This is a genomic window from Mycobacterium sp. 1245111.1, assembly GCF_001673405.1.
In the GTDB taxonomy this organism is placed as follows: domain Bacteria; phylum Actinomycetota; class Actinomycetes; order Mycobacteriales; family Mycobacteriaceae; genus Mycobacterium.
Map to the genome: position 1 here is coordinate 57,672 of NZ_LZLV01000026.1, position 57,671 is coordinate 115,342.

Annotated in this window: 53 protein-coding genes and 2 pseudogenes (2 of these 55 cut by a window edge); 23 read left to right on the top strand and 32 right to left on the bottom strand. The window is 66.9% G+C overall.

The window, feature by feature from the left end; genetic code table 11:
• The 6 genes and pseudogenes from A5658_RS05400 to A5658_RS05425 all read right to left on the bottom strand — a co-directional run.
• A pseudogene (locus A5658_RS05400) lies at positions 1-131 on the bottom strand (prolipoprotein diacylglyceryl transferase); its annotated part reaches 1,045 nt to the left of the window's first position; the annotation flags it as partial.
• Positions 128-943, bottom strand: a complete 816-nt coding sequence (gene trpA / locus A5658_RS05405) for a tryptophan synthase subunit alpha (protein ID WP_156751274.1) — start codon at positions 941-943, stop codon at positions 128-130. The gene trpA and the pseudogene A5658_RS05400, both read right to left, overlap by 4 nt.
• Complete coding sequence (gene trpB, locus A5658_RS05410) at positions 937-2,199, bottom strand: tryptophan synthase subunit beta (RefSeq protein WP_067332009.1); 1,263 nt, start codon at positions 2,197-2,199, stop codon at positions 937-939. The genes trpA and trpB overlap by 7 nt, the downstream gene beginning before the upstream one ends.
• A 43-nt stretch (positions 2,200-2,242) precedes the next feature.
• Positions 2,243-3,061 (bottom strand): indole-3-glycerol phosphate synthase TrpC, encoded by an 819-nt coding sequence (trpC, locus tag A5658_RS05415; protein ID WP_067332011.1) that lies wholly within the window; start codon positions 3,059-3,061, stop codon positions 2,243-2,245.
• 79 nt (positions 3,062-3,140) lie between these two features.
• Positions 3,141-3,788 carry a TIGR02234 family membrane protein gene (locus A5658_RS05420; protein ID WP_067332013.1) on the bottom strand — a complete coding sequence of 216 codons (648 nt, stop codon included), beginning with the start codon at positions 3,786-3,788 and terminating at the stop codon, positions 3,141-3,143.
• Positions 3,789-3,800: 12 nt separating this feature from the next.
• Positions 3,801-5,375 (bottom strand): anthranilate synthase component I, encoded by a 1,575-nt coding sequence (locus tag A5658_RS05425; RefSeq protein ID WP_067332015.1) that lies wholly within the window; start codon positions 5,373-5,375, stop codon positions 3,801-3,803.
• A gap of 60 nt (positions 5,376-5,435) precedes the next feature.
• On the opposite strand from A5658_RS05425, the gene A5658_RS05430 reads away from it, so the two are divergent.
• Complete coding sequence (locus tag A5658_RS05430) at positions 5,436-5,894, top strand: peroxiredoxin (RefSeq protein ID WP_067332017.1); 459 nt, start codon at positions 5,436-5,438, stop codon at positions 5,892-5,894.
• On the opposite strand, the gene hisI is transcribed toward A5658_RS05430, so the two are convergent.
• From hisI to hisD, 8 genes are read right to left on the bottom strand one after another with little or no spacing between them, the layout of a single operon-like run.
• Positions 5,891-6,235 carry a phosphoribosyl-AMP cyclohydrolase gene (gene hisI, locus A5658_RS05435; RefSeq protein WP_067332020.1) on the bottom strand — a complete coding sequence of 115 codons (345 nt, stop codon included), beginning with the start codon at positions 6,233-6,235 and terminating at the stop codon, positions 5,891-5,893. The genes A5658_RS05430 and hisI overlap by 4 nt on opposite strands.
• Complete coding sequence (gene hisF, locus A5658_RS05440) at positions 6,232-7,029, bottom strand: imidazole glycerol phosphate synthase subunit HisF (RefSeq protein WP_067332023.1); 798 nt, start codon at positions 7,027-7,029, stop codon at positions 6,232-6,234. Before hisF ends, hisI begins: the two co-directional genes overlap by 4 nt.
• Positions 7,019-7,831: an inositol monophosphatase family protein gene (locus A5658_RS05445; RefSeq protein WP_067332025.1), complete on the bottom strand. Its 813-nt coding sequence runs from the start codon at positions 7,829-7,831 to the stop codon at positions 7,019-7,021. Before A5658_RS05445 ends, hisF begins: the two co-directional genes overlap by 11 nt.
• A gap of 7 nt (positions 7,832-7,838) precedes the next feature.
• Positions 7,839-8,573 carry a bifunctional 1-(5-phosphoribosyl)-5-((5-phosphoribosylamino)methylideneamino)imidazole-4-carboxamide isomerase/phosphoribosylanthranilate isomerase PriA gene (gene priA, locus A5658_RS05450; RefSeq protein ID WP_067332028.1) on the bottom strand — a complete coding sequence of 245 codons (735 nt, stop codon included), beginning with the start codon at positions 8,571-8,573 and terminating at the stop codon, positions 7,839-7,841.
• 1 nt (position 8,574) lies between these two features.
• Positions 8,575-9,207: an imidazole glycerol phosphate synthase subunit HisH gene (hisH, locus tag A5658_RS05455; RefSeq protein ID WP_067332030.1), complete on the bottom strand. Its 633-nt coding sequence runs from the start codon at positions 9,205-9,207 to the stop codon at positions 8,575-8,577.
• A complete protein-coding gene (gene hisB / locus A5658_RS05460; protein WP_231997222.1) occupies positions 9,204-9,833 on the bottom strand; it encodes an imidazoleglycerol-phosphate dehydratase HisB in 630 nt (209 codons plus the stop codon). Before hisB ends, hisH begins: the two co-directional genes overlap by 4 nt.
• A complete protein-coding gene (locus tag A5658_RS05465; RefSeq protein ID WP_067332035.1) occupies positions 9,826-10,995 on the bottom strand; it encodes a histidinol-phosphate transaminase in 1,170 nt (389 codons plus the stop codon). The genes hisB and A5658_RS05465 overlap by 8 nt, the downstream gene beginning before the upstream one ends.
• A complete protein-coding gene (hisD, locus tag A5658_RS05470) occupies positions 10,995-12,320 on the bottom strand; it encodes a histidinol dehydrogenase (protein ID WP_156751275.1) in 1,326 nt (441 codons plus the stop codon). The genes A5658_RS05465 and hisD overlap by 1 nt, the downstream gene beginning before the upstream one ends.
• 84 nt (positions 12,321-12,404) lie before the next feature.
• On the opposite strand from hisD, the gene A5658_RS05475 reads away from it, so the two are divergent.
• Positions 12,405-12,815, top strand: coding sequence for a nitroreductase family deazaflavin-dependent oxidoreductase (locus tag A5658_RS05475; protein WP_067332039.1), 411 nt, complete (start codon positions 12,405-12,407; stop codon positions 12,813-12,815).
• A gap of 70 nt (positions 12,816-12,885) precedes the next feature.
• On the opposite strand, the gene A5658_RS05480 is transcribed toward A5658_RS05475, so the two are convergent.
• Positions 12,886-13,914, bottom strand: coding sequence for a zinc-binding dehydrogenase (locus tag A5658_RS05480; protein ID WP_067332041.1), 1,029 nt, complete (start codon positions 13,912-13,914; stop codon positions 12,886-12,888).
• 40 nt (positions 13,915-13,954) lie between these two features.
• Here A5658_RS05480 and A5658_RS05485 point away from each other — a divergent pair, with 40 nt between their 5' ends.
• Complete coding sequence (locus A5658_RS05485; RefSeq protein WP_067332043.1) at positions 13,955-14,521, top strand: TetR/AcrR family transcriptional regulator; 567 nt, start codon at positions 13,955-13,957, stop codon at positions 14,519-14,521.
• Between the two features lie 18 nt (positions 14,522-14,539).
• Here the strand turns inward: A5658_RS05485 and nadC are convergent, their stop codons facing one another.
• The 3 genes from nadC to nadA are packed head-to-tail and all read right to left on the bottom strand — an operon-like array spanning position 14,540 to position 18,053.
• The gene (nadC, locus tag A5658_RS05490; protein WP_067332045.1) at positions 14,540-15,397 is read right to left on the bottom strand and encodes a carboxylating nicotinate-nucleotide diphosphorylase; all 858 of its coding nucleotides are present in this window, start codon (positions 15,395-15,397) and stop codon (positions 14,540-14,542) included.
• On the bottom strand, positions 15,397-16,983 hold the full coding sequence (locus A5658_RS05495) for an L-aspartate oxidase (RefSeq protein WP_067332047.1): 1,587 nt from the start codon (positions 16,981-16,983) through the stop codon (positions 15,397-15,399). Before A5658_RS05495 ends, nadC begins: the two co-directional genes overlap by 1 nt.
• On the bottom strand, positions 16,980-18,053 hold the full coding sequence (gene nadA, locus A5658_RS05500) for a quinolinate synthase NadA (RefSeq protein ID WP_067332050.1): 1,074 nt from the start codon (positions 18,051-18,053) through the stop codon (positions 16,980-16,982). The genes A5658_RS05495 and nadA overlap by 4 nt, the downstream gene beginning before the upstream one ends.
• A 50-nt stretch (positions 18,054-18,103) precedes the next feature.
• Between nadA and A5658_RS05505 the strand changes: the two genes are divergently transcribed.
• Together A5658_RS05505 and A5658_RS05510 are read left to right on the top strand one after the other, a co-directional pair.
• Positions 18,104-18,826, top strand: coding sequence for an NUDIX domain-containing protein (locus tag A5658_RS05505; protein ID WP_067332052.1), 723 nt, complete (start codon positions 18,104-18,106; stop codon positions 18,824-18,826).
• A 62-nt stretch (positions 18,827-18,888) separates the two neighbouring features.
• Entirely contained in the window at positions 18,889-20,226 is a 1,338-nt protein-coding gene (locus A5658_RS05510) for a lipase family protein (RefSeq protein WP_067332054.1), read from the top strand.
• Here A5658_RS05510 and A5658_RS05515 read toward each other — a convergent pair.
• Genes A5658_RS05515 through bioB form a run of 3 tightly spaced genes read right to left on the bottom strand, consistent with a single transcriptional unit; the run spans position 20,192 to position 22,098 of the window.
• Entirely contained in the window at positions 20,192-20,875 is a 684-nt protein-coding gene (locus A5658_RS05515; protein WP_067332057.1) for a DUF2567 domain-containing protein, read from the bottom strand. The two genes, A5658_RS05510 and A5658_RS05515, sit on opposite strands and share 35 nt — an antisense overlap.
• Complete coding sequence (locus A5658_RS05520) at positions 20,824-21,057, bottom strand: hypothetical protein (protein ID WP_067332059.1); 234 nt, start codon at positions 21,055-21,057, stop codon at positions 20,824-20,826. Before A5658_RS05520 ends, A5658_RS05515 begins: the two co-directional genes overlap by 52 nt.
• 6 nt (positions 21,058-21,063) lie before the next feature.
• On the bottom strand, positions 21,064-22,098 hold the full coding sequence (gene bioB / locus A5658_RS05525) for a biotin synthase BioB (protein WP_067332061.1): 1,035 nt from the start codon (positions 22,096-22,098) through the stop codon (positions 21,064-21,066).
• Positions 22,099-22,300: 202 nt separating this feature from the next.
• Between bioB and A5658_RS05530 the strand changes: the two genes are divergently transcribed.
• From A5658_RS05530 to A5658_RS05545, 4 genes are all read left to right on the top strand, one after another.
• Positions 22,301-22,480 carry a hypothetical protein gene (locus A5658_RS05530; protein ID WP_067332063.1) on the top strand — a complete coding sequence of 60 codons (180 nt, stop codon included), beginning with the start codon at positions 22,301-22,303 and terminating at the stop codon, positions 22,478-22,480.
• 109 nt (positions 22,481-22,589) lie between these two features.
• Positions 22,590-24,440: a hypothetical protein gene (locus A5658_RS05535; protein ID WP_369830489.1), complete on the top strand. Its 1,851-nt coding sequence runs from the start codon at positions 22,590-22,592 to the stop codon at positions 24,438-24,440.
• A 53-nt stretch (positions 24,441-24,493) separates the two neighbouring features.
• Positions 24,494-24,811, top strand: a complete 318-nt coding sequence (locus tag A5658_RS05540) for a hypothetical protein (protein ID WP_369830490.1) — start codon at positions 24,494-24,496, stop codon at positions 24,809-24,811.
• Entirely contained in the window at positions 24,808-26,151 is a 1,344-nt protein-coding gene (locus A5658_RS05545; protein WP_067332065.1) for a hypothetical protein, read from the top strand. Before A5658_RS05540 ends, A5658_RS05545 begins: the two co-directional genes overlap by 4 nt.
• Here the strand turns inward: A5658_RS05545 and fdhD are convergent.
• Positions 26,148-26,984: a formate dehydrogenase accessory sulfurtransferase FdhD gene (gene fdhD, locus A5658_RS05550; protein ID WP_067332067.1), complete on the bottom strand. Its 837-nt coding sequence runs from the start codon at positions 26,982-26,984 to the stop codon at positions 26,148-26,150. The two genes, A5658_RS05545 and fdhD, sit on opposite strands and share 4 nt — an antisense overlap.
• A gap of 61 nt (positions 26,985-27,045) precedes the next feature.
• Here fdhD and A5658_RS05555 point away from each other — a divergent pair, with 61 nt between their 5' ends.
• Together A5658_RS05555 and A5658_RS05560 are read left to right on the top strand one after the other, a co-directional pair.
• The gene (locus A5658_RS05555) at positions 27,046-29,331 is read left to right on the top strand and encodes an FdhF/YdeP family oxidoreductase (protein ID WP_067332166.1); all 2,286 of its coding nucleotides are present in this window, start codon (positions 27,046-27,048) and stop codon (positions 29,329-29,331) included.
• A 56-nt stretch (positions 29,332-29,387) separates the two neighbouring features.
• A complete protein-coding gene (locus tag A5658_RS05560) occupies positions 29,388-30,575 on the top strand; it encodes an NAD-dependent formate dehydrogenase (protein ID WP_067332069.1) in 1,188 nt (395 codons plus the stop codon).
• Between the two features lie 2 nt (positions 30,576-30,577).
• Here the strand turns inward: A5658_RS05560 and A5658_RS05565 are convergent, their stop codons facing one another.
• From A5658_RS05565 to A5658_RS05580, 4 genes are read right to left on the bottom strand one after another with little or no spacing between them, the layout of a single operon-like run.
• Complete coding sequence (locus A5658_RS05565; protein ID WP_067332071.1) at positions 30,578-31,084, bottom strand: 2'-5' RNA ligase family protein; 507 nt, start codon at positions 31,082-31,084, stop codon at positions 30,578-30,580.
• A complete protein-coding gene (gene bioD, locus A5658_RS05570) occupies positions 31,084-31,764 on the bottom strand; it encodes a dethiobiotin synthase (RefSeq protein WP_067332073.1) in 681 nt (226 codons plus the stop codon). Before bioD ends, A5658_RS05565 begins: the two co-directional genes overlap by 1 nt.
• Positions 31,761-32,909 carry an 8-amino-7-oxononanoate synthase gene (locus tag A5658_RS05575; RefSeq protein WP_067332075.1) on the bottom strand — a complete coding sequence of 383 codons (1,149 nt, stop codon included), beginning with the start codon at positions 32,907-32,909 and terminating at the stop codon, positions 31,761-31,763. The genes bioD and A5658_RS05575 overlap by 4 nt, the downstream gene beginning before the upstream one ends.
• A gap of 4 nt (positions 32,910-32,913) precedes the next feature.
• Positions 32,914-34,230, bottom strand: coding sequence for an adenosylmethionine--8-amino-7-oxononanoate transaminase (locus A5658_RS05580; protein WP_067332077.1), 1,317 nt, complete (start codon positions 34,228-34,230; stop codon positions 32,914-32,916).
• Between the two features lie 86 nt (positions 34,231-34,316).
• Here A5658_RS05580 and A5658_RS05585 point away from each other — a divergent pair, with 86 nt between their 5' ends.
• From A5658_RS05585 to A5658_RS05620, 8 genes and pseudogenes are all read left to right on the top strand, one after another.
• Entirely contained in the window at positions 34,317-34,760 is a 444-nt protein-coding gene (locus A5658_RS05585; RefSeq protein WP_067332079.1) for a hypothetical protein, read from the top strand.
• Between the two features lie 309 nt (positions 34,761-35,069).
• Positions 35,070-35,567: pseudogene (gene ripD / locus A5658_RS05590) on the top strand (NlpC/P60 family peptidoglycan-binding protein RipD); the annotation flags it as partial.
• Between the two features lie 75 nt (positions 35,568-35,642).
• Positions 35,643-37,799 carry an acyltransferase family protein gene (locus A5658_RS05595; RefSeq protein ID WP_067332081.1) on the top strand — a complete coding sequence of 719 codons (2,157 nt, stop codon included), beginning with the start codon at positions 35,643-35,645 and terminating at the stop codon, positions 37,797-37,799.
• 37 nt (positions 37,800-37,836) lie between these two features.
• Positions 37,837-40,011 carry a glycogen debranching protein GlgX gene (glgX, locus tag A5658_RS05600; RefSeq protein WP_067332084.1) on the top strand — a complete coding sequence of 725 codons (2,175 nt, stop codon included), beginning with the start codon at positions 37,837-37,839 and terminating at the stop codon, positions 40,009-40,011.
• A 3-nt stretch (positions 40,012-40,014) separates the two neighbouring features.
• On the top strand, positions 40,015-42,297 hold the full coding sequence (treY, locus tag A5658_RS05605) for a malto-oligosyltrehalose synthase (RefSeq protein WP_067332087.1): 2,283 nt from the start codon (positions 40,015-40,017) through the stop codon (positions 42,295-42,297).
• Positions 42,290-44,005, top strand: a complete 1,716-nt coding sequence (treZ, locus tag A5658_RS05610; RefSeq protein ID WP_067332089.1) for a malto-oligosyltrehalose trehalohydrolase — start codon at positions 42,290-42,292, stop codon at positions 44,003-44,005. The genes treY and treZ overlap by 8 nt, the downstream gene beginning before the upstream one ends.
• Before the next feature lie 40 nt (positions 44,006-44,045).
• Positions 44,046-44,471: a hypothetical protein gene (locus A5658_RS05615; protein WP_067332091.1), complete on the top strand. Its 426-nt coding sequence runs from the start codon at positions 44,046-44,048 to the stop codon at positions 44,469-44,471.
• A 28-nt stretch (positions 44,472-44,499) separates the two neighbouring features.
• Positions 44,500-44,733, top strand: coding sequence for a ribosomal protein L7/L12 (locus A5658_RS05620; RefSeq protein ID WP_067332094.1), 234 nt, complete (start codon positions 44,500-44,502; stop codon positions 44,731-44,733).
• Positions 44,734-44,755: 22 nt separating this feature from the next.
• Here the strand turns inward: A5658_RS05620 and ilvA are convergent, their stop codons facing one another.
• Positions 44,756-46,054 carry a threonine ammonia-lyase IlvA gene (gene ilvA / locus A5658_RS05625; RefSeq protein ID WP_067332097.1) on the bottom strand — a complete coding sequence of 433 codons (1,299 nt, stop codon included), beginning with the start codon at positions 46,052-46,054 and terminating at the stop codon, positions 44,756-44,758.
• A 28-nt stretch (positions 46,055-46,082) separates the two neighbouring features.
• Complete coding sequence (locus A5658_RS05630) at positions 46,083-46,520, bottom strand: nitroreductase family deazaflavin-dependent oxidoreductase (RefSeq protein ID WP_067332100.1); 438 nt, start codon at positions 46,518-46,520, stop codon at positions 46,083-46,085.
• 245 nt (positions 46,521-46,765) lie between these two features.
• Between A5658_RS05630 and A5658_RS05635 the strand changes: the two genes are divergently transcribed.
• Entirely contained in the window at positions 46,766-47,971 is a 1,206-nt protein-coding gene (locus tag A5658_RS05635) for an acyl-CoA desaturase (protein WP_067332102.1), read from the top strand.
• Positions 47,972-47,980: 9 nt separating this feature from the next.
• Here A5658_RS05635 and fadD11 read toward each other — a convergent pair whose 3' ends face one another.
• Positions 47,981-49,780 (bottom strand): fatty acid--CoA ligase FadD11, encoded by a 1,800-nt coding sequence (gene fadD11 / locus A5658_RS05640; protein ID WP_067332105.1) that lies wholly within the window; start codon positions 49,778-49,780, stop codon positions 47,981-47,983.
• Positions 49,781-49,853: 73 nt separating this feature from the next.
• On the opposite strand from fadD11, the gene A5658_RS05645 reads away from it, so the two are divergent.
• Entirely contained in the window at positions 49,854-50,675 is an 822-nt protein-coding gene (locus A5658_RS05645) for a class I SAM-dependent methyltransferase (protein ID WP_067332107.1), read from the top strand.
• A gap of 49 nt (positions 50,676-50,724) precedes the next feature.
• Here the strand turns inward: A5658_RS05645 and A5658_RS05650 are convergent, their stop codons facing one another.
• Complete coding sequence (locus tag A5658_RS05650; protein WP_067332110.1) at positions 50,725-51,120, bottom strand: MerR family transcriptional regulator; 396 nt, start codon at positions 51,118-51,120, stop codon at positions 50,725-50,727.
• A gap of 58 nt (positions 51,121-51,178) precedes the next feature.
• Between A5658_RS05650 and A5658_RS05655 the strand changes: the two genes are divergently transcribed.
• Entirely contained in the window at positions 51,179-51,631 is a 453-nt protein-coding gene (locus tag A5658_RS05655; protein ID WP_067332112.1) for a PPOX class F420-dependent oxidoreductase, read from the top strand.
• The gene (locus A5658_RS05660; RefSeq protein WP_067332115.1) at positions 51,624-52,580 is read left to right on the top strand and encodes an MBL fold metallo-hydrolase; all 957 of its coding nucleotides are present in this window, start codon (positions 51,624-51,626) and stop codon (positions 52,578-52,580) included. The genes A5658_RS05655 and A5658_RS05660 overlap by 8 nt, the downstream gene beginning before the upstream one ends.
• Here A5658_RS05660 and dnaE read toward each other — a convergent pair.
• Positions 52,543-56,085: a DNA polymerase III subunit alpha gene (gene dnaE, locus A5658_RS05665; RefSeq protein WP_067332118.1), complete on the bottom strand. Its 3,543-nt coding sequence runs from the start codon at positions 56,083-56,085 to the stop codon at positions 52,543-52,545. The genes A5658_RS05660 and dnaE overlap by 38 nt on opposite strands.
• A gap of 74 nt (positions 56,086-56,159) precedes the next feature.
• A protein-coding gene (locus tag A5658_RS05670; protein WP_231997224.1) for an MMPL family transporter crosses the window boundary here: on the bottom strand, positions 56,160-57,671 show its end. Its footprint extends 1,725 nt past the window's final position; 1,512 of the gene's 3,237 nt are visible here — the last part of the coding sequence; the start codon falls outside the window, past its right edge; the stop codon is at positions 56,160-56,162.

Here is a 57,671-nt window from a genome sequence, read left to right on the forward strand (position 1 = left end):
CGGTCGCCGATCAGCAACGCCGCGATGATTCCGGCGATGATGAACAGCGCGTAGGCGCGGATGGGGATCGGGCCCAGATGCCATACACCCTGCGACGGACTGGGGAAATACGCGAGGACGGTCGTGGTCATGGAGTCGAAATCCTCTGGCGGACACCGGCAGCTAGTTCTGTACTGAGAGCGCGCACGGTCGGTAGCCCTTCGGAGAGTGCGGAGACCAGCGCCGAACCCACGATGACACCGTCCGCGTAGCCGGCGATCTCGGCTGCCTGTTCGCGCGACTTGACACCCAATCCGACCCCGACTGCGATGTCGGAAATCTCCTTGACCCTGCCGACCAATTCCGGCGCGGCGTTCGACACCGCGTCCCGGGCACCGGTCACACCCATGGTCGAGGCGGCGTAGACGAAACCCCGTGATGCCGCGACGGTGTGCGCCAGGCGTTGCGGCGTCGACGACGGGGCGACCAGGAAGATGCGGTCGAGTTGGTGGTGCTCGGATGCGGCGAGCCAGGCGTCGGCCTCGTCGGGGATCAGGTCCGGGGTGATCAGCCCATATCCACCGGCCGCGGCCAAATCGCGTGCGAAGGCGTCAACGCCGTAGCGCAGCACCGGGTTCCAGTACGTCATGACGACGGCACGACCGCCTGCGGCACTGATCGCCTCGACCGCTGTCAATGTGTCGCGCACCCGCACGCCGCCGCGCAGCGCGACCTCCGCGGCGTTCGCGATCACGGGGCCATCCATCCCCGGATCCGAGTACGGAACACCGACTTCGATGAGGTCGCAGCCGGATTCGGTCAACGTCTTCATCGCGTCGATCGACGTCGGGACATCGGGATATCCGGTCGGTAGATACCCGATCAGCGCGGCGCGTTGCTCCTCTCGGCACGCGCTGAAAAGTGCTTGCAGTCGGCTCTTTTGACTCTGTTCGACGGTCATGATCGCCCGTCGTCGAGCAGCCCGAACCACTTTGCGGCCGTCTCCACGTCTTTGTCTCCTCGGCCGGACAGGTTCACGACGATGATTGCGCCACTGCCCATCTCGACGCCCAGCTTGACCGCGCCAGCGACGGCGTGGGCCGATTCGATCGCCGGAATGATTCCTTCGGTGCGGCACAGCAATCGGAACGCGTCCATTGCCTCGGTGTCGGTGATCGGGCGATACTCGGCCCGCCCGATGTCTTTCAGCCAGGCGTGCTCGGGGCCAACGCCGGGGTAGTCCAGGCCCGCCGAGATCGAATGGGATTCGATCGTCTGCCCATCCTCGTCCTGCAACAGGAACGAGAACGACCCCTGAAACGCGCCCGGGGATCCGCCGGTGAACGTGGCCGCGTGGCGGCCGGTTTCGACACCATCGCCGGCGGCCTCGAAGCCGACGAGTCGGACCCCGGGGTCGTCGAGGAACGGGTGGAAGATGCCGATCGCGTTCGATCCTCCGCCCACGCAGGCGGTCACGGCATCGGGAAGGCGGCCGGCCTGATCCTGGATCTGCGCCCGCGTCTCGAGTCCTACCACGCGCTGGAAGTCGCGAACCATCGTCGGGAACGGGTGCGGCCCCGCGGCGGTGCCGAAGCAGTAATAGGTGTTGTCGGCGTTGGTCACCCAGTCGCGGAAGGCGTCGTTGATGGCGTCCTTGAGGGTTTTCGACCCGGACTCGACCGAAACGACTTCGGCGCCCAGCAGTCGCATCCTGGCCACGTTGAGTGCCTGCCGCGCGGTGTCGACGGCGCCCATGTAGATCACACACTCGAGGCCGAGCAGCGCACAGGCGGTCGCGGTGGCCACGCCGTGCTGTCCGGCTCCGGTCTCGGCGATCACCCGGGTCTTACCCATCTGGCGGGCAAGTAAGGCTTGCCCCAGAACGTTGTTGATCTTGTGAGAACCGGTGTGGTTCAGGTCTTCTCGTTTGAGGAAGATGCGCGCGCCGCCGGCGTGCTCGCTGAGCCGGGTCGCCGCGTACAGCGGCGACGGCCGACCGGTGTAGTGCGTCTGCAGGCGATCGAGCTCATCGAGGTACGTCTGGTCGGTGCGCACCTTCTCGTAGGCCGTCGTGACTTCCTCGATGACGGCCATCAAAGCTTCGGGGACGAAGCGGCCACCGTAAACGCCGAAATGGCCGCGAGGGTCAGGATCGTGGGCAGTCGGCTCAGCGATGGCCGCGCTGGAACGGGGAAGTTCCGGACTCGAAAAGTCTGCCATCACGAACGCTCAACGGTTAAGCGGCGCATCGGGTTCAGACGGGTTAGCGGGCCGGCTTGGGGCACGACGGGTGCTTGCCGGCCGTGACCAGGTCGGCGCAGGCCGCGCGCGGGTCTCCGCTGGTGACCAGACCTTCACCGACCAGCACGGCGTCGGCGCCCGCGCCGGCATATGCCAGTAGATCGGCCCGGCCTCGCACACCGGATTCGGCGATCCGGATGACGTCTGACGGCAGGCCAGGCGCGATGCGCGCGAAGCAATCCCGGTCCACCCGCAGTGTGCGTAGGTCGCGGGCGTTGACGCCGATCACGCGGGCTCCGGCCTTGAGGGCCCGGTCGGCTTCGCCTTCGGTGTGCACCTCGACAAGCGCTGTCATGCCCAGCGATTCGGTGCGCTCCAGCATCGACTCAAGCGCGGGCTGGTCCAGCGCGGCGACAATCAGTAGCAGCATGTCCGCGCCGTGTGCACGAGCCTCGTGAATCTGGTACGGCCCGACCACAAAGTCCTTGCGCAGCACGGGAATTGACACCGCAGCGCGGACTGAGTCGAGGTCGGCCAGGCTGCCGTGGAAGCGGCGCTCTTCGGTCAGCACACTGATGATCCGGGCGCCACCGTCTTGGTAGGCGCAGGCCAGCGCGGCCGGGTCGGCGATCGATGCGAGTTCGCCCGCCGACGGGCTGGCCCGCTTCACTTCGGCGATGACGCCGATGCCGGGCTCGCGCAACGCTGCCAATACATCACGAGGCGGCGGGGCCGCTTCGGCGGCTGACTTGATCTCCGGCATGCTCACGACCGCTTCACGAGCGGCAACGTCGGCGCGGACCCCTTCGATAATGGAGTCGAGCACGCTTGCCGAACTCATGCTGTCGGTTCCTCTCCCCGGCCGCCGCCACATTATTGACGGCGTGCTTCGAGGGTAGCGAGCGCCACGGTGGCGTTCGTCACCGACCCTCGGTGTCAGCGTCAGGTGGCGGATCGTTTGGTCGGTCGGTCGGGTCACGGCCCTCGTCGAGTTCGTCCCACATCGTGCGTTCCGACGGGGCCTCATCGTCGTGCCGCGCCGCGGATCGGCGTGCGGCGGGCGCCAGGTATTTCGTGGCCGTACCGCCGGCCGAGGAGGCAGCGCGCATCAACAGGGCCGCGGCGATCAGGATGCCGACCGCGACCACGAGTGTGGTAACCGGACCCGGGGAATGCCGCTGGCTGCCTACCAGTTCCAGCAATGGCACGCGCGCCAGTGCGGCGCCCCGGACAGCGACGTCGGGGGTCTCCAGCGTGCTGATCGCCAGGTATCCGGTCGCCAGGCTGGCGACTGCCACCAGCACCGCCAGCACCCGCAACGCCCAGCCGCGCACCGCCAGGGTGGCCAGCGCGGTGGCCAGCAGCAGCAGCGCCAACGGCAGCAGAGCCGACGACCACCCCGCCCCGGACAGGGTGACCAGCTTCCGGGGGCCCAGGCCGTCGAAGGTGGTCAGGTCTACCCAGGTCAGCCGGGAGGCCGCCCACAGCCCGGCGGCCGAGAGCACCAGCAGAGCCTGCGCCACACGGATCGTCCGTCGGCCACCGACGGCGGGTTGCGCATCAGCCATTCCGGTCCGCGCTCATTGCCCGTCTCCTCCTCGGCCCGTTCGGCCCGCATCGTCGACAGGCGCCTCTGGACCGCTCAGCGTCTCCGCCGCCGCGATCGCGTTGAGCACCGCCCGCGCCTTGTTGCTCGCCTCGGTGTACTCGTAGGGCCCGTTGGAATCGGCCACCACCCCACCGCCGGCCTGTACGTAGGCGGTGCCGTCACGCATCAACGCGGTGCGGATCGCGATGGCGAAGTCGGCGTTACCGGCGAAGTCGAGGTAGCCGATCACGCCGCCGTATAGGCCGCGCCGGGTCTTCTCCACTTCTTCGATCAGTTCCATCGCGCGGACCTTCGGAGCCCCCGACAACGTGCCGGCCGGGAAGCAGGCCGTCACGGCGTCCAATGCGGTACGGCCGTGGGCCAGCATCCCGGTCACGGTCGAGACCAGGTGCATGACATGGCTGTAGCGCTCGATGTGGCTGTAGTCCTCCACGCGGACACTTCCCGGCACACACACCCTGCCCAGGTCGTTGCGGCCCAGGTCGACGAGCATCAGGTGCTCGGCGCGTTCCTTCTCGTCGGCCAGCAGGTCCTTTTCCAGCAGTTGGTCCTCGTCTTCGGTCTCGCCGCGCCACCGAGTGCCGGCGATCGGGTGCGTCGTCGCGCATCCGTCCTGCACCGTCACCAATGCCTCCGGGCTGGACCCGGCGATCGAAAATGCCGTTCCGCCTTCGTCATTGGGCACGTGCAGCAGGTACATATACGGGCTCGGGTTGGACACCCGCAGCATTCGGTAGACGTCGATCGCCTCGACGTGGGTGTCCATCTCGAAACGCTGCGACGGCACCACCTGAAACGCCTCGCCACGCTCGATCTCACCGACCAGTCGCTCGACGATGGCGCCGTACTCCTCGACCGTGCGCTGCGCGCGGTGCTGCGGCTCGGGCCGGGTGAACGTCGCGACGGTCGACGGCAGCGGCTGCTCGAGCGCGGCGGTCATCACGTCCAGCCGCGCGATCGCATCGTCGTAAGCCTCGTCCACCCGCTCGTCGGTACCGTTCCAGTTCACCGCGTTGGCGATCAGTGTGATGGTGCCCTCGTGGTGATCGACGGCGGCCAGATCGGTAGCCAGCAGCAGCAGCATGTCCGGCAGGTTCAAGTCGTCGACCGCGAGCTCGGGCAGCCGCTCGAGGCGCCGCACCAGGTCGTAGGCGAAGAAGCCGACCATGCCGCCGGACAGCGGCGGCAATCCCGGCAGCACGGCGGTGGCCAGCAGCTCCAGCGTCTCGTGCAGCGCCTGTAGAGGATCACCGCCGGTAGGTGCGTCGTGGGGCACCGTGCCCAGCCACACCGCCTGCCCGTCGCGCACGGTCAGCGCCGAGGGAGCGCCGGCCCCGATGAACGACCAGCGCGACCACGACCGTCCGTTCTCCGCCGACTCCAGCAGGAAGGTGCCCGGCCGGTTGTCGGCCAACTTGCGGTACGCGGACAGCGGAGTTTCGGCGTCTGCCAGCATCTTGCGGGTCACCGGCACCACGCGATGTTCGGCTGCCAGCGCGCGGAAATGCTCCCGCGAGGTGGTGGCGGCGGCGAGGTTGGTGTGCACGCAGTCATCTTCCCAGATGGACCGAGGCGCTTCGCCCGCCGCTGGCGTAGCGTGACGACCATGAAAACCGGTGACACCGTGGCTGACTTCGAACTTCTTGACCAGACCGGCACACCGCGCAGGCTCAGCGCCCTGCTGGCCGACGGCCCCGTCGTGCTGTTCTTCTACCCGGCCGCAATGACCTACGGCTGCACCAAGGAAGCCTGCCACTTCCGCGACCTTGCCCAAGAGTTCGCCGCCGTCGGGGCGAACCGGGTCGGCATCAGCGTCGATCCCGTTGCCAAGCAAGCGGAGTTCGCCGACAAACAACAGTTCGACTACCCGCTGCTCTCCGACACCGACGGCGCGATCGCCAACCAATTCGGGGTCAAGCGTGGGCTTTTGGGCAAGTTGATTCCGGTCAAGCGCACGACCTTCGTCATCGACACCGACCGCACAGTGCTCGACGTGATCTCCAGCGAGACGAGCATGGATTCCCACGCCGACAAGGCGTTGGCCACGCTGAAATCCCGGAGTTAGTCCGATTCCAGCAGCACGTCGGCGTCAAAGCAGCTGTGATCGCCGGTGTGACACGCCCCGCCGACCTGATCGACCTCCAATAGCACCGCGTCGCCGTCGCAGTCCAGTCGCACCGAATGCACCCGTTGCGTGTGACCGGATGTGGCGCCTTTGACCCACTGCTCGCCGCGCGACCGCGAAAAGTAAGTTCCTTCACGGGTTTCCAGCGTGCGGGCCAGTGCCTCGTCGTCCATCCAGGCGACCATCAGCACGTCGCCGGTTCCGCGCTCCTGGACGATCGCAGTGAACAGCCCGTCGGCGTTGCGCTTCAGGCGCGCGGCGATGGCGGGATCGAGTGTCATCGAACCGTGATCCCTTCTGCCGCCATGGCCTCTTTGACCTGTCCGATGGTCAGCTGCCGGAAGTGAAACACGCTGGCCGCCAACACCGCATCGGCTCCAGCGGTGACGGCCGGCGCGAAGTGTTCGACCGCCCCGGCGCCGCCACTGGCGATCACGGGCACCGTCACGGCCGCGCGGACCGCCCGCAGCATCGCCAGATCGAACCCGGCTTGGGTGCCGTCGGCATCCATCGAATTGAGCAGGATCTCCCCCACTCCCAACTCGGCGCCACGGGCCGCCCACTGGACGGCGTCGATCCCGGTGCCGCGCCGCCCGCCGTGCGTCGTCACTTCCCAGCCCGACGGCGTCGGTGTCGAACCGGCGGGCACCGTGCGGGCGTCGACGGAGAGCACGATGCATTGCGAACCGAACTGGGCGGCCATCTCGGCCAGCAACTCCGGGCGGGCGATGGCGGCAGTGTTGATCGACACCTTGTCCGCGCCGGCGCGCAACAGCACGTCGACATCGGCGACCGTGCGCACTCCGCCGCCGACGGTGAGCGGGATGAACACCTGCTCGGCGGTGCGGCGAACCACGTCGAGCATGGTGGTACGCCCCGATGAGGAGGCGGTCACGTCGAGGAAGGTCAGTTCGTCTGCGCCCTCGGCGTCGTAGGCGGCGGCAAGCTCTACCGGATCGCCTGCGTCTCTGAGGTTTTCGAAGTTGACGCCTTTGACAACGCGACCGTCATCGACGTCCAGGCAGGGAATGACCCGCGTGGCAAGGCTTGTGCCGGTAGGGGTTTCAGTACTCATCGGGTCGGCCTACGGTTTGCAGCATTTCGAGCAGTTGACCGTGCACACCGGGCGCGGCGGCCAGTGCGGAACGCGAATCGAGCGTCCACTGTTCGCCGGCCAGATTGGTGACGATGCCGCCGGCGGCCCGCACCAGGGCCACGCCGGCGGCGTGATCCCAGACGTGGTCGCCGAAGCTGATGGAGCCGCCGAGGACACCGTCGGCGACGTAGGCCAGGTCGATGCCGGTGGCGCCGTGCATCCGCATCCGCGACGACACCCGGCTGAGCTCTTCGAGTACGGCGACCCGGTACCGACCGGGGAAGCGGCCGCGTGAGTCGACATTGAACGTTCCGACGCCGATCACCGAGGCGGTGAGGTCGCCGTGTGTCAGCATCGGCTGCGGCACACCGTTTTTCATCAGCGGGCTACCGACCACCGCGGCATAGCGCTCGTTCATGAACGGTAGCCAGGTCAGCCCGGCGACCGGATCGCCGTCGTGCAGCAGGCCGAGCAGGATCGCGGCCATCGGCGACCCGGCCGCGTAGTTGAAGGTGCCGTCGACCGGGTCGAGTATCCAGACCCATTCCGAATCCAGGTCGGCGCCACCGAATTCCTCACCGTGCACCGGGATTCCGGTCGCCGACACCAGCGCGTCGACCACTTGTCGTTCGATCGCCAGATCGACTTTGGTGGCGAAGTCGTCGCCCCGTTTGCTGACCGCCGAATCCGCGCGATGCCCGGCGACGAACGGCTTGGCCGCGGCATCCAGGATCGCCGAGGCTTGCTCAACCCATAAGGCCACCTGCTTATCAAGATCCATTGCGGTCCTAACCTGCTACCGCCGACAGCGCTTCGGGCAATGTGAATCGGCCGGCGTATAAAGCTTTTCCGACGATCGCGCCCTCTACCCCGCTGTCGGTCAGGGTGGCGATGGCCCGCAGATCGTCGAGGCTGGACACTCCGCCGGAGGCGATCACCGGAATGTCGGTGCGGTCGGCGACCGCTCGCAGCAGGTCGAGGTTGGGGCCGGTCAGGGTGCCGTCTTTGGTGACGTCGGTGACGACGAAGCGCGAACACCCTTCGCCGTCAAGACGATCCAGCACCGCCCACAGATCGCCGCCGTCGGTCTCCCAGCCGCGCCCGCGCAACCGGTGCTCACCGTCGACGATCTGCACGTCCAAACCCACCGCGACCTTGTCGCCGTGCTCGGCGATCGCCTTGGCACACCACTGCGGGTTCTCCAAAGCGGCGGTGCCGACGTTGACCCGCGCACAGCCGGTAGCCAGCGCCGCGCCGAGCGATTCGTCGTCGCGGATGCCGCCAGAGAGCTCCACGTTGACCTCGAGCTTGCCGACCACTTCGGCGAGCAGTTCGCGGTTGGAGCCGCGGCCGAACGCCGCGTCGAGGTCCACCAGGTGCACCCACTCGGCGCCGTCACGTTGCCAGGCCAGCGCGGCCTCCAGCGCTGAGCCGTAGTCTGTTTCGCTGCCGGCCTTGCCCTGCACCAACCGCACCGCCTTGCCCTCGACCACGTCGACGGCGGGCAACAAAATCAACGACACGTCACAACCCTTCAACCCAATTGCTCAATATGGCCGCTCCGGCGTCACCGCTCTTCTCGGGGTGAAACTGGGTTGCGGCCAGCGGACCATCTTCGACCGCGGCCAGGAACGGAACGCCGTGGGTGGCCCAGGTCAGCAGTGCGTCGGCGCCGCCCTCCCACCGCTGCGCGGCATAGGAGTGTACGAAGTAGAACCGGGCGTCGTCGTCCAGGCCCTTGAACAGGGTGCTACCCGGTGCGGCGCTCACCACGTTCCAGCCCATGTGCGGGATCACCGGAGCGTCCAGCCGGGTCACCGCGCCCGGCCACTGTCCGCAGCCGGTGCTTTCCACCCCGAACTCGACTCCGCGGGCGAACAGGATTTGCATGCCGACGCAGACGCCGAGCACTGGGTGGCCGGCGGCGACCCGGTCGGCAATGGCCCGTTCGCCGTTGATTCCGCGCAGCCCGGTCATGCACGCCTCGAACGCGCCGACGCCCGGCACCACCAGTCCGTCTGCGGCGGCGGCCTGGTCGAGGTCGGCGGTCACTTCGACGTCGGCACCGACGCGCTCCAACGCGCGTTGAGCCGACCGTAGGTTGCCGGAGCCGTAGTCCAGCACTACAACCGCTTTCCGGCGGGAAAGCGCTCTCACAGAGCACCTTTGGTGGACGGCACGCCGGACACCCGGGGGTCTGGTTCGACGGCCTGCCGCAACGCCCGGGCGACAGCCTTGTACTGCGCTTCGGTGATGTGGTGTGGGTCGCGACCGTAGAGCACCCGAACGTGCAATGCGATGCGCGCGTTGTTGGCCAGGGTCTCGAAGACATGGCGGTTGATCACCGTGTGGTAGGGCACCGAGCTCCCGGCGATCGTGGTGTGCCGCAGGTGATCCGGCTCTCCGGTGTGCACACAGTACGGACGCCCGGAGACGTCGACGATGGCATGCGCCAGCGTTTCGTCCATCGGGATGAAGGCGTCGCCGAATCGGCGGATGCCCTTCTTGTCGCCGAGGGCCTCGCCCAGGGCCTGGCCGAGGACGATCGCGGTGTCCTCGATGGTGTGGTGGCCTTCGATCTCGACGTCGCCCTTGGCGCGCACTGCCAGGTCGAAACTGGCGTGGCTACCCAGGGCATGCAGCATGTGGTCGTAGAACGGCACACCGGTGTCGATGTGTACGTCGCCGGTGCCGTCGAGGTTGAGCTCGACGACGATCTCGGATTCTTTGGTGGTGCGCTCAACGCGCGCGCGACGGCCGGCGGTCATGACGCTCCTAATCATCTCCGTGGCGACCCGCTGCGCCCGGCGTAGCCGCGCTTGCGATCGCCACGACGGGCTGGGCCAATTCGGTGGCGGCCAGATCTGTGCTGGCGGAAAGGAATGCGTCGTTCTCCACGGCCAGGCCAATCGTCGTTCGCAGATACCCGGGTATCCCGACGTCGCGGATCAGCACGCCGGCGTCCAGGTAACGCTGCCAGGTGGCCGGCGCGTCCGCGAAGCGTCCGAACAACACGAAATTGGAATCGCTCGGTATGACGTGAAAACCCATGCCGCTCAACGCCGCCTGCACCCGCTCCCGTTCGGCGATCAGCGTCGCGACGCTGCCCAGCGTGTCGTCGGCGTGCCGCAGCGCGGCCCGGGCGGCGGCCTGGGTGACCGAGGACAGGTGATACGGCAACCGCACCAGCAGCATCGCCTCGACCAAGGCCGGCGTGGCGACCAGATAACCCAGCCGGCCGCCGGCGAAGGCGAACGCCTTACTCATGGTGCGGCTCACGACCAGCTTGGTCGGGTACTCGTCGAGCAGCGCCACCGCGCTTGGCAGAGCAGAGAATTCGCCGTACGCCTCGTCGACGATCAGGATGCCGGGCGCGACATCGAGCAGCCGGCGCAAGTCGGGCAGCGAAACGCTTTGACCCGTTGGGTTGTTGGGGCTCGTGACGAACACCACGTCGGGCCGGCGCTCGACGATCGCTGCCACCGCCGCATCGGTGTCGAGGCTGAAGTCGGACGCGCGGACCGTCTCGAGCCACTCGGTGCGGGTGGCGTCGGAGATGATCGGGTGCATCGAATACGACGGCACGAAGCCGATCGCACTGCGCCCCGGGCCGCCGAATGCCTGCAACAGCTGCTGCAGGATCTCGTTGGATCCGTTTGCTGCCCAGAGGTTTTCCACGCGAAGCGGTATGCCCGTCTGCGTCGTGAGATAGGTCGCCAGGTCGGTGCGCAGCGCCACCGCGTCGCGGTCGGGATAGCGGTTCAGGCCGGTGGCCACCTCGCTCACCGACGCGACGACATCGTCGACGAGCGCCTTACTCGGCGGGTGCGGGTTCTCGTTGGTGTTCAACCGAACCGGGACGTCGAGCTGCGGCGCACCGTACGGCGACTTGCCCCGCAGATCCGGACGCAGCGGAAGGTCGTCGAGCGTCGGTCGCTTGGCCATCAACCGAACCTCCGCCGCACCGCTTCGCCGTGCGCGGGCAGGTCCTCGGCGTCAGCGAGCGTGATCACATGCCCGGAAACGTCTTTGAGCGCCGCCTCGGTGTAGTCGACGACGTGGATGCCGCGCAGGAAGGTCTGCACCGACAATCCGCTCGCGTGTGCGGCGCTGCCCGCGGTCGGCAGCACATGGTTCGACCCGGCACAGTAGTCGCCGAGGCTGACCGGCGAGTAGGCGCCGACGAAAATGGCTCCGGCCGAACGGATTTGAGCGGCAACCTTCTCCGAGTTCGCGGTCTGAATCTCCAGATGCTCGGCGGCGTAGGCGTTCACCGTGCGAATCCCGGCGTCGAGGTCGTCGACCAGGATGATCGCCGATTGCCGGCCGGCCAGCGCGGTCGTCACCCGCTGCCGGTGCACGGTGGTCTCCAGCTGAGCGGCCAGCGCGGCGTCGGTGGCGTCGGCGAGCTCGGTGCTGGGCGTCACCAGCACGCTGGCGGCCATCTCATCGTGTTCGGCCTGGCTGATCAGGTCCGCGGCGACGTGCTCGGGGTCGGCGGTGTCATCGGCCAGGATCGCGATCTCGGTGGGCCCGGCTTCGGCGTCGATGCCGACCCGCGAGCGGACCAGCCGTTTGGCCGCGGTCACGTAAATGTTGCCGGGGCCGGTGATCATGTCGACGGGGGCAAGCTCGGCGCCGTCGGTGTCCATGCCGCCGTAGGCCATCAGCGCCACGGCCTGGGCCCCGCCGACCGCCCACACCTCGTCGACGCCGAGGAGTCGTGCGGCGGCCAGGATGGTCGGGTGCGGCAGGCCGGTAAACCGGCCCTGCGACTGGGCCTGCGGCGGGCTGGCCACCACCAAGGAGCCGACTCCCGCGGCCTGCGCCGGCACCACGTTCATCACCACGCTCGACGGGTAGACCGCGTTGCCGCCGGGAACGTAGAGGCCGACCCGCTCGACCGGCACCCACCGCTCGGTGACAGTGGCACCGGGGCCCAGCGTGGTCGTCACGTCGCAGCGGCGCTGATCGGCGTGGACCGCGCGGGTGCGTTCGATGACCACCTCCAGCGCAGAGCGGACGTCGGTCGCCAGCCCGGCCAGGGCGGCGTCCAGCTCGCTGCTGGGCACCCGCACCGAGGGCGGGCGCACGCCGTCCAGCGATTCGCCGTACTCCAGCGCGGCGTCGGCACCCCGGTCGGCGATCGCATTGACGATCGGGCGCACCGTCGACAGGGCGGCCTCGACGTCCACGCCGCCGCGGGGCAAGGTCGCCCGCAGTCGGGCGACGGACAAGTCTGCACCTCGTAGATCGATGCGCGCCATCACAGTCACGCTGTCCATTGTCCCAGAACAGAGCAACCGCATATCGGACCGGTACATTGACGACACACCCACCACCACGGAGGTGCCATGTCCGCGAAGGACCATCCCAATAACGCCCCGGGCGTTCCGATGCTTTTCCCGGTGTGGTTCGAGAAGTTCCAAATCAAGTACTTCAACCCGGCGGTCCGACCATTCGCGCGGTATATCCCCGGGTTCTCGGTGATCAAGCACCGCGGCCGGACCTCCGGCAAGTCCTACGAGACCATCGTCACCGCCTATCGCAAAGGCAACGTGCTGGCCATCGCGCTGGCCCACGGGAAGACCAACTGGGTCAAGAACGTGCTGGCCGCGGGCGAAGCGGACCTGCACTTCGTCCGCAAGGACGTCCACCTGATCAACCCGCGGGTGCTGCCGGCCGGCAGCGACGGCGCGGGGCTGCCGTTTATGGCCAGGCGGCAGATCGGGCGCGTCGGAATGTTCGTCGCCGATATCGCCTAGCCACCGCGAAACAGCAGCCACGGCTGCCGATTCGCGAAATTCACAACCCTGGGTTCTGTTTCGCGCTCGCCTATTCGCGGGTGAAGACGGTCTTGCCAGTCATCGCCGGCCAGGCGGCGGGCGCGTCCTCCCACGGGACCACCCGGTCGACGATCGGCGACAGGTCGCATCCACCGGCCAGCACATCGAGAATCTCTGGGATGACGGCCCGAGCGCTGACTCGTCCTGTGACGAATCGCACGCCGCGGGTGTACATCGGCAGCAACGGCAATTCGACGTTGTATTCGGGATAGATCCCGGTATCAGTACATACGCCGTCCGGCCAGGTCGCGCGCAGCGTCGCGGCCAGCAGCGCCCGATCGCCGCTGGTGTTCACGGTGACCGGATAGGGATCCCAGGATTTGTCCGGTTTGGCGACGTCGTGCGCGACGGCGCCGAGTTTCTCCGCCGCCGCCAACCGGTCGCCATCGGTGTCGACATAGTCGACGTGGTAACCGAGCGCGGCGCCCAGCGCCGCTGCGTACAGCCCAATCGAGAGCCGGCCGACGACCAGTACGCGGCGATCCGCCTCGCGCAGTTCGGCAAGTTCGGTCCTGAACGGACCGATGGCGCGCCATCCGTCGGGAATGTTGTCCGAGAGCGACGCGACGGCGATCGGATCTACGTCGGCTGGAACCGGAATCAGCATCGAGTCGGCGTAGGGCACCAGCACCAGATCGGACATGAAGCCCCCGCCATCCAGACCCGCCAGCGGAGCCATTCCGTACATCGCCATCAGCGGCAGAGACCCGCAGGAGCTCGTCACCCCTCGCCGACATTGGCGGCAGGCACCGCAACTGATCTGAAAAGGCACCACTACACGGTCGCCAACGGCCACACCCGCTACGTCGTCACCTACCGCGACGACTTCGGCCAGTCCTTCGTGACCGACGGCATGCCCCGGCGGCATCGGCAACCGGCCGTGGACGACGGCGACATCCAAGTCACAGCAGGCCACCGTGAGCGGTCGCACCAGTGCTTGTCCGGGCGCCGTGATTTGCGGGCCCGGCGTCTCTCGCCACGCGTACCGCCCGACCTCTTCGAACATCAACTGCCTCATTGCAGCATTCTTGAGTGGTCACTCAAGTAAAGTCAATAGCGTGCCGAGGCCAGACCGCAGCCGTGCCGCGCTTGTCGATACCGCGGCCACACTGTTCCGCCGGCAGGGCTATGCCGCGACGGGACTCAACCAGATACTGGACGAGGCGGGCGTCAAGCCCGGCTCGCTGTATCACCACTTTCCGCAGGGCAAACAGCAGCTGGCCGCCGCGGTCGTCGACAGCAGCGGGGCGGCGATCGAGCAACTGCTCCGCAGGTTTCTGGCGGGTGGCGCGCAGGTGGCCGACATCGTCGATCGGTGGATCGATCTGCTGATTGACGGGCTGGCCGCGGATCGACGCGACGGCTGTCCCATCGAACCGATCGCCACCGAGTCCGTGAACGCCAGTCCCATGGTGCGAGCGGCGTCGGCGCGCGCGTTTACCGGCTGGTGCCGGGCCATCGAGGAACGGCTGGACGCCGACGGCTGGCCGAAAGCAGAAGCGGAAAGCGTTGCCGTCGCGGTGATCTCATTGATCGAGGGAGCACTGATCTTGTCGCGCATCGCTGGCGATGCGGGAGCGCTCGTCGCGGCGAAACCCGCAGCGCGCCGTTTACTTCGTCACTAGCTACTGGATCACGAGAGCCTAGATGTCCAGGCCGATGTCGAAGACTCGGACCGAGTGGGTGAGCGCCCCGACGGAGAGGTAGTCGACACCGGTTCCGGCGTAGTCGGCCGCGGTGTCCAGCGAAAGCCCACCGGATGACTCAAGCTTGGTGCCCGGCGCCCGGGTGTCGCGGCGCTGCACGGCGATTTGCGTCTGCCACACCGGGAAATTGTCGAGCAACACCAATTCAGGGTTCTCGGAAAGGATTTCGTCGAGCTGTTCGAGCGAGTCGACCTCGACCTCGCACGGCAGGTCGGGCGCCACGGCCCGGACGGCGCGCAGCGCGGCCACCACCGATCCCGCGGCGGCGACGTGGTTGTCCTTGATCAGCGCCGCATCGCCAAGGCCCAGCCGGTGGTTGACACCGCCGCCGACGCGCACCGCGTACTTCTGCAACGAGCGCAGGCCGGGCAGCGTCTTGCGGGTGTCGCGGATCTTGGTCTTGGTGCCGTCGACCGCGTCCACCCACGCCGCGGTCGCGGTCGCGATCCCGGACAGGTGGCAGACGAGGTTCAGCAGCGTGCGTTCGGCGGTGAGCAGGCCATGCATCGGTGCGTACACGGTCAGCGCCGAATCCCCCGCCTGCAACCGGATTCCGTCGTCGACTCGGCTTACGATCCGGTATCCGTCGGGACCCAGCACCTCGTCGAGCACCATGAGCGCGACGTCCACCCCCGCGATCACGCCTGGCTCGCGGCAGATCAACGACGCGGTGGTGGTCGCGCCGTCGGGGACGGTCGCGGTGGTGGTGATGTCGGGGCCGTAGCGCAGGTCCTCGTCGAGTGCTCGGGCGATCGTCGCGCGAGCCTCGCTGAGCTCGCTATTCGAGAGGCTCATCAGCTCACCGCCGCCAGCTCGTCGACTTGGGGGCTGCAGTCGGCGGCCAGTCGGACGACCAGGCTGCGCCCGGGAGCCGTTGCCGCGCTGGGATATTCGGCCCGGTGGTGACACCCCCGGCTCTCCTCGCGGGCCAGCGCGGCGATCGCGACCGCGCGGGCGGCGATGGTCAGCGCGGCGTCCTCGAGGCCGGCCCGCGTGGTAACCACTCCTGGCGGGGCGTAGGACAAGGTCTCGACCAGCCGATGCAGGCCGTCGGCGTCGCGCACCACCGAAGCGTCGCGGCTCATCGCCCGCTGCAGGTCGTCGCGACCCAGTGCGCCGCAATCGGCCGGCACGGTCGCCGTCGCGTGTGTCCGACCGAAGAGGCCGGCATGTTCGGCCGCGGCGCGTCCGGCCCGACCGCCGACAACCAGTCCCTCCAGCAGGCTGTTGGAGGCCAGCCGGTTGGCGCCGTGCATTCCGGTGCGGGCCACCTCGCCCGCGGCGAACAGGCCCGGCAGCTCGGTGCGCCCGCAGACGTCGGTGATGACGCCACCGCAGCTGTAGTGCGCACCCGGGGCCACCGGGATCGGCTGGCGAACGGGATCGATGCCGGCGGCTCGGCACGCGGCGGCGACGGTCGGGAATCGGCGCCCGAAGTCGTCGATGCCGCGGGCGTCGAGGAAGACGCAGTCGTCGCCGAGAGCGCGCAGCCGGGCGTCGATGGCGCCGGCCACCACGTCGCGGGGCGCCAGGTCCCCCATCGGGTGCACGCCGGCAGTCACCGAATTACCTTGGCTGTCAACCAAAGTCGCGCCCTCGCCGCGAATCGCCTCGGTGACCAGTGGCCGGCGACGACCGGTCCGGCCGTCGTACAGCATCGTCGGGTGGAACTGGATGAACTCGATATCGCTCACCGACGCTCCGGCCCACAGCGCCAGCGCGATGCCGTCACCGGTGGAGCCCTTGGGGTTGGTGGTCGCGCCGTAGAGCTGTCCGAGGCCGCCGGTGGCCAGGATCACTGACGGTGCGTGCACGATGCCGATGCCCCGCCGATCCGCTACCAGCACACCGGTTATCGCGTCGGTGCCCGACGTGGTGTCATGGAGCAAGCGCAGTGCGGCGTGCTTGATCCGGATGTCCAGGGTGTCGGCGGCAAGGTCGAGCGCGCGCTGCACCTCGGCGCCGGTGGCATCGCCGCCGGCATGCACGATGCGCCGCCGCGAGTGCCCGCCTTCGCGGCTCAGCGCCCAACCGCCGGCGGCAGATTCGTCGAATTGTGCTCCGTCGCTGACCAATTCGCTGACCGCCCGGTAGCCGTCGGCGACGATCGACGTCACTGCGTCGGCGTCGCACAACCCCGCTCCGGCGGCTAGGGTGTCCGCCACATGCGCGTCGACCGAGTCGTCGGTGTCGGGCAGCACCACGGCGATGCCGCCCTGCGCGTAGTGCGTTGCGGTCACGCCCGGCTTGCGGGCCGCCTTGCTGAGCACGACCACTCGGCGACCGGCCCGGTGCGCGGCCAGCGCCGCGGCCAATCCGCCGACACCGGTGCCGATGACGACGACGTCGGCGTGCTCTTCCCAGGCCGGGTGGATGCTCATTCGCCGCCGCCCGGTTGACCGATGGCGATCATCCGCTGCACGCTCTCGCGCGCCAGCGCCGCGGTCTGTGCGTCGACGTCGACTTCGTCGGCACCCTCGACCAGGCAGCGCAGTAACGCCGCGGGGGTGATCATCTTCATGTACTTGCACGAGGCGCGGTCGTTGACGGCCTGAAAGTCGGTGTCCGGCGCGGCGTTACGCAACTGGTAGAGCATGCCGACCTCGGTGGCGACCAGCACCTGACGGGCGCGGGTCTCGCGGGCGGCGTCCAGCATGCCGCCGGTCGACAGGATCTTGACCCGGTCGTCGGGAAAGGCGCCTTCGCCGGCCAGGTACAGCGCCGACGTGGCACAGCCGCACTCGGGATGGACGAACAACTGGGCCTCCGGGTGCTTACGCGCCTGCTCGGCGAGCTCGTCGCCGTTGATCCCGGCGTGGACGTGGCATTCGCCGGCCCACACGTGCACGTTGTCGCGGCCCGTCATCCGGCGCACGTGCGCACCCAGGAATTGGTCCGGGCAGAACAGCACCTCGCGGGCCGGGTCGATGGAGGCAACGACGTCGACGGCATTGGACGACGTGCAGCAGATGTCGGTGAGCGCCTTCACAGACGCCGTGGTGTTGACGTAGGAGACGACCACCGCGCCCGGGTGTTCGTCTTTCCAGGCCTGTAGATCCTCGGGCGTGATCGAGTCGGCCAGCGAGCAGCCCGCCCGCTGATCCGGGATGAGCACTGTCTTGTCGGGGCTCAGGATTTTCGCGGTCTCGGCCATGAAGTGCACGCCGCAGAACACGATGGTGTCTTCGGGTGCCTCGGCCGCGACCCGCGACAACGCGAGCGAGTCGCCGACGTGATCGGCGACCTCCTGGATGGCCGGCAGCTGGTAGTTGTGCGCCAGGATCGTGGCGTTCCGCAGATCGGCCAGCCGCCGAATTTCGGCCGCCCATTCCGCGTCACCGTCGATGCCGCCGAAACCGTTGGGAGAGTTCGTGATTCCTGCGGCGAGATCGTTTGCCACGTGATGATCCAGTCCGTTTGATCGCACGTTGGTGCGATTCGCGACTGCCATAGTCGATCCTTTCGCCTCCCGGCAGGGGTTTTCGACTTATAATCGAAAACATGGTCAATGGTAGCACTGCGCACGAAGTGCTCGCCGTCGTATTCCAGGTTCGCGGGCTCACAGCAGCGGGCCCATCGGGCCCCAGGACACTGAAACCAGAGCTCAACGTCCTGCTGTGGCAACGTGCCCGGGATCCACAGCGCGGGGCGTGGTCGCTGCCCGGCGGGCAATTACGCGATGACGAAGACATGACGACCTCGGTGCGGCGCCAGCTCGCCGAGAAGGTCGACCTGCGTGAGGTCGCTCACCTCGAACAGCTCGCGGTGTTCTCCGAACCCGCGCGGCTGCCCGATACCCGGACCATCGCGTCGACCTTCCTGGGCCTGGTGCCCTCCCCCGCCACCCCGGAACTGCCGTCGGACACCAGCTGGCACCCGGTCATGTCGCTGCCGCCGATGGCGTTCGACCACGGCCCGATGGTCGAACATGCCCGCACCCGGCTGGTCGCCAAAATGTCGTACACCAATATCGGTTTCGCCCTGGCGCCCACCGAATTCGCCATGTCGACCTTGCGCGACATCTACAGCGCGACCCTGGGCTACCAGGTCGACACCACCAACCTGCAGCGCGTGTTGGCCCGCCGCGGCGTCATCAGCCCCACCGGCACCGTCGCGCAGTCCGGGCGCAGCGGCGGCCGCCCGGCAGCTCTGTACCGCTTCACAGATTCCCAGTTGCGCGTTACCGACGAATTCGCGGCGCTGCGACCTCCTGGTTCGGCGTGATGTGGACGACTCACCCTCGGACGGACTGGATTCTTAAAGCCCTCTTAAGCAACAATGCCCCGATGGACATTGGCAACCTTGCGACCGCGACCGGTGCGGAGTGGATCGGACGTGCGCCCCACGAGGAACTGCAGGCCAACGCCCGTCCGCAGCTGCCCAGCGAGGACCCGTTCTACCAGCCCCCGCCCGGATACCAACACGCCGCACCCGGCACGGTGCTGCGTTCACGCGACGTGGAGCTGGCGTTTCTCGGGCTGGTCCCGCAGCAGATCATGGCCACCCAGCTGCTGTATCGCACCACCGACATGAACGGCCAGCCCGAGGCGACCGCGACTACGGTGATCGTGCCCGCCGAGGCCAGTCCCGATCGCCCCTGCCCGGTGCTCTCCTACCAGTGCGCGATCGACGCGGTGTCCTCACGCTGCTTTCCGTCCTACGCGCTGCGCCGACGCGCGTTCGCGCTGGGCTCGCTGGCTCAGCTGGAGTTTCTGCTGATCTCCGCCGCCGTGGCCGAGGGCTGGGCGGTGTCGATTCCCGACCACGAAGGCCGTACCGGTATGTGGGGTGCGCCGTTCGAGCCCGGCTACTTCATCCTCGACGGCATTCGCGCCGCGCTGAGCGCCGAGCGCTTGGGCCTGTCCTCGGCGGCGCCAGTGGCGCTGTGGGGCTACTCCGGGGGCGGGCTGGCGACCGCGTGGGCCGCCGAGCTGTGTGCCGACTACGCGCCGGAGCTGGACGTCGTCGGCGCGGTCCTCGGGTCGCCGGTCGGCGACCTGGGACACACCTTCCGCCGGCTCAACGGCTCCTTCCTGTCCGGACTGCCCGCAATGGTGATCGCCGCGCTGGTCCACATCTATCCCGAGCTGAACAAGGTGATCGACGAGCACGCCAGCGAGGACGGCCGCGCCCTGCTGCGGCGTCTGGAGAGCATGACGACCGTCGGCGCGGTGATCCGGATGATCAAGAAGGACGTCGGTGATTACCTCGACCGGCCGCTCGAGGAAATCCTGACGATGCCCGAGGTCCAGCACGTCTTCGACAGCATCCGGCTCGGCGCCAAGGTGCCCACGCCGCCGGTGTTGATCGTGCAGGCGGTGCACGACTACCTGATCGACGTCGAGGACATCGACCGGCTGGCCGACGCCTACTCCGCCGGCGGCGCCGAGGTCACCTATCACCGCGATGCGTTCAACGAGCACCTGCTGCTGCACCCGCTATCTGCGCCGATGGCGCTGCGCTGGCTGCAGGACCGGTTCGCCCGGCGACCGCTGACCGATCATCTGATCCGGACGAAATGGCCGACGATGTTCAACCCGGCCACCTACGTCGGAATGGCGCGGCTGGCCGTGATCGCGGCCAAGGTCATCACCGGGAAGTCGGTGCACCGCCGTCCGCTATGACGGCCTCGACTGCGGTCTGGGTGCGCGGATACACCACCTCGACGGGCGGATAGCCGCCGAGATCGTCGCGCGCGGTCGCGGCAACCGGCACCGCATACACCAGTGCCGCCGTCGCCGCGGGCAGCAGCAGCGTGCAGGCGATCTGCAGGTGCGACGGGCCGAAGAACACCGACGGCGCTTCAGCGAAATAATGCAGCTGATCGCGGTTCAGTGGTATCGCAGCGAAATCGACTGTGCCATAACGCAAGTGCGCGACCAGAATGCCCACTCCGATCGCCGCGGCGGCCGCGATCACCATCCCGGCGCACAGCGCTACCACCATCCCTGGTCCGCGATGCGCCCGCCACTGCCACGCCAGCACCGCCGTCACCGCCGCCACCACGTTGAGCAATCCGAGCATCAGGAACGCGGCAACGAAGAAGTGATCGGACTCAGGGCCCAGGTATTCGTGGAGCCGCTCCCCGCTGTGCGTCAGCACCAGCACCCCCCTGATCGGCGGGGCGAGCCACGCCCACAGGGCGCCGACAAGGACGCCCGCCGGCAGCAGACCCACCGCGACCGTGATGGCCGCCCGTCGTCGCGAAATCCGCGGCTGTGTCACCGTTGCGCCTCGAGTTCGGAGGAATCGACCAGTCCGTGCCTCGAACATTTGGCCCACCAGCCGTCGGGACGCACCTGCACCACCATCCGGCGGCCGCACTCGGCGCAGAACCGGGGCGGCTCCAGGCCCAGCTGAGCCGCCGTCGGGATCGCGGCGCCTTCCGTGGACGGCTTGCCCGTATAGATGTTGTAGTGGCCGGCGCTGACCGGCACGGGCAGATCGCGAACCATCACGCGCTACAGGCTGGCGTTGAGCGCCTTGATCGGCATCTGCAGGTCGTCCAGCAGCTCCAGATCGGCTTCGGCGGGACGCCCCAGCGTGGTCAGGTAGTTGCCGACGATCACCGCGTTGATGCCGCCCAGGATGCCCTGCTTGGCGCCCAGATCGCCCAGCGTGATCTCGCGACCGCCGGCGAACCGCAGCATGGTCCGCGGCAGGGCCAGCCGGAACGCGGCCACCGCTTTGAGCGCTTCGCTGGCCGGCAGCACCTCGAGGTCGCCGAACGGCGTGCCCGGTCGCGGGTTGAGGAAGTTCAGCGGCACCTCATCGGGGTCCAGCTCGGCGAGATTGGCGGCGAACTCGGCGCGCTGTTCGACGGTCTCGCCCATGCCGAGGATGCCGCCGCAGCACACCTCCATGCCGGCCTCGCGCACCATCGACAGCGTCTCCCAGCGCTCTTCCCAGCTGTGGGTCGTGACGACGTTGGGGAAGAACGAGCGGGCGGTCTCCAGGTTGTGGTTGTAGCGGTGCACCCCCATCGCCGACAGGCGCTCGACCTGCTCGGCGGTCAGCATTCCCAGCGAGCAGGCGATCTGGATGTCGACGGCGTCGCGAATGGCTTCGATGCCAGCAGCCACCTGCGCCAGCAACCTTTCGTCGGGTCCGCGCACCGCGGCGACGATGCAGAACTCGGTGGCGCCGGACTTCGCGGTCTGCTTGGCAGCCTCGACCAGGCTCGGGATGTCCAGCCAGGCGCTGCGCACGGGCGAGGCGAACAGCCCGGACTGCGAACAGAAGTGACAATCCTCGGGGCAGCCACCGGTTTTCAGGCTGATGATGCCTTCCACCTCTACCTCGGGACCACAGTGGGCCATCCGCACCTCGTGCGCCAGTGCCAGCAGCTCCTCGAGCCGTTCGTCGGGCAGCTGCAGCACGTCCAGCACCTGCTGCTGACTCAGCCCCTCACCGCGCTCGAGCACCTGCCGGCGGGCCACCGCCAGGATGTCGGTGCCGTCGGTGTCGGACGTTGGCCGAGTCGCCGCCTGAGTCACCAGCTACTCCTTATGTGTTGAAGTCTTTGCGGTTGTCCTGTCCACACACGGGACGCACAGTGCTCCCGGCTCATCACAACCAGCGTTGAACGGTGCCCAGGCTAGGCTAGCGGTGTGCACCTGCACAAACGTCATGTGGTGCCTTCGCCCGGCGTTGGGTATCCGAACGGGGTAAGCAACACAGCCCCGGAAGTGATCCCCATTGCCTAGTACACACGTCGAATACGTAGCTCATCACTGGCTGCTGCTCGCCGGGCCCGCGTTCCTGCCGGCGGTAGTCGTCGTCGGCGTGGTGCTCTATATCGCGATCAAAGACCGCCGCACGCCCGACGAGGACAAGCGGGACTCGGCGGACGACCGGCCGACGCAAACACGCGGGTAGCAAATCGGCCGAAGTTTGAGCGCCTGCCCCGCAGGCTACCTACTCTTGGGTAAGTTAAGCGCCCGGATGCAGCCGGGCGGGCCGGCGTAGTAGGAGGTAGAGGGTGGATCTGACACTTCTTGCAGCGGAGCCGCCGGCGCGCGGCGCGGGTCTGAACCAGGTCATTGGTTTGTCGGTGGCCGCGATGCTCATCGGTGCCACGATGCTGTATGTCGGATGGGCCCACCGCACGCGGCGGATCACCTGGCTGAATACCGTTGCCGAGGGGCTGGCCAGCAAGTTCAACCGACCGCCCTGGGTCTCGCTGACCATTCTGGTATTCACCACGTCGATCATCTGCGCGTTGTTCGGCTTCATCTGGGACGTCAGCTGGCATATCGGGAATGGACGCGACCCCGGTCCACTGGCGAATCCCGCGCACTACTTCATCATCATCGGGTTGTTCGGGATATTCCTGGCCGGCGCAATCGCCGTGGTGCTGCCGTTCGACAAGCCGGGACCGGCGGCGGTGCGCATCACGCGCAATTGGTACGCCCCGGTGGGCGGCCTGCTGATGGCCGGCTGCGGCATGTACGCGATGATCGGCTTCCCGCTCGACGACATCTGGCACCGCATCTTCGGTCAGGACGTGACGCTCTGGGGCCCAACGCATTTGATGATGATCGGCGGTGCCAACTTCTCCCTGTTCGCAGTACTGATGCTGGAGTACGAAGGCGCGAGGGACCTGGAACAGACACCGACCGACGGTCCCCCGGTACGTAATGACAAACCATTCGTCAAGTTCCTTCGCTATCTTTCGGCGGGCGGCCTGCTGATCGGAATGTCGGTGTACCAAATCGAATTCGACTTCGGTGTCCCGCAATTCCGGTTGGTCTTCCAACCGATGCTGATCGCCGCCGCGGCCGCAATCGGTACGATCGTCGCGCGCATGACGCTGGGTAAGGGCGCGGCGATCATCGCGGCGCTGTGCGCCATCGCGCTGCGAGGGGCGGTCGCCTTCCTCGTCGGGCCCATCCTCGGTGCTCCGATCAACTGGTTCCCGCTCTACCTGGGACCGGCTCTTGTGGTCGAACTAGTTGCGCTCACCCCGCTTTTCAAGCGTCCGATCATCTTTGGAGCCGTATCTGGACTCGGCATCGGCACAGCAGGGCTGTGGCTCGAGTCGCTGTGGATCGGCAAGGTCTACCACTACCCATGGCCGGTGGACCTGTGGCGCGAAGCGCTGCCGACTGCCGTACCGGTCGCGATTTTCGCCGGCGTCTGCGCGGCACTGCTGGGCATGGTGCTGACCAGTCAGCGGCTGCCGGGCCGCGCATTCGGCGTCACCGCGGTGGCGCTGACCGTCCTCGTCATCGGCGGCACGATCGCCAACGGTCTGCACATCCACGTCCCCACACAGGATTCCGCGACCGTCAAGCTGACTGACCTGCCCAGTCCTCCCGGGCAGCGCCTGGCATCGGCTGACGTCCAGCTCAACCCGCCCAACATGGCCGGGGACCATCCGGACTGGGTCACGATCCTGGCTTGGCAGGGCCGCATGCAGAATCACCGCGGATTGGTCATCAACCGACTGCAGAAAGTCGGGCCCGGCCACTACGTGTCCACCGAGCCGATCCCGGTCTGGGGTGACTGGAAAACATTGCTGCGCGTCCATGACGGACGGGACCTGGCCGCCGTGCCGATCTGGGCGCCGGCCGACGCGGCCATTCCGGTGCCGGAGATTCCGGTGTTGGCCAACGGCACCCGACCGTTCGCCTTCGAGGTCTCGATCCTGCAGCGCGAACGCGATCCTGGCGTGCCCGCCTGGTTGTTCACCGCCGGCGGGGTTGTCGTGCTGTTCTTCACGCTGTGCGTCATCACGGCGCTCACGTGGGGGGCCGGACGCATCAACAATTCGGAGAACGCCCCGAACGAGCCGGGAGAAGAGGCCGTCGAGCATTCACCCCCGCGGGCAGCGTGAGCGCGTTGACGGCTTTTCGCAGAGTCGTTGTGCCTGCGGCGATTTCGGTGCTGTTGATCGCGCTTGCCGGGTGCGGCGGCGCGTCGAAACCAGCCAGTGGGTCCGGTCTTTCGGTGGACATCACGATCGCGCACGGGCAGGTGACACCGGCCAACGCGACCCTGCAGGCAACGGTCCGTCAACCGATCACGCTGCACGTCACCAGCGACGCCACGGATGAGCTGCACGTGCATTCGGTTCCCGATCACAGGTTCGAGGTCGCCGCGGCCGCCAATCAGACATTCCAGTTCAGCGTCGACGTGCCAGGCAGCGTCGAGGTCGAGTTGCACCATCTTGATCGGAACGTCGCCACCATCCACGTGAATCCGTGAGCCAAGTCGTCGTAGCCCACGGCCTCGGCGGGTCGAGCGATTTGCCTGTGCCGTATGCCTTTTCGGTGATCGGCGCGGCGTGGGCGTTGACGTTCACCTTCGCCTTGGTCGCGTTGGCGTGGAAGCGGCCGCGCTTCGATCCGGACAACCCCACGCGCCCGCTGCCCGCGGCGGTGACCGCTTTCGTCGATTCCCGTGTCACTCGTGGCATTGCGGCAGCGCTGGCGCTGGCATTCACCGGATGGGTGCTGGTCGCCGGGCTCTGCGGACCGCAGACTCAGGACAACGCTCTGCTCGGAGTCTTCTACGTGTTGCTGTGGGTCGGGCTGGTGGCGCTGTCGCTGCTCGTCGGCCCCGTGTGGCGGGTCATCTCGCCGGTACGCACGGTATATGCACTGCTGCAACGCTTTACACCGGATCCACGGTACTCGTACCCGGAGTCCTGGGGGTATCGCCCGGCCGCGGTGGGCCTATTCGCGTTCGTTTGGCTGGAGTTGGCCAGCCCCAACCCTGCGGCATTGTCGTGGGTCAAAGCCTGGCTGCTCGTGTACACCGTGATGCTGCTGCTCGGAGCGTGCCTGTGCGGGCAACGCTGGTTCGCCCGAGCGGACCCCTTCGCCGTCTACAGCATGGCGGTGTCACGGCTCTCCCCCTTCCGCCGCGACGCGCAGACCAAGAAGATCGCGATCGGTAACCCGTTCGACCATCTGTTGTCGCTACCCGTGCGGCCGGGCATTGTCGCGGTGCTGGCGGTGCTGCTGGGTTCGACCGCGTTCGACAGCTTCTCGTCGTCGACGACCTGGCGCAACACCGCCGACGGGCTGGCGCGCGCCGTTCACGGTGTCCCGGTGTCGGTTTCGTTGTGCGTCCTACGCACCGTCGGCCTGCTCATCTTCGCGGGGGTGGTCGCGACGACCTTCTCGCTGGCCGCGCGTGCCACCGGTGGCGTCGACCGCAAGTCGCGGCGCGCGTTGCCCGGCGAGTTGGCGCATTCACTGATCCCGATCGTGGTCGGCTACATCTTCGCGCACTACCTGTCGTATCTCGTCGAGCGCGGACAGCAGGCGGTTTTCGCCCTCGCCGATCCGCTCGGTAGACGCTGGAATCTGTTGGGGCTCGCGCATTTACACGTTGCCTATGTGCTGTCGATGCATCCGACCGTGCTGGCCGTCATCAAGGTCACGTCGGTGGTGACCGGTCACATCGTCGCGGTGATCGCCGCACACGACAAGGCGTTGAAGCTACTGCCCGCCGGCCACCAGCTCACCGGTCAGCTCACCATGATGCTGGTGATGGTCGGCTACACCTTCACCGGCTTGTATCTGCTGTTCAGCGCTTAGGGTCGGACGCCCTCGTGAATCCGGTCCGGCCGCGAGTAGATGTTCATCGAATCGCCCCGCAGAAACGCGACCAGCGTCAGGCCGGACTCGGATGCCAAATCGACGGCCAGCGACGACGGCGCCGACACCGCGGCCAGCATCGGCACGCCCGCCATCACCGCCTTCTGCGTCAGTTCGAAGGACGCCCGCCCACTGACCAGCAGCACGGCGTCCTGCAACGGTATTCGATCGTTTTCGAGCGCCCACCCGATCACCTTGTCGACGGCGTTGTGCCGTCCGATGTCCTCGCGCGCAACCAGCAGTGTGCCGTCGACGTCGAACAGGCCGGCGGCGTGCAGCCCTCCGGTGCTGGCGAACACTTTCTGCGCCGACCGCAGTCGGGCGGGCAGGGCGCTCAAGGTGCGGGAGTCGATGCGCAGGACGTGATCGCCGACGGGGTATCGGCTGCTGAGCCGGACCGCGTCCAACGAGGCCTTGCCACACACGCCGCACGACGAGGTGGTGTAGAAATTGCGGGTCACGTCGGTGTCAGGAGCGGGCACGGCAGCGGCCAACGTGATGTCGACGACGTTGTAGGTGTTCAGCCCGTCCGGGCCGGCCCCGCTGCAGTAACGGATGGCTTCCACGTCGTCGCGGCGGGCAACGACGCCTTCGGTGAGCAGGAAGCCTTGGGCCAGTTCGAAATCCGAACCAGGCGTTCGCATGGTCACCGTGGTCGGCTTGCCGTTGACCCGGATTTCCAGCGGCTCCTCCACGGCCAAGGTCTCGGGCCGTCGGACCGCTGTCTCGGCACTCACATGCCGGACTGGTCGACGTGCCGTTACCCGCCCCATGGTTGCGAGCGTATCCAACCTCAGGCGCGGCGTTATGCTGAGCTTCTGCGGAGGGGATCCGATGGCAGAAGATCATTCGAATGACGAGCAGCTGAAAGTCACGCCGCCCAAGCAGTGGGCGACCGGGGTCCCCGGCGTTATCCACGCGATGCAGTACTCGCTGGAGGAAACCTCACCCCGGCGCGCCGCGGTGAACCTGCTGAGCATCAACCAGGCCAACGGCACCGACTGCCCAGGATGCGCCTGGCCGGAGCCGGATCCCAAACACCGGCACATCAACGAGTACTGCGAAAACGGCGCCAAACACATCAACGACGAGGCCACAACGCGCCGGATCACGCGGGAGTTCTTCCGCGAACACTCGATTCCGCGGCTGCTGGCCGAGTCCGACATGTGGCTCAACCAGCAGGGCCGGCTGACCGAGCCCATGGTCAAGCGTCCCGGGTCCGACCACTACGAACCGATCGGCTGGGACGACGCGCTCGACCTTCTCGCGACACACCTGCGCGAACTCGACTCGCCCGACGAGGCGCTGTTCTACACGTCGGGCCGGGTCAGCAACGAGGCGGCGTTCCTGCTGCAACTGTTCGCGCGGGCCTTGGGTACCAACAACCTTCCCGACTGCAGCAACATGTGTCACGAGTCCAGCGGCTCCGCGCTGCAGGAGACGCTCGGGGTCGGCAAGGGCAGTGTCAGCCTCGACGACATCCACGAAGCCGACCTGGTGTTCGCCGTCGGGATCAACCCGGGCACCAACATGCCGCGAATGCTCTCGGCGCTCGAGGAGACCAAGCGCAACGGCGGACACGTGATCGCGGTCAACCCGCTGCCGGAGGCGGGCCTGATTCGCTTCAAGAATCCGCAGAAGGTCCGTGGAATCCTCGGCCGCGGAACGACTATCGCCGATCAGTTCCTCCACATCAGGCCCGGTGGCGACCTTGCGCTCTTCCAGGCCCTCAACGCCTTGCTGTTGCAGGCCGAGTCCGCCGCGCCCGGCACCGTGCTCGACCACGATTTCATCGATGCGAACACCACCGGGTTCGCCGAGTTCGCCGAACACGTCGGCCAGATCTCCTGGCCGGAGATCGAGGCGACAACCGGGCTGCGCCGCGCCGAGATCGAGCGGGTCGTCGAGCGAGTGCTGGCCAGCAAGAAGGTCATCGTCTGCTGGGCGATGGGGATCACCCAGCAGAAGTACGGCGTCCCGACGATCCGCGAGATCGTCAACTTCCTCATGCTGCGCGGCAATCTAGGGCGCCCGGGCGCCGGTGTCTGCCCGGTGCGCGGGCACAGCAACGTGCAGGGCGACCGCACGATGGGGATCTGGGAGCGGATGCCCCAGTCGTTCCTGGACGCTTTGGAGCGCGAGTTCGGGTTCACTCCCCCGACCAAGCACGGCTTGGACGCGGTGAACGCGATCCGCGCCATGCGCGACGGCCGGGCCAAGGTCTTCATCGGTTTCGCCGGCAACTTCGTGCGTGCCACCCCGGACAGCGATCTGACCGAACAGGCGATGCGCGCCTGTCGACTCACCGCGCATGTCTCCACCAAGCTCAACCGCTCGCATGCGGTGTGCGGCGAGACGGCGTTGATCCTGCCGACCCTCGGCCGGACCGACCGCGACCTGCAAGCCACCGGCGAGCAGTTCGTGACGGTCGAGGACTCGATGAGCATCGTCCACCAATCGCGCGGCCGGCTGCGCCCGCCGTCGGAGCATCTGCTGAGCGAAGTCGCGATTATCTGCCGCCTGGCCCAGCGCACTCTCGACGACACCCCCGGCATACATTGGGAGGACTTCGAAGCCGACTACGACACAATTCGGCAGCGAATCTCGCGCGTAGTCCCCGACTTTGACGATTTCAGCGCCCGGGTACGCAAGCCCGGAGGTTTCCGACTGCCGAACCCGGTCAACGAACATCGATTCCCGACGCCCTCGGGCAAAGCGGTGTTCACCTGCAACACCTTCGACCGGATCCGTCCTCCGGACGGCCACTTGGTGCTGCAGACGATGCGCTCGCACGACCAGTGGAACACCATCCCGTACGCGCTCGACGACCGCTATCGGGGCATCCACAACGGGCGCCGCGTCGTGCTGATCAACCCGGAGGACATCGAGGCGCTGGGCTTGGCAGACCGCCAGCTCGTCGACGTGATCAGCACCTGGGACGACGGTATTGAACGACGCGCCAAAGGTTTTCGAGTGATTGCGTATCCGGCGGCCCGCGGCTCGGCAGCGTCCTACTATCCCGAAACCAACGTGCTGGTACCGTTGGACAGCGTTGCGGAGATCAGCAACACCCCGACGTCGAAAGGCGTTTTCGTCCGGTTTGAACCCGCATCGGGCTGACGGTTCCACTTGAGCTACAACGGCTTTCGACTTTGGATTAGTCAAAGGAGACTGCCATGGCCAAGATACTGCTTGTCCTCTATCCCGACCCGGTCACCGGCTATCCCCCGGTCTATGCGCGGGAGAGCATCCCGACGATTCCCGGCTACCCGGACGGTCAGACCCTGCCCACCCCATCGACGATCGACTTCAAGCCCGGCGAACTACTGGGCTGCGTGTCCGGGGCGCTCGGATTACGCAAATTCCTCGAGGACAGCGGTCATCAACTGGTCGTGACGTCTGACAAGGACGGTCCCGACTCGGAGTTCGAACGTGAACTGCCCGACGCCGATGTGGTGATATCGCAACCGTTTTGGCCTGCCTATTTGACCGCCGAACGGATCGCCAAGGCGAAGTCCCTGAAGCTCGCGCTGACCGCCGGAATTGGTTCGGACCACGTCGATCTGGACGCGGCGATATCTCACGGGATCACCGTCGCCGAAGTCACGTTCTGCAACAGCATCAGCGTCGCCGAGCACGCGGTGATGCAGATCCTGACGCTGGTGCGCAATTTCGTCCCGTCCCACCAGTGGGCGGCCGACGGAGGCTGGAACATCGCCGACTGCGTCGAACGCGCCTACGACGTCGAGGGCATGGACGTCGGCGTGATCGCCGCCGGCCGCATCGGCCAGGCCGTGCTGCGCCGGATGGCCCCCTTTGACGTCAACCTGCACTACACCGACACCCGGCGACTGCCGGAGAGCCTCGAAGCGGAGTTGGGCGTCACCTATCACCCCGACGCCGCGTCGCTTGTCAAGGCGATCGACATCGTCTCCATCCACGCTCCGCTGCACCCGCAGACCTACCACCTGTTCGACGACAAGCTGTTGGCGTCGATGCGGCGCGGCTCCTACATCGTCAACACCGCGCGCGCCGAGATCTGTGTACGCGACGCGGTGGCGGCGGCGTTGAGGAGCGGTCAGTTGGCCGGCTACGCGGGCGACGTCTGGTACCCGCAGCCGCCGCCGAAAGATCACCCATGGCGGACGATGCCCAACAACGCGATGACGCCGCACATCTCGGGGACGACGCTGTCGGCGCAAGCCCGCTACGCCGCGGGCACGCGGGAGATCCTCGAGGACTTCTTCGCGGACAAGCCGATCCGCGACGAGTACCTGATCGTGTCCGGCGGGGCGCTGGCCGGGACCGGCAAGGCCTCCTACACCGCGGGTGGTGGCGCGAGCCCGGGCAGCAGCGGAACGTAGTGTCAGCCGATCGGATGCTCGACGCGTTCGGTGCCGTCCCAACGCCGCAAACCCGTCAGGGCGCCGTGGATTTCGACGGGCTGGCCCGCAATGCGTAGCACCGGTTCGAGTTGGGCGCCCTCGATGCGGCGTGCCAGCGTGACGTGCGGTGTCCAGTGGCCGGGCAGGCTGTGCGGCAGTGGGCCGGGCCGCAGGTGCGTGCCGCAGACGCGGTGTACCTCGGCGTGCACGGCGAGCAACTCGGTGGTCGGCACGATCAGCCGGGCCAGCACGGCGTTCGATCGGCCGAACAGCAACGGCGCCCCGACGCTGCAGGCAAGAGGCAGTTGCCGCGCGATCGGCAGTAGCAACTCGTCGACGTCGGGTGCGATGCGCTCGGCGACCGCCACCGTGACGTGCGGCCGGCCGGCGGGAAGGCGGCCGGATAGGTCCGCGGCCAGGTCAGCCCAGACCTGACGAAGCCGCGCCTCGGTGTCGGCGTCGAAGAGCAGCTCGACCGAATGGACCATCAGCCGACCAGACTGGTCACCCAGTTGCGGTCGAACGCGTGCGCACTCATGGCGGTGAACTCGGCGGCGCTCAGCTTGCTGGCCCCCGCGGGCAGCTCGGCACGCATCGGGCCGAGGCGCACCAGCGCCGACCTGTTGGATGCTTCCACCACCCCGGGTGGCAGCGGCCAGTTCCCGATCACCAGCCCGGCGAACGGAACATTGTGTGCCGCAAGCGATTCCAAAGTCAAAGCGGTGTGGTTGAGGGTTCCGAGGTCCGCTGTGGTGACCACCAGTACCGCGGCTTCCAGGTCGACTGCCAGGTCGCGTAGCGTCACGCCGCCGGCGGCCAGTTCGACGAGCAGTCCGCCAGCGCCCTCGACCAGAGTCAGCTGCCCCGGATGATCGACGGCGTTGATGAGTTTCAGCATGGTGCGCTTGCTGGGTAACGCCCGGCCGGCCTGCTCGGCGGCGGCCAGCGGCGCCATCGGCTCCGGATAGCGGGCCAACCCGACGACCTTGCTGATCCCGGTGAGCCGGGTCACCTCGGCGAGGTCGTCGTCACCGGCCGCGGTCCCGGTTTGCACCGGCTTGCAGACGGCGACGGGAATGCCGGCCTGGCGCGCGGCCGCCGCCAAGGCGGCGGTGGCGATGGTCTTGCCGACCCCGGTCCCTGTCCCGGTGACGACCAGGACTGTCAACGCCGGCCCGCGGCCAGCACGTCGGTCAGCACCGTGCGGGCCAGCTCGAGGTCGTCGACATCCAGCGACGCGCGGGCGGTCAGGCGCAGCCGTGAGGTGCCGGCGGGCACGGTCGGCGGACGGAAACAGCCCACCCGTACGCCGGCGTCCAGGCAGGCCGTCGCGGCGGCCAGCGCCACCTCGGGCTCGCCGAGGATCACCGACACCACCGCCGACTGTGGCACTTGGGCCACGCCGCAGATCCGGGCCAGCGCGGCCGCATGCCGTCGGACGGCCTCCGGGCGCCACGACTCGCGTTGCAACACGTGCAGTGCGGCCAACGCGGCGCCGACGGCCGCCGGCGCCAGTCCCGTGTCGAAAATGAACGGCCGAGCGGCATCGATGAGGTGATCGCGCACTGCGACCGATCCCAGGACCGCGCCACCCTGACTGCCGAATGCCTTGGACAGCGTCGTGGTCATCACCACGTCGGGCGCACCTGCCAGGCCCACCTCGTGCAGTAGCCCACGTCCGCCGGTGCCCCGGACACCCAGGCCGTGGGCCTCGTCGACGATCAGCAGAGCCCGGTGCCGACGGCAGACCTCGTGCAGTTCACGGATCGGGGCCAGCGCTCCGTCGGTGGAGAACACCGACTCGGTGATGACGACCGCCCGCTCCTCGTCGCGCGCGGACAGTGCCGCGTCGACGGCGTCGATGTCGCGGTGCGGTGTGACCACCACCCGCGCCCGCGACAGCCGGCACGCGTCGACAAGCGAGGCGTGTGACAGCGCATCCGACACCAGCAGCGAGCCCGGACCGGACAGCCCGACCACCGCACCCTGGTTGGCGGTGTAGCCTGACGAGAACACCAAACACGCTGCGGCGCCGACGAATTCGGCGAGGCTGGACTCAAGCTCTTCATGCAGGGACGTGTTACCGGTGACCAGCCGCGAGCCGGTCGCGCCGGCGCCCCAGGTCCGCAGCGCGTCGACGCCGCCTTCGATGACGGCTGGGTGCTGCGACAACCCGAGGTAGTCGTTGGACGCCAGATCGAGCTCGATTGCCACCGCGGGCCGCGGCCGCAGGGCCCGTCGCAGCCCGGCCTGCCGGCGCTGCTCGGCATGCGCCTCCAGCCAGGCCAGCGGGGAAGTTTCGATCTGGGTCATCGCCCTAGAGCCTACGAGAACCGGTGAGCCGGGCGACTTCCACCATCGCGGAGGTGATCTGCGCGATCTCCTGCGGCGTGCAGATGAACGGCGGCATCGCGTAGACGAGGTTGCGGAACGGCCGTAGCCAGACGCCGCGGTCCAGGGCCGCCGGGGTGGCGATCGCCAGGTCGACGGACCGGTCGCATTCGATGACGCCGATCGCGCCGCAGACCCGGACATCGATCACCCCCTGCAATGCCCGCGCCGGCTCGAGTCCGCCGGCCAGGCCATCGCTGATCTGGGCGACGGTCGAGCGCCAGTCCTGGTCGAGCAGCAGCTCCACCGCCGCGACGGATACCGCGCAGGCCAGCGGGTTGGCCATGAAGGTGGGCCCGTGCATCAGCGCTCCGGCCTCGCCGTTGCTGATGGTGTGGGCGACGTCGGTGGTACACAACGTTGCGGCCAGGCTGAGGTAGCCGCCGGTCAGCGCCTTGCCGACGCACATGATGTCGGGGCTGACGCCGGCATGGTCGGCGGCGAACAGCTCGCCGGTGCGGCCGAAGCCGGTGGCGATCTCGTCGAAGATCAGCAAGACGTTGTGTCGCCGGCAGATGTCTCGTAGCTCGGTCAGGTAGCGGGGGTCGTGAAACCGCATCCCGCCCGCGCCCTGGACCACCGGCTCGACCACGACGGCGGCCAGTTCGGCGGCACGCTCGGCGAGCTGCGCCTCGAACGCCGCCACGTAGGCGGGTTGGTAGTCGCGCGGCACCTGCGGTGCGAACACCTGATGGGCCAGCACGTCAGTCCAGAGCGAGTGCATACCGCCGTCGGGATCGCAGATGCTCATCGGGGTGAAGGTGTCGCCGTGGTATCCCCCGCGCCAGGTCATCAGCCGCCGCTTGCCCGGCAGCCCGCGGCTGCGCCAGAACTGCAGCGCCATCTTGACCGCGACCTCGACCGACACCGAGCCTGAGTCGCTGAAGAAGACCGTCTCCAGGCCCGCAGGGGTGATTTCGACGAGCAGTTGCGCCAGCCGCGCGGCGGGCTCGTGGGTGAGTCCGCCAAACATGACGTGGTTCATGGTGGCCAGCTGGCGGGTCATCGCCGCGTCGAGCGCGGGGTGGCCGTGTCCGTGGACGGCCGTCCACCAGGAGCTCATCGCGTCGATGGCCTCGATCTGCCGGCCCTCGCGGACCAGCGTGAGCCAGGCACCGTGGGCGCCGATTGCGACCACCGGAGGTATCGCTTCGGCCCCGATCGTGCTGTACGGGTGCCAGAGGTGGGCCGCGTCGATAGCGCTGATCTGCTCGGGGGTGAGCCCGGGAGTCTGCGCGGCCATAAGGGATGAGAGTAGAGCCGCGACTTCGGTCGTTAAAAAGCCGGCGGTCGCTAAAACGCCGGGCATCCGGCAGCATTGAGGCCACCATGGCCTCGCCGCAGCAGTTCGACGACCCGTCGCCCGGCCACCACGATGACTCGCCGCCGAAAGTGCTGCGGTTGCGTCTGGTGCCGTGGGATGTCGCCTCGTTGCTGGCCCTGCTCGTGCTTCTCGCCGTGCTTGCCTTCGGGACAGATTGGTATTCAAGGCTTTTCGGCTTCCTCAAAGACACCTGCGTTGGTGACTGTCCGCCCGCGCCGTTCGGCGTCGACTTCTACATCTATCCGGTGGTGTGGGGCGGCATCGGTGCCGCGGTGGCCGCGGCACTGCTCGGCCCACTGGTGTCGCTGTTGAAGGGTTGGTACCTCTCGTTCTGGCCGCTGCTGGCGATCGCGCTGGTGCTGTTCGCGTCCGGAGCGGGCGCCGCGCTGACCGATTTCAGCGGCAAGTACTGGCACACGGATCCCAGCGGCTACGAACAGACCGAGTGAGAGCGAAATCACAACTGCGCGCACAGTTTTGGCTTTAAACGCCGTCTGCGATCACCGTTCGATCACGGTACGACAAATAATCCCGCCGATGGACCCAAAAAGATAGCTCTTGCAGGCATTTGTTGCCACAGTGGTCCCAGTGACTGTTGTGAATTCAGCGGTTCACCAGCGGGGCCACTTCACCCGGATTCCGGGTGGGGTGTGCGGCCCCCAACGGGGCGGGCCAACGCACGGGTCTCTGCGGTGAATCGGCGGATTGGCGGCAGAGGCGTGAAGTCACCGCGCCGAAGCCACAGAGAGGTGATCAACATGAAGCGCAGCTTCGCCGTCCCGTTCAGCCTGGCCGTGTTGTTGGCGCTGCCGATGGTCAACCCCCACGTCGCGAGCGCCGACCCGACCGGCCCAACGCTGGTGGGCTACCAGCAGAACACCAGCTACGTGATCCAGCGCGCGCTGTCGCAGCGCAACGTGCCGTTCCTGTATGGCGGCGGTAACGCCGCCGGACCCACCCGCGGTACCGGTCTGAAGGCCAACATCGTCGGCTTCGACGCGTCCGGTCTGATCCAGTACGCGTACGCCGGCGCCGGGGTGAAGATGCCCCGCACCTCGGCCGAGCAGTGCAACGTCGGCCGCAAAGTCACGCCGGCCCAGGCACGCCCCGGCGACCTGCTCTGCTACGGCCCGGGCGGCAGCCAGAGCGTCGCGATGTATCTCGGCAACAACCAGATGATCGAGGCCACCGAGCCCGCGGTCACCGTCACGACGGCCCGCACCACCAACATGGTTCCGTACCTGACACGCATCCTGGAGTCCTGACCGGACGGCCCTCGGGCCGGTTCCGAGCAGGCGCGTCGGCCGGCGGATTAGGTAGATTGTCTGTCAATCATGACGATCTCCCCGACCCGTCCGGCTGACGCCTGCGTTGCGCACCAAGCGCAAACCGCGACGGAAAACCGGGCCGGGTTTTACCGCCACGATCTCGACGGGCTGCGCGGCATCGCCATCGCTCTCGTCGCGATGTTCCATGTCTGGTTCGGCCGGGTTTCCGGCGGTGTCGACGTGTTCCTCGCGTTGTCCGGCTTCTTCTTCGGCGGCAAGCTGTTACGCGCCGCGCTCAATCCGGAGTCGTCGCTGTCGCCGGTTCCCGAGGTGATCCGGCTGGTGCGACGGCTGCTGCCGGCGCTGGTCGTGGTGCTGGCCGGGTGCGCGCTGCTGACCGTCCTCATCCAGCCGGAAACGCGTTGGGAGACGTTCGCCGACCAGAGCCTGGCCAGCCTCGGCTACTACCAGAACTGGGAGCTGGCCAGCACGGTCGCCGACTACCTGCGGGCCGGCGAATCGGTCAGCCCACTGCAACACATCTGGTCGATGTCGGTGCAGGGCCAGTTCTACATCGCATTCCTGGCGATGGTTTTCGGCTTCGCGTACCTGTTTCGGCGCCGGCTGGGCGAGCGCCTGCGGACGGCATTCGTGGTGCTGCTCAGCGCGCTGGCGGTCGCGTCGTTCGTCTACGCGATCTTCGCGCATCAGGCCAACCAGGCGGTGGCTTACTACAACAGCTTCGCCCGGGCGTGGGAGTTGATCCTCGGGGCCCTGGTCGGCGCGCTGGTCCCCTACATCCGATGGCCGATGTGGTTGCGCACGACCGCCGCGACGATCGCCCTGGCGGCGGTGCTGTCCTGCGGTGCGCTGATCGACGGCGTCAGGCAATTCCCCGGTCCGTGGACGCTGGTGCCGGTGGGCGCTGCCGTGCTGTTCATCCTGGCCGGCGCCAACCGCGCCGACGGCGACGACCTGCCGCTGCCCAACCGGTTGATGGCCACCCGACCGCTGGTGCGACTGGGTGCGATGGCCTACTCGCTGTATCTCTGGCACTGGCCGCTGCTGATCTTCTGGCTCGCCTACACCGGCCACCCGCACGCCAACGTCGTCGAGGGCACCGCGGTGCTGCTGGCCTCTGGCCTGCTGGCCTATCTGACCAACCGCTACATCGAAGAACCGCTACGACAGCGCAAACCGATGCAGCCCGCTCGCGAGACAACGGTCGTGGTGCCGTGGCGGACCCGGCTACGCCGACCGACGATCGTGCTCGGCTCGGTCGTCGGGTTGATGGGCGTGACGCTCACCGCGACGGCATTCACCTGGCGTGAGCACGTCAGCGTCGAACGCGCCAGCGGCAAGGAACTCAGCGCCCTGAGTTCCCGCGACTACCCCGGCGCGCGTGCGCTGATCAAACACATCCGAGTGCCGACCCTGCGGATGCGGCCCACGGTGCTGGAAGCGCAGACCGACTACCCGCCGTCCACCCGCGACGGTTGCATCAGCGACTTCAAAAACACCGATGTGCTCAAGTGCAGCTACGGCGACAAGAACGCCACGAGGACCATCGCGTTGGCCGGCGGCTCGCACGCCGAGCACTGGCTGACCGCGCTGGACATCCTGGGCCACCGATACCACTTCAAGATCACGACCTACCTCAAGATGGGTTGCGCGCTGTCCACCGAGCAGAAGCCTCTGGTGATGGGCAACAACGACCCCTACCCCGAGTGCGCCGAATGGGTGTCGAAGGCAATGGACGCGGTGGTCGCCGACCACCCCGATTTCGTGTTCACCACCTCGACGCGGCCGTGGAACATCAAGCCCGGCGACGTGATGCCGGGCACCTATGTCGGGATCTGGCAGACGTTCTCGGACAACAACATTCCGATCCTCGCCATGCGCGACACGCCGTGGTTGGTCAAAGACGGCCAGCCGTTCAACCCGTCGGACTGCCTGGCCAAGGGCGGCGACGCAGTGTCGTGCGGAATCAAGCGCTCCGAGGTGCTCGCCGACCGCAATCCCACCCTCGACTGGGTCGAGCAGTTCCCGATGCTCAAGCCGCTCGACATGAGCGACGCGGTCTGCCGCGCCGACATTTGTCCGGCCGTCGAGGGAAACGTGTTGATATATCACGACGCTCATCACATTTCCGCCACCTACATGCGCACGATGACCAACGAGCTGGGCCGCCAGCTCGGGCCGGCCACCGGTTGGTGGTGACCGGGCGACCAGAAGCGGCCGCCACTAAGGTCGAGTAATGCCCCCGTCAGATACCAGTGACGCCGCCGGCCCGCCTTCGCTGGCCACGGTGTGGCCCGGAAACAGCTATCCGTTGGGCGCCAACTATGACGGCACCGGCACCAACTTCGCGCTGTTCTCGGAGATCGCGGAAAAGGTCGAGCTCTGCCTGATCGGTGACGACGGGCAGGAGACCCGTATTCGTCTCGACGAGGTCGACGGCTACGTCTGGCACGCGTACCTGCCGGACGTCACACCCGGCCAGCGCTACGGCTTTCGGGTGCACGGCCCCTTCGACCCGGCGTCCGGTCACCGCTGCGATCCCAGCAAGCTGCTTCTCGACCCGTACGGCAAGTGCTTTGACGGCGAGTTCATCTTCGGCCAAGCGCTGTACTCCTATGATTTGGCCGTCGCCGCGAAGGATCCGGCCGAGACCGGCACGCCGCCCCGTGTCGACTCGTTAGGCCACACCATGACCAGCGTGGTGATCAATCCCTATTTCGACTGGGCCAACGATCGCTCGCCATGCACGCCATACCACGAGACCGTCATTTATGAAGCGCACGTCAAGGGGATGACGCAGAACCATCCCGCCATTCCTGAGGCGCTGCGCGGCACCTACGCGGGCCTGGGTCACCCGGCGATCATCGAGCATCTCAAATCGCTGAATGTCACCGCGATCGAACTGATGCCCGTGCATCAGTTCATGCACGATCACCGGCTATTGGACCTGGGACTGCGTAACTACTGGGGCTACAACACATTTGGATTTTTCGCCCCGCACTACGAGTACGCCGCCAACCGGCGCGCCAGCAGCGCCGTCACCGAATTCAAATCGATGGTCCGGGCGTTTCACCAACAGGGCATCGAGGTCATTCTCGATGTGGTCTACAACCACACCGCCGAAGGCAATCACCTCGGTCCGACGATCAACTTCCGCGGCATCGACAACGCCGCCTATTACCGGCTCGTCGACGACGATCTGAGCGCCTACAAGGACTTCACCGGCACAGGCAACAGCCTTAATGCCCGCCACCCGCACACGCTGCAGCTGATCATGGACTCACTGCGCTACTGGGTCACCGAGATGCACGTCGACGGCTTCCGTTTCGACCTGGCCTCCACGCTGGCCCGCGAGTTCTACGACGTCGATCGGCTGAGCGCATTTTTCGATCTAGTGCAACAGGATCCGATCGTCAGCCAGGTCAAGCTGATCGCCGAACCGTGGGACGTCGGCGAGGGCGGATACCAGGTCGGCAACTTCCCGGGTTTGTGGACCGAGTGGAACGGGAAGTATCGCGATACTGTGCGTGACTACTGGCGGGGCGAGCCCGCGACACTCGGCGAGTTCGCGTCCCGGCTGACCGGGTCGTCGGACCTCTACGAGGCGACCGGTCGCCGGCCCGGCGCCAGCATCAACTTCGTCACCGCCCACGACGGATTCACACTCAACGACCTCGTCTCGTACAACGAGAAGCACAACGAAGCCAACGGCGAAGACAACCGCGACGGTGAAAGCCATAACCGGTCCTGGAATTGTGGGGTCGAGGGCCCGACCGACGATCCGGAAATCGTGGCGCTGCGCGGCAAGCAGATGCGTAACATCATGGCCACGCTGATGGTCAGCCAGGGCACCCCGATGATCGCCCACGGCGACGAGATGGGTCGCAGCCAGCAGGGGAACAACAACGTTTACTGCCAAGACTCCGAATTATCTTGGATGGACTGGTCTTTGGTCGACAAGAACAGCGACCTGCTGGAGTTCGCCCGCAAGGTCACCGCGCTGCGCAAGAGTCACCCGGTGTTTCGCCGACGCCGGTTCTTCGACGGCGAACCGATTCGCAGCGGCGACGAAGTGCGTGACATCGCCTGGCTGACGCCGGCGGGAAAGGAAATGCGACACGACGACTGGGGCGGCGAATTCGGCAAGAGCATCGCGGTGTTCCTCAACGGCGACGCGATCCCCGAACCCAATGCCCGGGGCGAGCGGGTCGTCGATGACTCGTTCCTGATGTGCTTCAACGCCCACGACCACGAGGTCGACTTCATCATCCCGCCCGACGACTACGCCACGGAATGGACGGCCATGCTGGACACCACCGACCCGACAGGATCGGTGACCCTGGTCGTCAACGACGGCGATGAGGTGTCACTTCCCCCGCGGGCATTGCTGATCTTCCGTAAGACCAAGTGACGCATGGCTTTTCCGGTACTGTCGACCTACCGGCTCCAGCTTCGTGGTGCTGCGAGCGGGTTCGGATTCACCTTCGCCGACGCCGAGGACCTGCTCGATTACCTTGACGACCTGGGCGTCTCGCATCTGTACCTGTCGCCGATCCTGACGCCGGTCGTCGGCTCGACGCATGGCTACGACGTCACCGACCCGACGACGGTATCGGCCGAACTCGGCGGCGCCGAGGGACTGGCGAAGCTGTCGGCGGCGGCACGGGCGCGCGGCCTAGGTCTGATCGTTGACATCGTGCCCAACCACCTCGGGGTGGACAAACCAGAACAGAACCCGTGGTGGTGGGATGTCCTGCGGCACGGCAAATCTTCGCCCTATGCGGCGTTCTTCGACATCGATTGGGAACTGGGCGACGGCCGGATACTGCTGCCGCTGCTGGGTTCCGACGACGACGCGGCCGACCTCACCGTTGACGGTGACCTGCTGCGGCTCGGCGATCTGGCACTGCCGATCGCGCCGGGCACCGGCGAGGGCAGCGGCCCCGATGTGCACGACCGTCAGCACTACCGGCTGATCGGCTGGCGTAATGGCTCGGTCGGCTTTCGCCGATTCTTCTCGATCACATCGCTCGCCGGGCTCCGCCAGGAGGACCGGAAAGTATTCGACACCAGCCACGCCGAAGTCGCGCGATGGTTCGCCGACGGGCTCGTCGACGGACTGCGCATCGACCATCCGGACGGCCTGGCCGATCCGGCGGGCTACCTGGGTTGGCTGCGCGAACTCACCGGCCCCGACCCGTGGATCGTGATCGAAAAGATCCTCGCGGTCGACGAACCCCTCGACGCGAGTCTGCCGGTGGCCGGGACTACCGGATACGACGCGCTGCGTGAGATCGGCGGGGTCTTCGTGGATCCTCAAGGCGCGCAGGCGTTGACGGCCCTGCAGGAATCGTGCGGCGACCGGCTATCCACCGCCGACCTGAAGATTTCGTCGGCTACCGAGACACTGTCCAGCGAGCTGGCCCGGCTACGGCGGTGCATTGTGGCGGCGACCGGTACCGACCACCCCCGACTGGCCGACGCCGTGGCGGCGCTTCTTACCCACATCGGCGTGTACCGCAGCGACTACCTCGGTCTGGCCGCAATACTGCCAACCGCCTTCGCGGCGACCCTCACCGCGGCACCAGAGTTGGACGCGCCACTGCAGCTCATCGCCGCGGCGGTATCCGATGGCGGTGAGGCCGCCGTTCGCCTGCAGCAGCTGTGCGGGGCGGTGACCGCGAAGGCCGTGGAGGACTGTTTGTTCTACCGTGACGCCCGGCTGGTGTCGCTCAACGAGGTCGGCGGCGAGCCGGAGAAATTCGGTGTCGGCCTGGCCGAGTTCCATTCTCGCGCAGCGACTCGCGCCCGGCTATGGCCGCGGGCAATGACGACGTTGTCCACCCACGACACCAAGCGCAGCGAAGACGTCCGCGCACGCATCGGCGTGCTGTCGCAGGTGCCGTCGCTGTGGGCGGAGTTCGTCGCCCGCTGGGAAGTATCCACCCCGTCCCCCGACCCGGCCACCGGATTGTTCCTGTGGCAGAACATCTTCGGCATCTGGCCGGTGGACGGCGTGTCCACCGATGTGCTTCGCGACAGATTGCACGCATACGCCGAGAAGGCGATCCGGGAAGCGGCGTGGCATACCTGCTGGCAAGATCCGGACGCCGACTTCGAAGATGCGGTCCATCGATGGCTGGACCGCGTTCTGGACGGCCCGGTGGCGCGTGAGCTGACCACGCTGGTGGTGCGGCTGCAACCACATGCCGAGAACGACTCGCTGGGCCAGAAATTGTTGTCGCTGACCTATCCCGGCGTCCCCGACATCTATCAGGGCACCGAGTTGTGGGACGACAGCCTGGTAGACCCGGACAACCGGCGTCCCGTCGACTACGTCGCTCGCCGCAGCGCACTGAAGTCGTTGCAGAACAAGAAGATTCGGGTGGTCAAGGCGGCCCTGCAGATGCGTCGCGCCCGCCCGCACGCCTTCGTGGGCGGCGGATACCGCCCTGTGCTGGCCGCGGGAGCCGCTGCCGATCATGTGGTGGCATACCGGCGCGGCGACGACGTGCTGGTCGCGGTCACCCGCTGGTCGGTGCATCTTGAGCAGACCGGATGGGGAGACACCGTGATTACGCTGCCGCCCGGCATGTGGAGCAACGCATTGACCGGTGTGGTGGCGCGCGGAATGGTGTCGGCCACCGAGTTGTTCGCCGAGCTGCCGGTCGCACTGCTGGAGCGCGCCGATGCCTGAATTCGCGGTCTGGGCACCGAAACCGGACACCGTGCGCCTGGACGTGGACGGCGCGGTATCTCCGATGACCCGCGGCGACGACGGCTGGTGGCGGGCCAGCGTCGACGCGGCCCCGGATGCGCGTTACGGATTCCTGCTCGACGACGACCCGACGCTGCTGCCCGACCCGCGGTCGCCGCGTCAGCCCGACGGAGTGCACCAGGCTTCGCAACTATGGGAGCCCCCGCCCCGAGACAGCGACTGGGCCGGCCGCTCGGTGCACGGCGCGGTGATCTACGAACTGCACATCGGAACCTTCACCGCGGCCGGCACTTTCGACGCGGCTATCGACAAGCTCGACTACCTGGTCGATCTCGGTGTCGACTTCGTCGAGGTGATGCCGGTCAACGCGTTCTCCGGCACTCACGGCTGGGGCTACGACGGCGTGCTGTGGTACGCGGTGCACGAACCCTACGGCGGCCCAGACGGCCTGGTGCGGTTCGTCGATGCCTGCCACCGCCGCGGGCTCGGGGTATTGATCGACGCGGTGTTCAACCACCTCGGGCCATCGGGCAACTACCTGCCCCGGTTCGGGCCGTATCTGTCGTCGGCGAGCAACCCGTGGGGCGAGGGGATCAACATCGCCGACGCCCAGTCCGACGAGGTACGTCGCTACATCATCGGCTGCGCGCTTCGCTGGATGCGCGACTTCGACGCCGACGGGCTGCGCCTGGACGCCGTGCACGCGCTCTTCGATACCACCGCGATCCATCTCCTCGAGGAGCTGGCCGCCGAAACCGACGCGCTGGCCGAGCAACTCGGCCGGCCGCTGTCACTGATCGCCGAAAGCGACCTCAACGACCCGCGCATGATCACCCCTCGAGCGGCGCACGGGCACGGGATGGCCGCGCAATGGGACGACGACATCCACCACGCCATCCACACCGCGGTATCCGGTGAGCGCCAAGGCTACTACGCCGACTTCGGGTCGCTGGCCACCCTGGCAAAGACGTTGCGCCACGGCTTCTTCCACGCCGCCACCTACTCGTCGTTTCGGCAGCGGCGGCACGGCCGGCCGTTGGACACCTCGACGATTCCGGCGACCCGGCTGTTGGCCTATACCTGCACCCACGATCAGGTCGGCAACCGGGCGCTCGGCGACCGGCCGTCGCAGAACCTGACCTACGGCCAACTCGCGGTCAAGGCCGCGCTGGTGCTCGGCTCCCCCTATACGGCAATGCTTTTCATGGGCGAGGAATGGGGAGCGTCGACCCCGTTCCAGTTCTTCAGCTCCCATCCCGAACCGGAGCTGGTCCGCGCCACCGCTGAAGGGCGCAAGCGGGAGTTCGCCGAACACGGCTGGGACGCCGACGAGATCCCCGACCCGCAGAATCCGCAGACCTTTCGACGCTCCAAGCTGGACTGGGCCGAGGTCAGCGACGACGACCACGCGAAACTGCTTCAGCTCTACAAGGATCTGATCTCGTTGCGGCGCAACGAAAGCGATCTGACCGACCCGTGGCTGGACAATCTGGTCATCGACTACGACGAGGCGGACCGCTGGATCGCGCTGCGCCGCGGCGCCCTGACGGTGGCCTGCAATCTCGGCGCTGAGCCGGTATGCGTTCCGTTTGCCGGCGAGCTCGTGCTTTCGTCGGAAACACCGAACGTGGGCGGCCAGAGCACCGAGTTGCCGCCGCAGTCATTCGCGATCTTGCGCTGTGGATAACTGACTACCGGCCGCGTCTACAACCGCTGATGATGCGCGGATGACCGAATCTGAAGTGTTGCCGATACCGCCCATCCAGACCGCCTGCGATCCGGTGTTTTCCACACAGGATCTGCGGGACCGATGGCGGGCGCTGATGGGGCCGTTGGGGTTTGGGACGCGTCTGGTGTGGTTCGGCCTGATCGGCCCGGATCGCTGCTTCGCCAAAAAACTCGGACAGATGGAGATCCACGCGCGGCCCCGCGGCCGGATCGTGTGGAACCTGATGTCGTCGCTGCGGACACTGCTCGACGATCTCGAACCGGGTACGTCGGTGGCCTTGCTGCTGACGGGCCCTGGACGCGGCCCGGTGTCGACTATCGAACTGCTCTGGTCGAAGTCGCTGACCGAGATGGCCGAACGATTCGCCGTCCCGCTGGAACCGATCTTTCGGGCCAACGACGAATCGGTCGCTCTGGTGGGCTAGCCAACATCCGATCAGGTAGCTTTCGCGCATGAGCGAAGTCGACTACGGCGCCCGGGCGCGTCTCGATTACATCGAAAAGCAACTGCAGGCGCTGTTTCCAGACAGCTACGTGCCCTTCGCGGCGGCAGCTACCTCCGGGCTGCCGGATGCAGTCGTCGCGCTCGCCCGGTCCGGCAACATGATCGCGGCGATCAAGGAGTACCGCGAGCTCACCGGCGCTGGGTTGGCTGAGGCGAAGAAGGCCGTCGAGGCGATCCGGTGAGCCGCGCCCGAACGTTGAACGTCTACAACAGATAACGGTAGGCCGGCGAGCCCGGCTCGATGGCCTCGATCTGCATCTCGGTGGCCCGCATGCGCTCCAGCAGGCCCTCGAGGCCCGCGGCCGAGCCCAGCTCGATTCCGACCAAGGCCTCGCCGGTTTCGCGGTTGTTGCGCTTGACGTACTCGAACAGCGTGATGTCGTCGTTGGGTCCGAGCACGCCATCCAGGAAACGACGCAATGCGCCGGGCTCCTGCGGGAAGTCGACCAGAAAATAGTGCTTGAGTCCGAGGTGGACCAGCGACCGCTCGAGAATCTCGCCGTAGCGTGACACGTCGTTGTTGCCGCCGGAGACCAGGCACACCACCGTGGAGCCCGGCTCGATGTCCGCTTCCAGCAGGCCGGTGACCGCCAGCGCGCCCGCAGGCTCGGCGATGATGCCCTCGTTTTGGTACAGGTCGAGCATCGCGGTGCAGACCGCGCCTTCGTCGACCGTGGTGATCGACACCATGTTGCCCGCTGCAGCGAGCGCGGCGTAGGTGAGGGCTCCAGCCCGGCTGACCGCGGCGCCGTCGACGAACTGGTCGACATGATCGAGCGTGACCGGACCGCCGTTGGCCAGCGCCGCCATCATCGCTGCCGCGCCCGCCGGCTCGATTCCCAGCACCGCGGTCTTGCTGGTGCGCTCGGCGAGATAGGTGGTGATGCCGGCGATGCACCCACCTCCGCCGACCGGGACCACCACCAGATCCGGCTCGCCGTCCAGTGCGTCGAGGATCTCCACCGCGATGGTGCCCTGCCCGGCCATGGTCCGCGGGTCGTCGAACGGCGGCACGAGGGTGGCTCCCGTGCGCGCCACGTCTGCCAGCGCCGCTTCGGCGGCCAGGTCGTAGGTCGACCCACCCACGATCAAATCGATGAATTCCCCGCCGTGATAGCGGATGCGGTCCCGTTTCTGCTTCGGCGTCTTGGCCGGCACGTACACGCGCCCGCGGATCCCCAGGGTGCGGCAGGCATACGCGAAGCCCTGCGCGTGATTGCCGGCCGAGGAACACACCACGCCGGCCGCCCGTTCCTCGTCGGACAGCTGCACCAGCAGGTTGTAGGCGCCGCGCAGCTTGTAGGACCGCACGGTCTGCAGGTCTTCGCGCTTGAGATAGACGTTTGCCCCGGTTGTCGCGGACAACCGGTCGGAAAACTGCAGCGGCGTGGCGGTGACCACGCCGGCGATTCGGGTGGCCGCACTGTCGACATCGGCCGCTGAGAAGGAGCGCAGCGGCCCACTACCCCGGGTACCCAGGCTCTGACTCAGTTCGGCAGACACCGGTCAATGGTGCCACCAAGCTGCGCGTTCAGTGCACAGGGGTCAGTACAAACACCGGAATCTGGCGATCGGTCTTCTTCTGGTACTCGGCGTAGTCCGGCCAGGCCTCGACGGCGCGCTCCCACCAGACGGCCTTCTCGTCGCCGAAGACCTCGCGGGCGTCGTAGTCCTTGACGACGGGGCCGTCCTGCAGTTCGACCCGCGGGTTCTTGGCGATGTTGTAGTACCAGACTGGGTTCTTGGGCGCCCCACCCAGCGACGCGACCACGGCGTACTCGCCGTTGTGCTCGACGCGCATCAGCGGGGTTTTGCGGAGCTTGCCGGTCTTGGCGCCGACCGTGGTCAGCAGAATGATCGGCTTGCCCTTCATGTCAGCCGCCTCAGCTCCGCCGGATTCGGCGTATTTGTCGGCTTGTTCGCGAGACCAATCCCACGGGGACGGGGCATATTCACCTTCGAGTGGCATGTCCCCACCTTAGAAGGTGCAGCGCGAGGTGCCCAGCCGCCTGAGTCGCGCCTCAGGTGTTGCTCAGCGTTCACCATGTACAGTCTGCGATCGATTCAGCTCGCAAATCCGTCGTCGCACAGATCCTCGCGTCAGTGGTTGAGCATCTACCCAACGATGGGACGAGACGCACCATGGCGCGGTATGCGCGATCGGTTCATGGGTCCTGCCCTGACTCCTCGTTTCCCGAGCTCGGGTAACAGTCGTTGGCAATCACCGATGTACCCGCATACGCCCATCTCAGCCACGCCGACGTCGTGGCGGTGGCTGCCGAGTTAGATACGATCCGCACCGATATCGAGGCAACACGCGGCGACACGGACCGCGCATACATCATGCGCGCCATCGCTTTTCAGCGATGCTTCGATGTAGCGGCGCGGTTGATCATCGCCGGGACCAAAAGCAAAATTGGCTGGGTACTGGGAACCGCGGCTCTCGCGGCGGCGAAGAGCATCGAGAACATGGAGCTCGGTCATAACATCTCGCACGGCCAGTGGGATTGGATGAACGACCCGGAAATCCATTCCAATACCTGGGAGTGGGACATCGTCGCGCCCACGTCGCAGTGGCGATATACCCACAACTACCAACACCACGTCTTCACCAACGTCGTCGGCGTCGACGCCGACCTCGGCTTCGGACTCATGCGCGTCACCCGGGACCAGAAATGGCACCCCATCGCCCTACTGCAGCCATTGTTCGCGGTGCTCCTGGCGATGGCCTTCGAATGGGGTATCGCGCTATACGGCGTCATTGCGGTGCAAGAGGAAGAGACGACCGATGCCGGCAGATCTGCCCAGAAATCCGCGCTACTGCGCAAGATGTCTCACCAAGCGATCAAGGACTACGTGCTGTTTCCGGCTCTGAGCCGCCGCAGATGGCGCCGGACGCTGGGGGCGAACATTATCGCGAACGGATTGCGCAGCGCGTGGGCGTACATCGTGATCGTCTGCGGTCACTTCGTGGACGGCGCGGAAAAGTTCACCCCGGCCGTGCTGGAAGGTGAAACGCGACCGGAGTGGTATCTGCGGCAGATGCTGGGTTCCGCGAATTTCGACGCGGGACCGGCGCTCAGGCTGATGACCGGGAATCTCTGCTATCAGATCGAACACCACCTCTTCCCGGATTTGCCCCACAATCGGTATCCGCAGATCGCCAAGCGGGTGCGTGCGTTGTGCGCCACGTACGACCTGCCCTACACGACCGGTCCGCTACTGCGTCAGTATCTGCTCACTGTGCGCACCATCTGCAAATTGGCGCTGCCCGACCGATGCCTGACAGCTACGTGCGACGACGCCCCGGAAACGGCCTCGGAGAAGAAGTTTCACGACGCCAACGGGTTCGAAACGGGTGACGTGCGGCGGGGTGGATTGGTGACGGCGCTGCGCGCCCACCGGAAGCTGTCCGCCTGACCAACGGCGCTATGCCGGCTGCGTCGACGATGCGCGGGACGGCTCGTGGACGTCAGACCCCGGTTCTTCGGCATACAGTTCCTCGATCTCCGCGGCATACTTCGTCGCAATCGGCCGGCGCTTGAGCTTCATCGTCAGCGTGATCTCATCGCCGCCCGGTTCCCACAGTGTGGGTAACACCCGGAAGCGTTTGATCTGCTCGACCCGCGACAGCTTCTCGTTGCCGGCGGCGACCCCTGCCGCAATCTGAGCGAGCATGTCGGGATGGGCCGCCAGCGCTGCGGGCGACGCTTCGGACAGTCCGTGCCGTTCGGCGTAGGGGCCGACCGAGTCGGCGTCAAACACCAGCAGGGCGGTGTTGTAGGGACGGCCGTCACCGATCGTGAGCATCGCGCCGATCATCGGGCAGGCCGCCTTGATCGCGTTTTCGATGTTGGCCGGCGACATGTTCTTTCCGCCCGCGTTGATGATCAATTCCTTCTTGCGGTCGATCACCCGAAGGTAGCCGTCGTCGTCCTCATCCAAGATGTCGCCGGTGTGCAGCCAGCCGTCGGCGTCGACCGCCTCGGCCGTCTTGACCGGCTCCTTGCGGTAGCCCTTCATCACCAGCGGACCGCGTACCAGATATTCGCCATCGTCGGCGATCTTCGATTCGAGCCCGGGCAACAGCTTGCCCACCGAACCCAGTCGCGACTCGCGTGGATGACTCACGCTCGCAACACAACTCAGCTCGGACATGCCCCAGACTTCGGCGATCGGGATACCGATACCGGCGAAGAAGGCCAGGGTTTCCCGCGGAATCGGCGCCGCGCCCGACACGGCCCATCGCAACTGGTCGAGCCCCAGCTTCTCGCGCAGCTTCGACAGCACCAATTCATCGGCCTGCGCCCATTCGGCGGCCACGTCATCGGGCAGCGGCTGGTCGGCGATCAACGCCGCCGCGCGTTTGTCTGCGACCGACATTGCCCACTGCAACGCGGCCCGCTTCGTCTCGTCCGGTTCGTGCGTGACGGCGAATTCGATTCCCGCCTTGAGCTTTTCCCAGACCCGCGGAACGGCAGCCCAAATGGTCGGCCGGGCGTCGGGCAACGCGGCCGCGATCTCGCGGACATCGGAGACCACCGTGACCAGCAGTCCGTACCGCTCCTGGTTGTAGAGCCCCATCATGCGGTCGGCGATGTGCGCCGACGGCAGATACGATGTGGTGCGGTCATCGGGCCTGACGTCCAGGACGGCGCTGAGCGCGACCGCCTCGAACATCAGGTTCGTGTGGGTCATCTCGACGCCTTTGGGATTACCCGTCGTCCCAGAGGTGTAGATGAGGGTGATCACGTCGTCCGGTTGCACTGCACGCCAGGTTGATTCGAAGTCGAAATCGTCGTCGGCCGCGGCGTAGAGGTCGTCGAGCGAGATGGTTCCCTCCGGCTTGCCGTCGATGCACACGATGTGTTCGAGATGTGCCCCGCTTGCGAGGATCCGGTCCACGTATTGCTGTTCGCAGATCACCACTTTGGTGTCGGCATTGTCGAACACGTAAGTCAGTTGTTCGGCGGGCAGCGTGTTGTACACCGAAAACGACGTGGCACCGAGGTGCTGCGCGCCGACCTCCAACGGATAGAACTCGACGCGGTTGGCCATCATCAGCGACACCGTGTCGCCACGGCGGACACCGATCCCGGCCAGGCCTGCCGCGACGCGACGGACCTCGTCGGCGTACTGCCGCCACGTCAGGGTCTTGGTGTCACCTGGGGTGCGCAGTGCGACGGCATCCGGGTCCACGGCGGCGACGTGTTGGAACGATTCACACATCGTGGCAGGGCTGCTGGGCTGGGTTTTCGAAGCGGTCACTCAGCCGAGGCTAGTCCCGCGGTACCTTGCGGGTATGGGAAATGCGATCAGCGACTTGACGCCTGTCGAGCTGACCGCGTTCGTCACCCAGTACGCCCGCGCGGTCGACAGCCGTTGGCCCAAGCCGATACTCGGTGACACCCTGGCCGACGAGATCGTCGCCAAAATCGATTACGACTTCGACGGGCTGGGGGTTCCGGCCAGCGCGATCCGCCAGACGGCGCTGCGCGCGAAACTGCTCGACGACAGGGCGCGCCACTTCATCGCCGAGCATCCCGACGCCGTCATCGTCGACCTCGGCGCGGGCCTGGCGACACCGATGCAACGCGTCGGCCCGCCGCCGACGGTCGACTGGTACAGCGTCGATCTGCCCAACATCATCTCGCTGCGCGAGCAGGTGGTCCCCGTCGACGACCATGCGCATTCGATACCGGCGTCGCTGGCCAACGACGCCTGGACAGACCAGATCCCGGCCGACCGGCCAACCTTCCTGATCGCCGATGGGCTACTGGCATTTGTCCCAGAGTCGTTGCTGATCACACTTTTTCGTCATATTCCGGAGCATTTCCGGACCGGCGAATTGGCGATCAACGACTATGGCCGGGTCAGTCCGGTCAACATCGCCGCGATGAAGATCGTCTTCAGCGCGGTCGGAAACCAATGGATATACCGGGGTTTCAGCGATGCCCGCATCCCGGAGGGCTGGAGTCCGCGACTGCGGCTGATCGAGGAGACCAGCCTGTCGCGCGTCCCCGAGGTCGACCTGTACCCCACCGCCGCGCGGGTGTCGACGCGGCTGATGGGCCTGACCAAATCCGGTGCGCGCGCGGCTCGGATCCTGCGTTACCGCTTCTAGCGCGAGTGTGACGGTGCCGTCACGCTCGAGTTCGAGTGTGCGCCCAGCGTCACGTTCGACGCTCCTTCGGCGGGTGAATGCCGCAGCTGCAGGTGTCGATGGAGGGGCACGTGCAGCGCATCCCCCACTCGATGACCGCGCGCGCCCGCCTCAACGACTCGATGCGGGCGTCGATCTCGTTGAGCTTTGCCTCCGCCAGCGCCTTACTCGCCGGCCGGCCAGGCGCGTCGTCGGCGAACAGCACCTGGATCTCGTCCAGCGTGAAGCCGGCCGATTTGCACAGCGCGATCACCTCGAGCCGCGGCAGCACCGAGACGTCGTAACGGCGCTGACCGCCCAACCGAGCCGGCGCAGGCAGCAGCCCGACCTGCTCGTAGTAGCGCAGAGTGGTCGCCGCGACCCCGGCTTCGGCGGCCACCTTGCCGATGGTCAGTCCTGCGGCCATTGGCCCTCCCGACATTAACGCTTGACTTAGAGTTAACTCTAAGTCATTGACTGGCGGTATGCCTAGACACAGTCCCAATCCACTCGACACGGCCCGCTACGCCCGGCTGCGGACATTTCGCGGCGACGGCACCCCCGTCGACACACCGATCTGGTTCGCGATGGACGACGGACACGTCGTATTCCGCACCAAGGTCGGCCCCAAAACCCGCCGGCTCGCGACCCGTCGCGACGTCGAACTGACTGCATGCGATCACCGGGGCAGGGTCCGGGCGGGCACGCCGACGCTGCCCGGTCACGCGACCGTGCTGTCTGGCGCCGCCGCGGAGGACGCCAATCGCGTACTGCACCGGCGCTACGGCTGGCAGTGGAATATCGTGCCGCTGATCAAAATTCCGGGTGTACCCAATGTGCACCGGGATCTGTGTCTGGGCGAGAAAGTCCGGCGCTCCCGCGACCGCGCCGTCTGGGCCGACAGTGTGATCGTCCGGGTGGAGTTGGCCGATGTCTGATCCCGTACGCTCGCCCGGATTACTCCAATGCTGCTCGGCCGCAGTCGGATTGATCGGGGGCGCGTTGCGGCCCCGGCGCGTCGACGAGCGGTTCCTCCGCAGCGTGGCCGACGCGGGGCTACCGACCCCCGGCACGACCGTCACCGTCACGGCGCTGCCCCAGGTGCCGCGTTCGGTGCCCACCGCCGCGATCGTCGAAGGCATCTTCACGCCGCGCCGCATCGACAACGCGATGACGTCGTTCGTCCTCACCCATCCGCAGGCGACGTTCATCGTGGATCCGGCGCTGTGCGTGGATGTCGAAGAACGCGCCCTGGCCCAACTGCCCGCAGTGCTGCGGGTGGCGGCTCGCCCGCCCGCCGACGCCATCCCCACCGTGACCGGTCTGGCCCAGTTAGCCTTGCCGCCAGTGGATTTCGCGTTGCCGACGCATGCCCACTGGGATCACATCTGCGGCCTGCTGGATTTTCCCGGTCTACCCGTCCACGTACACCGCACCGAGCGCGAATGGGTGAACACCGGGCCGGTCGCACCGGTGGGCGGCGTGCGCGATTCGATGCGCGATCGTCCCATGGTCGACTACGAGCTGGACGGACCGCCCGTGCTGACATTCACCAGCTCGCATGACCTGTTCGGCGACAGCTCGGTGATTCTGGTGGACCTGCACGGCCACACCCCGGGAAGCATCGGGGTGCTGGCCCATACCCAGCGCGGCTGGATCCTGATCGCCGGGGACGCCGCGTGGCACGAACTGCAAGTCGAGCACGTCCGGCAAAAGTCCGGTTACCCGGGCGCGTTGATGGACGACGACCGCGACGAAGCTTATCGGACGTTGCAACGGCTGCATCTCGCCCGGCATACGGTGCGGGTCATCCCGACCCACGACCACCAAGCGGCGCTGAAGCTTTCAGCTAGCCGCCCAGACACCCCGGACCGAGCAGCGCCTTGAGGTCACCCATCAGCGCCGGCGACATCGTCACCCGCAGCGACGGATCCAGCTCCAGCGTGGTGATCCGGTCACCACTGAGCAGACGCAGATGCACCTGCGACGTGCCGGGGTGTTGCGCCAGAACCTGTTTGAGCGCGGTGACCTTGTCAATCGTGCACTGCCGTGTCGGCAGGCTCACCGCCAGCGGTCGATTCACCTGAGCGTTGCTGAAGTCCGGCACTACCAGGTCGTTGGCGATCAGTGAGATCCTGTCGTCGCGGATCGCGACCTTGGCGGTGACGAGCACGACGGTGTCGTCGATGACGTCGGCGCCGAACGCGGAGTAGGTGTGCGGAAAGAACATCACCTCGATCCCACCGGTGAGATCTTCCAATTGCGCTGAGGCCCAAGGCATCCCGTTCTTGTTCACCCGCCGGTTCACCGATGCCAGAATCCCGCCGACTTTCACCATCGTCTCGTTGGCGACGTCGCCGTCGAGGATCGCCGGGATCGCGGTATCGACCTGGGCGGCCAGCAGATGCGCAACGCCGTTGAGCGGATGCCCGGACACGTAGAGGCCAAGCATCTCGCGCTCCAACGCGAGCTTGTGCTTGTCGTCCCACTCCTCGTCGGGAACCCGGATGGTGAACACCGCGTCGGCGCCCGCGCCCCCGTCATTCGGGTCGCCGCCGAACAGGTCGAACTGCCCCATCGCCTCGGCCTTTTTGGTACCGAGTACCGACTCCACCGCGTCGGTGTGGACCAGGAACAGACCTTTGCGGGGGTGCTTGAGCGAGTCGAAGGCGCCGGCCTTGATCAGCGACTCGGTGACTTTCTTGTTGCACGCGGCGATGTCGACCTTGTTGAGGTAATCGGAGAAGTCGGTGTACTTACCCTTCTCGGTGCGGGTATTGATCAGCGACGCAACGACATTGGCACCGACGTTGCGCACCGCTCCAAGCCCGTAGCGGATGTCGGTGCCCACCGAAGCGAAGTTCAGCCCCGACTCGTTGACGTCCGGCGGCAGCACGGTGATGCCGAGCTTGCGGCAGTCGGCCAGGTATACCGCGGCCTTGTCCTTGTCGTCGCCAACCGACGTGAGCAGCCCGGCCATGTATTCACCCGGGTAGTTCGCCTTGAGGTACGCCGTCCAGTAGGACACCAGCCCATACCCGGCGGCGTGCGACTTGTTGAACGCGTAGTCGGCGAACGGCAGGATGGTGTCCCACAGCGCTTTGATGGCTTTGGCCGAGAATCCGTTGGCCGACATGCCTTCTGAGAAGCCTTCGAACTCCTTCTCCAACACTTCGCGTTTCTTCTTGCCCATCGCCTTACGCAGAATGTCTGCTCGGGCGAGCGAGTAGCCGGCCACCTTCTGCGCGATGCGCATGATCTGCTCCTGATACACGATCAGGCCGTAAGTCTCGGCGAGGATCTCGCGCAGCGGTTCCTCGAGCTCGGGGTGGATCGGTTTGATCGCCTGCCGATTGTTCTTGCGGTCGGCGTAGTCGTTGTGGGCGTTCATGCCCATCGGTCCGGGCCGGTACAGCGCGAGCACCGCGACGATGTCTTCGAACTCGGTGGGCTGCATGCGGCGCAGCAGGTCGCGCATCGGCCCGCCGTCGAGCTGGAACACGCCCAATGTCTCGCCGCGGCCCAGCAATTCGAACGTCGCCGGGTCGTCGAGCGGAACGGATTCCAGGTCGAGGTCGATCCCCCGGTTGTCTTTGATGTTGACCAGCGCATCGCCGATGATCGTCAGGTTGCGCAGCCCTAGGAAGTCCATCTTCAACAGCCCGATCGCCTCACACGACGGGTAATCCCAGCCAGTGATGATCGCGCCGTCCTGCGGCCGCTTCCACAGCGGGATCACGTCGGTCAGCGGCTCGCTGCTCATGATGACCGCGCAGGCGTGCACACCCGCGTTGCGGATCAGGCCTTCCAGGCCCCGGGCGGTCTGGTAGATCGTCCGCACGTCGGGATCGGTGTCGATCAACCCGCGAATCTCGGCGGCCTCTTTGTAGCGTTCGTGGCTGGGATCGGTGATCCCCGACAGCGGAATGTCTTTGGCCATGATCGGCGGTGGCAGCGCCTTGGTGATCCGGTCGGCTATCGCGAAACCGGGCTGCCCGTAATGAATCCGCGCCGAATCCTTCAGTGCCGCTTTGGTTTTGATGGTACCGAAGGTGATGACCTGGGCGACCCGGTCCTGTCCCCACTTCTCGGCGGCGTAGCGCACCATTTCGCCGCGTCGACGGTCGTCGAAGTCGATGTCGATGTCGGGCATCGACGTGCGCTCGGGGTTGAGGAACCGCTCGAACAGCAGTCCGTGTGGGATCGGGTCGATGTCGGTGATGCCCAGCGCGTAGGCCACCAACGAACCGGCCGCCGACCCGCGGCCCGGCCCGACCCGGATGTCGACCGAGCGCGCGTAGTTGATCAGGTCGGCGACGATCAGGAAGTAGGACGGAAAACCCTTGTCGCAGATGACTTCGATCTCGTAGGCGGCCCGTTGGGAATAGCCGTCGGGCAACACATCCGGGAACCGGCGCCGTAGTCCGGCCTCGACCTCGTGACGCAGCCACGACGCCGGGTCGTGCCCGTCGGGCACCGGGAACACCGGCATCCGGTCTTTCGGCGCCCACACGTCGGCGTACGAGGTGACCCGCTCGGCGATCAGCAGGGTCGAGTCGCAGGCCCCGGCGACCTCGCCGTCCCAGATCTCGCGCATCTCGGCGGCCGACTTGAGGTAGTAGCCGTCACCGTCGAACTTGAACCGGGTGGGGTCGGTCAGCGTCTTTCCGGTCTGCACACACAGCAGCGCCTCGTGGTTGTGCGCGGCGTCGCGGGTCACGTAGTGGCAGTCGTTGGTGGCCAGTGGCGGAATGTTCAGCGCGCGACCGATTTCCAGCAACCCGTCGCGCACCCGGCGTTCGATGGACAGCCCGTGATCCATCAGCTCCAGGAAATAGTTCTCCGGTCCGAAGATCTCGCGCCACTTGGCCGCGGACTCCAGGGCCTCGCGGTGATGACCGAGCCGCAGCCGGGTCTGCACCTCACCGGACGGGCAGCCGGTGGTGGCGATGATGCCCGCCGAGTGTTCGGCGATCAGCTCGGCGTCCATCCGGGACCACTTGCCCAGCTGGCCCTCGAACGATGCCAGCGACGACAGCTTGAACAGGTTCCGCAGGCCGGTGGCGTTCTCGGCAACCATCGTCATGTGGGTGTAGGCGCCGCTACCGGACACGTCGTCGCTCTTCTGGCCCGGATCACCCCACAGCACACGCTTGGTGTCGAAGCGGGACGCCGGGGCGACGTAGGCCTCGATGCCGATGATCGGTTTGATGCCGGCCGCGGTGGCGCCGTTGTAGAACTCGCTGGCGCCGAACATGTTGCCGTGGTCGGTCATCCCGATCGCGGGCATCTGCAGTCGCTGCGCCTCTGCCAGCATCGGCGAGACCTTCGCGGCACCGTCCAACATCGAGTATTCGGTGTGGTTGTGCAGGTGCACGAACGACTTGCTCATAGGGACGTCAGTCTAGGACCGGACACCGACGTCCACCGGCGTGTCGCAAGAGTGTGTCGTGCCGTCGTGTCCACTCACCAGCGCAGCACGACGGTGTCTGGATCGCTTTCGTCGACGACCTCGGCAGGGATCCTGATCGGACCGGTATCCGCATCGTCCTCGGCGTCGGCCCGCGCCGCGGCGGCCCACGGTCCGGTCAGAGACGCAATATCGAACTCAGGCGTCGGCACAGCGTGGGCCTCAGGCGTCGGCACAGCGTGAGCTTCGGGCGTCGGCACAGCGTGAGCCTCGGGCGTCAGCTCGACGTCCTGCTCGGGCTCCACGTCGACCTCGGGCTCCGGCTGGGCGTCCGCCTCAGGCTCCGCGTCGACCTCGGGCTCCGCCTCCGCGTCCGCTTCGGGCGTCGGCTCAGCTTCCGGCTCGGCGTCCACCTCAGGCGCCGCGGCGGGCTCAGCCAGCCGGAGCGGACGCTCACGCGGCGCGGGCGGCGGCGGCTTGGACGGCCACCAGTTCCATTTACCGACGAGCACGGCGATCGCGGGCACCGTGATCGTGCGCACCAGGAAGGTGTCCAGCAGAAGCCCGGTGCCGATGATGAAACCGCACTGCACCAGGGTGCTGATGCTGGCGAACAGCATGCCGAACATCGACGCGGCGAAGATCACACCCGCCGCGGTGATCACGCCACCTGTCGAGCGCACCGTCTGAATGACACCGGAGCGTATTCCGTGCGGTGACTCTTCCCGCAGGCGCGAGATCAGCAACAGGTTGTAGTCGGCGCCCATCGCGACCAGCACGATGAACGTCAGTCCGGGGATGCTCCAGGTGAGCGGCTGGCCGAGCATGAACTGGAAGACGATCACCCCGACGCCGAGCGCGGATAGATACGAAACCACCACGGACGCAATCAAATACAGCGGTGCGACCACCGCGCGCAGAATCGCTACCAAGATCAGGAACACGATCAGGATCGTCATGACGATGATCAGGTTGATGTCGTCGCCGTAATAGGCTCGGGTGTCGCGCAGCATCGCGGTGACACCGGACGCCGAGATCGACGCGTCTTTCATCAGCCCGCGCGGATGCGGCCCGCGCGCCGCGTCGGTGATCTGGCGGATCTGGTTGAACGCCTCGGTTGCGAACGGGTTGAGCTTGGTCTGCACGAGGTAACGCGCGGTGTGCCCGTCGGGCGAGATGAATGCCGTCAGTGCGCTGTTCAGGCCGCCGCCGTTTCCTGAGGTGTCTTTGATCAGCGCCTTGACTTCGTCGATCATCTGCTGGATCGCGTCCGCGTAGTTGTGCGGGCCTTTCGGTGGCGGCGCGGCAGCGTCCTTCGCGGACGGCGGGTCGTTGCTCATGGAGCGCAGGTCGGTGCGGGCGTTCTCGACGATCCGGCGGACTTCGCGGGAGGCGGCCTCGATCGAGGGCTGGTCGGGGAACGACGACAACTGCTCGGCGAACTCCGACATCTTCTTGAGGGCTCCACCGTCACGGTCGGCGGTGGCGACCACGTCCAGCACGGTCACGGGCGAGGAGTCCACGGTGTTGGCGATCTCGGCGATGTCGACCGACATGGCGAAGCCGAG

Coding starts and splice junctions, on each gene's coding strand:
- trpB (WP_067332009.1), bottom strand. CDS start 2,199: ATGGCAGACTTTTCGAGTCCGGAACTTCCCCGTTCCAGCGCGGCCATC.
- trpC (WP_067332011.1), bottom strand. CDS start 3,061: ATGAGTTCGGCAAGCGTGCTCGACTCCATTATCGAAGGGGTCCGCGCC.
- A5658_RS05420 (WP_067332013.1), bottom strand. CDS start 3,788: ATGGCTGATGCGCAACCCGCCGTCGGTGGCCGACGGACGATCCGTGTG.
- A5658_RS05430 (WP_067332017.1), top strand. CDS start 5,436: ATGAAAACCGGTGACACCGTGGCTGACTTCGAACTTCTTGACCAGACC.
- hisI (WP_067332020.1), bottom strand. CDS start 6,235: ATGACACTCGATCCCGCCATCGCCGCGCGCCTGAAGCGCAACGCCGAC.
- hisF (WP_067332023.1), bottom strand. CDS start 7,029: ATGAGTACTGAAACCCCTACCGGCACAAGCCTTGCCACGCGGGTCATT.
- A5658_RS05445 (WP_067332025.1), bottom strand. CDS start 7,831: ATGGATCTTGATAAGCAGGTGGCCTTATGGGTTGAGCAAGCCTCGGCG.
- hisB (WP_231997222.1), bottom strand. CDS start 9,833: ATGATTAGGAGCGTCATGACCGCCGGCCGTCGCGCGCGCGTTGAGCGC.
- A5658_RS05465 (WP_067332035.1), bottom strand. CDS start 10,995: ATGGCCAAGCGACCGACGCTCGACGACCTTCCGCTGCGTCCGGATCTG.
- A5658_RS05475 (WP_067332039.1), top strand. CDS start 12,405: ATGTCCGCGAAGGACCATCCCAATAACGCCCCGGGCGTTCCGATGCTT.
- A5658_RS05480 (WP_067332041.1), bottom strand. CDS start 13,914: ATGAGGCAGTTGATGTTCGAAGAGGTCGGGCGGTACGCGTGGCGAGAG.
- nadC (WP_067332045.1), bottom strand. CDS start 15,397: ATGAGCCTCTCGAATAGCGAGCTCAGCGAGGCTCGCGCGACGATCGCC.
- A5658_RS05495 (WP_067332047.1), bottom strand. CDS start 16,983: ATGAGCATCCACCCGGCCTGGGAAGAGCACGCCGACGTCGTCGTCATC.
- nadA (WP_067332050.1), bottom strand. CDS start 18,053: ATGGCAGTCGCGAATCGCACCAACGTGCGATCAAACGGACTGGATCAT.
- A5658_RS05505 (WP_067332052.1), top strand. CDS start 18,104: ATGGTCAATGGTAGCACTGCGCACGAAGTGCTCGCCGTCGTATTCCAG.
- A5658_RS05510 (WP_067332054.1), top strand. CDS start 18,889: ATGGACATTGGCAACCTTGCGACCGCGACCGGTGCGGAGTGGATCGGA.
- A5658_RS05515 (WP_067332057.1), bottom strand. CDS start 20,875: ATGTTCGAGGCACGGACTGGTCGATTCCTCCGAACTCGAGGCGCAACG.
- A5658_RS05520 (WP_067332059.1), bottom strand. CDS start 21,057: ATGGTTCGCGATCTGCCCGTGCCGGTCAGCGCCGGCCACTACAACATC.
- fdhD (WP_067332067.1), bottom strand. CDS start 26,984: ATGGGGCGGGTAACGGCACGTCGACCAGTCCGGCATGTGAGTGCCGAG.
- A5658_RS05555 (WP_067332166.1), top strand. CDS start 27,046: ATGGCAGAAGATCATTCGAATGACGAGCAGCTGAAAGTCACGCCGCCC.
- A5658_RS05560 (WP_067332069.1), top strand. CDS start 29,388: ATGGCCAAGATACTGCTTGTCCTCTATCCCGACCCGGTCACCGGCTAT.
- A5658_RS05565 (WP_067332071.1), bottom strand. CDS start 31,084: ATGGTCCATTCGGTCGAGCTGCTCTTCGACGCCGACACCGAGGCGCGG.
- A5658_RS05575 (WP_067332075.1), bottom strand. CDS start 32,909: ATGACCCAGATCGAAACTTCCCCGCTGGCCTGGCTGGAGGCGCATGCC.
- A5658_RS05580 (WP_067332077.1), bottom strand. CDS start 34,230: ATGGCCGCGCAGACTCCCGGGCTCACCCCCGAGCAGATCAGCGCTATC.
- A5658_RS05585 (WP_067332079.1), top strand. CDS start 34,317: ATGGCCTCGCCGCAGCAGTTCGACGACCCGTCGCCCGGCCACCACGAT.
- glgX (WP_067332084.1), top strand. CDS start 37,837: ATGCCCCCGTCAGATACCAGTGACGCCGCCGGCCCGCCTTCGCTGGCC.
- treY (WP_067332087.1), top strand. CDS start 40,015: ATGGCTTTTCCGGTACTGTCGACCTACCGGCTCCAGCTTCGTGGTGCT.
- treZ (WP_067332089.1), top strand. CDS start 42,290: ATGCCTGAATTCGCGGTCTGGGCACCGAAACCGGACACCGTGCGCCTG.
- A5658_RS05615 (WP_067332091.1), top strand. CDS start 44,046: ATGACCGAATCTGAAGTGTTGCCGATACCGCCCATCCAGACCGCCTGC.
- A5658_RS05620 (WP_067332094.1), top strand. CDS start 44,500: ATGAGCGAAGTCGACTACGGCGCCCGGGCGCGTCTCGATTACATCGAA.
- A5658_RS05630 (WP_067332100.1), bottom strand. CDS start 46,520: ATGCCACTCGAAGGTGAATATGCCCCGTCCCCGTGGGATTGGTCTCGC.
- fadD11 (WP_067332105.1), bottom strand. CDS start 49,780: ATGTGTGAATCGTTCCAACACGTCGCCGCCGTGGACCCGGATGCCGTC.
- A5658_RS05645 (WP_067332107.1), top strand. CDS start 49,854: ATGGGAAATGCGATCAGCGACTTGACGCCTGTCGAGCTGACCGCGTTC.
- A5658_RS05650 (WP_067332110.1), bottom strand. CDS start 51,120: ATGGCCGCAGGACTGACCATCGGCAAGGTGGCCGCCGAAGCCGGGGTC.
- A5658_RS05655 (WP_067332112.1), top strand. CDS start 51,179: ATGCCTAGACACAGTCCCAATCCACTCGACACGGCCCGCTACGCCCGG.
- A5658_RS05660 (WP_067332115.1), top strand. CDS start 51,624: ATGTCTGATCCCGTACGCTCGCCCGGATTACTCCAATGCTGCTCGGCC.
- dnaE (WP_067332118.1), bottom strand. CDS start 56,085: ATGAGCAAGTCGTTCGTGCACCTGCACAACCACACCGAATACTCGATG.